At 70.0% G+C, this 55813-nt stretch carries 55 protein-coding genes and 1 pseudogene (1 of these 56 running past the window's edge); 16 read left to right on the top strand and 40 right to left on the bottom strand.

Going from position 1 to position 55813, the window contains the following annotated elements; genetic code table 11:
- Positions 1-49: 49 nt before the first annotated feature.
- From O3W51_RS16390 to O3W51_RS48845, 3 genes are all read left to right on the top strand, one after another.
- Positions 50-1054 carry an ATP-binding cassette domain-containing protein gene (locus O3W51_RS16390; protein ID WP_138356815.1) on the top strand — a complete coding sequence of 335 codons (1005 nt, stop codon included), beginning with the start codon at positions 50-52 and terminating at the stop codon, positions 1052-1054.
- Positions 1055-1079: 25 nt separating this feature from the next.
- Positions 1080-1889 carry an ABC transporter permease gene (locus O3W51_RS16395; RefSeq protein WP_138356816.1) on the top strand — a complete coding sequence of 270 codons (810 nt, stop codon included), beginning with the start codon at positions 1080-1082 and terminating at the stop codon, positions 1887-1889.
- Between the two features lie 176 nt (positions 1890-2065).
- On the top strand, positions 2066-2602 hold the full coding sequence (locus tag O3W51_RS48845; RefSeq protein ID WP_443048291.1) for a class I SAM-dependent methyltransferase: 537 nt from the start codon (positions 2066-2068) through the stop codon (positions 2600-2602).
- Between the two features lie 27 nt (positions 2603-2629).
- Here O3W51_RS48845 and O3W51_RS48850 read toward each other — a convergent pair.
- The 8 genes and pseudogenes from O3W51_RS48850 to O3W51_RS16435 form a co-directional block, all read right to left on the bottom strand.
- Positions 2630-3346: pseudogene (locus O3W51_RS48850) on the bottom strand (SDR family NAD(P)-dependent oxidoreductase); the annotation flags it as partial.
- A 30-nt stretch (positions 3347-3376) separates the two neighbouring features.
- Entirely contained in the window at positions 3377-4078 is a 702-nt protein-coding gene (locus O3W51_RS16405) for an SDR family NAD(P)-dependent oxidoreductase (RefSeq protein WP_198358529.1), read from the bottom strand.
- Between the two features lie 18 nt (positions 4079-4096).
- Positions 4097-5308: a cytochrome P450 gene (locus O3W51_RS16410; RefSeq protein ID WP_198358528.1), complete on the bottom strand. Its 1212-nt coding sequence runs from the start codon at positions 5306-5308 to the stop codon at positions 4097-4099.
- Between the two features lie 44 nt (positions 5309-5352).
- Positions 5353-6021 carry a TenA family protein gene (locus O3W51_RS16415; RefSeq protein WP_138356821.1) on the bottom strand — a complete coding sequence of 223 codons (669 nt, stop codon included), beginning with the start codon at positions 6019-6021 and terminating at the stop codon, positions 5353-5355.
- Between the two features lie 101 nt (positions 6022-6122).
- On the bottom strand, positions 6123-7475 hold the full coding sequence (locus O3W51_RS16420) for an FAD-dependent oxidoreductase (protein ID WP_138356822.1): 1353 nt from the start codon (positions 7473-7475) through the stop codon (positions 6123-6125).
- A gap of 142 nt (positions 7476-7617) precedes the next feature.
- Entirely contained in the window at positions 7618-8808 is a 1191-nt protein-coding gene (locus tag O3W51_RS16425; RefSeq protein WP_331284073.1) for a nucleotide disphospho-sugar-binding domain-containing protein, read from the bottom strand.
- Between the two features lie 74 nt (positions 8809-8882).
- Positions 8883-9143: a ferredoxin gene (locus O3W51_RS16430; protein ID WP_244809609.1), complete on the bottom strand. Its 261-nt coding sequence runs from the start codon at positions 9141-9143 to the stop codon at positions 8883-8885.
- 5 nt (positions 9144-9148) lie between these two features.
- Positions 9149-10342, bottom strand: coding sequence for a cytochrome P450 (locus O3W51_RS16435; RefSeq protein WP_138356824.1), 1194 nt, complete (start codon positions 10340-10342; stop codon positions 9149-9151).
- A gap of 250 nt (positions 10343-10592) precedes the next feature.
- Here O3W51_RS16435 and O3W51_RS16440 point away from each other — a divergent pair, with 250 nt between their 5' ends.
- Positions 10593-11603: a methyltransferase gene (locus O3W51_RS16440; RefSeq protein ID WP_138356825.1), complete on the top strand. Its 1011-nt coding sequence runs from the start codon at positions 10593-10595 to the stop codon at positions 11601-11603.
- 50 nt (positions 11604-11653) lie between these two features.
- A complete protein-coding gene (locus O3W51_RS16445; RefSeq protein WP_187145136.1) occupies positions 11654-12673 on the top strand; it encodes a methyltransferase in 1020 nt (339 codons plus the stop codon).
- Positions 12674-12844: 171 nt separating this feature from the next.
- On the opposite strand, the gene O3W51_RS16450 is transcribed toward O3W51_RS16445, so the two are convergent.
- Complete coding sequence (locus O3W51_RS16450; RefSeq protein WP_138356827.1) at positions 12845-14053, bottom strand: cytochrome P450; 1209 nt, start codon at positions 14051-14053, stop codon at positions 12845-12847.
- A gap of 459 nt (positions 14054-14512) precedes the next feature.
- Here O3W51_RS16450 and O3W51_RS16455 point away from each other — a divergent pair, with 459 nt between their 5' ends.
- On the top strand, positions 14513-15805 hold the full coding sequence (locus O3W51_RS16455) for a cation:proton antiporter (RefSeq protein WP_269286376.1): 1293 nt from the start codon (positions 14513-14515) through the stop codon (positions 15803-15805).
- 200 nt (positions 15806-16005) lie between these two features.
- On the opposite strand, the gene O3W51_RS16460 is transcribed toward O3W51_RS16455, so the two are convergent.
- The gene (locus tag O3W51_RS16460; protein ID WP_138356829.1) at positions 16006-17397 is read right to left on the bottom strand and encodes an NAD(P)/FAD-dependent oxidoreductase; all 1392 of its coding nucleotides are present in this window, start codon (positions 17395-17397) and stop codon (positions 16006-16008) included.
- A gap of 278 nt (positions 17398-17675) precedes the next feature.
- Between O3W51_RS16460 and O3W51_RS16465 the strand changes: the two genes are divergently transcribed.
- Positions 17676-19793 (top strand): MMPL family transporter, encoded by a 2118-nt coding sequence (locus O3W51_RS16465; RefSeq protein ID WP_138356830.1) that lies wholly within the window; start codon positions 17676-17678, stop codon positions 19791-19793.
- An 80-nt stretch (positions 19794-19873) separates the two neighbouring features.
- On the opposite strand, the gene O3W51_RS16470 is transcribed toward O3W51_RS16465, so the two are convergent.
- A complete protein-coding gene (locus O3W51_RS16470; RefSeq protein ID WP_138356831.1) occupies positions 19874-20893 on the bottom strand; it encodes a methyltransferase in 1020 nt (339 codons plus the stop codon).
- A gap of 211 nt (positions 20894-21104) precedes the next feature.
- On the opposite strand from O3W51_RS16470, the gene O3W51_RS16475 reads away from it, so the two are divergent.
- Positions 21105-22712, top strand: a complete 1608-nt coding sequence (locus tag O3W51_RS16475; RefSeq protein WP_138356832.1) for an FAD-dependent monooxygenase — start codon at positions 21105-21107, stop codon at positions 22710-22712.
- Positions 22713-22887: 175 nt separating this feature from the next.
- On the opposite strand, the gene O3W51_RS16480 is transcribed toward O3W51_RS16475, so the two are convergent.
- The 13 genes from O3W51_RS16480 to O3W51_RS16540 form a co-directional block, all read right to left on the bottom strand.
- Positions 22888-23745, bottom strand: coding sequence for an LLM class flavin-dependent oxidoreductase (locus O3W51_RS16480; RefSeq protein WP_138356833.1), 858 nt, complete (start codon positions 23743-23745; stop codon positions 22888-22890).
- 2 nt (positions 23746-23747) lie between these two features.
- Positions 23748-24485 carry an SDR family NAD(P)-dependent oxidoreductase gene (locus tag O3W51_RS16485; RefSeq protein WP_138356834.1) on the bottom strand — a complete coding sequence of 246 codons (738 nt, stop codon included), beginning with the start codon at positions 24483-24485 and terminating at the stop codon, positions 23748-23750.
- A gap of 11 nt (positions 24486-24496) precedes the next feature.
- Positions 24497-24817 carry an antibiotic biosynthesis monooxygenase family protein gene (locus O3W51_RS16490; RefSeq protein WP_138356835.1) on the bottom strand — a complete coding sequence of 107 codons (321 nt, stop codon included), beginning with the start codon at positions 24815-24817 and terminating at the stop codon, positions 24497-24499.
- Entirely contained in the window at positions 24807-25130 is a 324-nt protein-coding gene (locus O3W51_RS16495; RefSeq protein ID WP_138356836.1) for an antibiotic biosynthesis monooxygenase family protein, read from the bottom strand. The genes O3W51_RS16490 and O3W51_RS16495 overlap by 11 nt, the downstream gene beginning before the upstream one ends.
- Positions 25130-25882, bottom strand: a complete 753-nt coding sequence (locus O3W51_RS16500) for an SDR family NAD(P)-dependent oxidoreductase (RefSeq protein WP_138356837.1) — start codon at positions 25880-25882, stop codon at positions 25130-25132. The genes O3W51_RS16495 and O3W51_RS16500 overlap by 1 nt, the downstream gene beginning before the upstream one ends.
- 10 nt (positions 25883-25892) lie before the next feature.
- Positions 25893-26354, bottom strand: coding sequence for a DUF1772 domain-containing protein (locus O3W51_RS16505; RefSeq protein ID WP_138356838.1), 462 nt, complete (start codon positions 26352-26354; stop codon positions 25893-25895).
- A gap of 27 nt (positions 26355-26381) precedes the next feature.
- On the bottom strand, positions 26382-26837 hold the full coding sequence (locus O3W51_RS16510; RefSeq protein ID WP_269286383.1) for an SRPBCC family protein: 456 nt from the start codon (positions 26835-26837) through the stop codon (positions 26382-26384).
- Positions 26838-26878: 41 nt separating this feature from the next.
- A complete protein-coding gene (locus O3W51_RS16515; RefSeq protein ID WP_138356840.1) occupies positions 26879-28120 on the bottom strand; it encodes a ketosynthase chain-length factor in 1242 nt (413 codons plus the stop codon).
- Between the two features lie 2 nt (positions 28121-28122).
- Positions 28123-29400, bottom strand: a complete 1278-nt coding sequence (locus O3W51_RS16520; RefSeq protein ID WP_138356841.1) for a beta-ketoacyl-[acyl-carrier-protein] synthase family protein — start codon at positions 29398-29400, stop codon at positions 28123-28125.
- Positions 29397-29825, bottom strand: a complete 429-nt coding sequence (locus O3W51_RS16525) for a cupin domain-containing protein (protein ID WP_138356842.1) — start codon at positions 29823-29825, stop codon at positions 29397-29399. Before O3W51_RS16525 ends, O3W51_RS16520 begins: the two co-directional genes overlap by 4 nt.
- The gene (locus O3W51_RS16530) at positions 29822-30157 is read right to left on the bottom strand and encodes a TcmI family type II polyketide cyclase (protein WP_269286387.1); all 336 of its coding nucleotides are present in this window, start codon (positions 30155-30157) and stop codon (positions 29822-29824) included. The genes O3W51_RS16525 and O3W51_RS16530 overlap by 4 nt, the downstream gene beginning before the upstream one ends.
- 203 nt (positions 30158-30360) lie before the next feature.
- Positions 30361-30741 carry a SchA/CurD-like domain-containing protein gene (locus O3W51_RS16535; RefSeq protein ID WP_138356844.1) on the bottom strand — a complete coding sequence of 127 codons (381 nt, stop codon included), beginning with the start codon at positions 30739-30741 and terminating at the stop codon, positions 30361-30363.
- A gap of 69 nt (positions 30742-30810) precedes the next feature.
- The gene (locus O3W51_RS16540) at positions 30811-31068 is read right to left on the bottom strand and encodes an acyl carrier protein (RefSeq protein ID WP_138356845.1); all 258 of its coding nucleotides are present in this window, start codon (positions 31066-31068) and stop codon (positions 30811-30813) included.
- Positions 31069-31316: 248 nt separating this feature from the next.
- Between O3W51_RS16540 and O3W51_RS16545 the strand changes: the two genes are divergently transcribed.
- The 3 genes from O3W51_RS16545 to O3W51_RS16555 all read left to right on the top strand — a co-directional run bounded on the left by O3W51_RS16545 (position 31317) and on the right by O3W51_RS16555 (position 32850).
- Positions 31317-31778, top strand: coding sequence for an anthrone oxygenase family protein (locus O3W51_RS16545; protein WP_187145135.1), 462 nt, complete (start codon positions 31317-31319; stop codon positions 31776-31778).
- A complete protein-coding gene (locus O3W51_RS16550) occupies positions 31775-32308 on the top strand; it encodes a hypothetical protein (RefSeq protein WP_138356846.1) in 534 nt (177 codons plus the stop codon). The genes O3W51_RS16545 and O3W51_RS16550 overlap by 4 nt, the downstream gene beginning before the upstream one ends.
- A gap of 173 nt (positions 32309-32481) precedes the next feature.
- Entirely contained in the window at positions 32482-32850 is a 369-nt protein-coding gene (locus tag O3W51_RS16555) for a SchA/CurD-like domain-containing protein (protein WP_138356847.1), read from the top strand.
- A 33-nt stretch (positions 32851-32883) separates the two neighbouring features.
- Here the strand turns inward: O3W51_RS16555 and O3W51_RS16560 are convergent, their stop codons facing one another.
- From O3W51_RS16560 to O3W51_RS16570, 3 genes are all read right to left on the bottom strand, one after another.
- The gene (locus tag O3W51_RS16560) at positions 32884-33726 is read right to left on the bottom strand and encodes an AfsR/SARP family transcriptional regulator (protein ID WP_138356848.1); all 843 of its coding nucleotides are present in this window, start codon (positions 33724-33726) and stop codon (positions 32884-32886) included.
- A 21-nt stretch (positions 33727-33747) separates the two neighbouring features.
- Entirely contained in the window at positions 33748-34467 is a 720-nt protein-coding gene (locus O3W51_RS16565) for a thioesterase II family protein (RefSeq protein ID WP_138356849.1), read from the bottom strand.
- A gap of 138 nt (positions 34468-34605) precedes the next feature.
- Complete coding sequence (locus O3W51_RS16570; protein WP_138356850.1) at positions 34606-35415, bottom strand: AfsR/SARP family transcriptional regulator; 810 nt, start codon at positions 35413-35415, stop codon at positions 34606-34608.
- Positions 35416-35699: 284 nt separating this feature from the next.
- Between O3W51_RS16570 and O3W51_RS16575 the strand changes: the two genes are divergently transcribed.
- The 4 genes from O3W51_RS16575 (at position 35700) to O3W51_RS16590 (ending at position 41120) form a co-directional block, all read left to right on the top strand.
- Complete coding sequence (locus O3W51_RS16575) at positions 35700-35945, top strand: hypothetical protein (protein ID WP_269286393.1); 246 nt, start codon at positions 35700-35702, stop codon at positions 35943-35945.
- A 36-nt stretch (positions 35946-35981) separates the two neighbouring features.
- Positions 35982-38267, top strand: coding sequence for a TOMM precursor leader peptide-binding protein (locus tag O3W51_RS16580; RefSeq protein WP_164293520.1), 2286 nt, complete (start codon positions 35982-35984; stop codon positions 38265-38267).
- Positions 38268-38305: 38 nt separating this feature from the next.
- Entirely contained in the window at positions 38306-39937 is a 1632-nt protein-coding gene (locus tag O3W51_RS16585; RefSeq protein WP_138356853.1) for a SagB family peptide dehydrogenase, read from the top strand.
- 115 nt (positions 39938-40052) lie between these two features.
- Positions 40053-41120, top strand: coding sequence for a sensor histidine kinase (locus tag O3W51_RS16590; protein ID WP_232485772.1), 1068 nt, complete (start codon positions 40053-40055; stop codon positions 41118-41120).
- A 16-nt stretch (positions 41121-41136) separates the two neighbouring features.
- Here the strand turns inward: O3W51_RS16590 and O3W51_RS16595 are convergent, their stop codons facing one another.
- From O3W51_RS16595 to O3W51_RS16605, 3 genes are all read right to left on the bottom strand, one after another.
- Positions 41137-41742 (bottom strand): response regulator transcription factor, encoded by a 606-nt coding sequence (locus tag O3W51_RS16595; protein WP_138356855.1) that lies wholly within the window; start codon positions 41740-41742, stop codon positions 41137-41139.
- 147 nt (positions 41743-41889) lie between these two features.
- Positions 41890-43647 (bottom strand): fatty acyl-AMP ligase, encoded by a 1758-nt coding sequence (locus O3W51_RS16600; RefSeq protein WP_232485765.1) that lies wholly within the window; start codon positions 43645-43647, stop codon positions 41890-41892.
- Positions 43648-43723: 76 nt separating this feature from the next.
- Positions 43724-44020: a DUF6059 family protein gene (locus O3W51_RS16605; protein ID WP_138356856.1), complete on the bottom strand. Its 297-nt coding sequence runs from the start codon at positions 44018-44020 to the stop codon at positions 43724-43726.
- Positions 44021-44229: 209 nt separating this feature from the next.
- Here O3W51_RS16605 and O3W51_RS16610 point away from each other — a divergent pair, with 209 nt between their 5' ends.
- Positions 44230-45399 (top strand): cytochrome P450, encoded by a 1170-nt coding sequence (locus O3W51_RS16610; RefSeq protein WP_269286398.1) that lies wholly within the window; start codon positions 44230-44232, stop codon positions 45397-45399.
- Here O3W51_RS16610 and O3W51_RS16615 read toward each other — a convergent pair.
- The 10 genes in view from O3W51_RS16615 to O3W51_RS16660 are tightly spaced (at most 37 nt apart) and all read right to left on the bottom strand, a layout consistent with a single transcriptional unit that may run on beyond the window.
- Entirely contained in the window at positions 45389-45871 is a 483-nt protein-coding gene (locus O3W51_RS16615; protein ID WP_198358522.1) for a DUF4260 family protein, read from the bottom strand. The genes O3W51_RS16610 and O3W51_RS16615 overlap by 11 nt on opposite strands.
- Positions 45871-46947 (bottom strand): alpha/beta hydrolase, encoded by a 1077-nt coding sequence (locus O3W51_RS16620; RefSeq protein WP_138354158.1) that lies wholly within the window; start codon positions 46945-46947, stop codon positions 45871-45873. Before O3W51_RS16620 ends, O3W51_RS16615 begins: the two co-directional genes overlap by 1 nt.
- The gene (locus O3W51_RS16625) at positions 46944-48218 is read right to left on the bottom strand and encodes an FAD-dependent monooxygenase (protein ID WP_138354159.1); all 1275 of its coding nucleotides are present in this window, start codon (positions 48216-48218) and stop codon (positions 46944-46946) included. The genes O3W51_RS16620 and O3W51_RS16625 overlap by 4 nt, the downstream gene beginning before the upstream one ends.
- Positions 48215-49042 (bottom strand): 4'-phosphopantetheinyl transferase family protein, encoded by an 828-nt coding sequence (locus O3W51_RS16630; RefSeq protein ID WP_244809605.1) that lies wholly within the window; start codon positions 49040-49042, stop codon positions 48215-48217. Before O3W51_RS16630 ends, O3W51_RS16625 begins: the two co-directional genes overlap by 4 nt.
- Entirely contained in the window at positions 49035-49946 is a 912-nt protein-coding gene (locus O3W51_RS16635; protein WP_203673877.1) for a 2-oxo acid dehydrogenase subunit E2, read from the bottom strand. Before O3W51_RS16635 ends, O3W51_RS16630 begins: the two co-directional genes overlap by 8 nt.
- Positions 49943-50170: a phosphopantetheine-binding protein gene (locus O3W51_RS16640; RefSeq protein ID WP_138354161.1), complete on the bottom strand. Its 228-nt coding sequence runs from the start codon at positions 50168-50170 to the stop codon at positions 49943-49945. Before O3W51_RS16640 ends, O3W51_RS16635 begins: the two co-directional genes overlap by 4 nt.
- Positions 50171-50207: 37 nt before the next feature.
- Positions 50208-51236 carry a 3-oxoacyl-ACP synthase III family protein gene (locus O3W51_RS16645; RefSeq protein ID WP_138354162.1) on the bottom strand — a complete coding sequence of 343 codons (1029 nt, stop codon included), beginning with the start codon at positions 51234-51236 and terminating at the stop codon, positions 50208-50210.
- Positions 51237-51265: 29 nt separating this feature from the next.
- Complete coding sequence (locus tag O3W51_RS16650; protein WP_138354163.1) at positions 51266-54217, bottom strand: type I polyketide synthase; 2952 nt, start codon at positions 54215-54217, stop codon at positions 51266-51268.
- Positions 54214-54615, bottom strand: coding sequence for an acyl carrier protein (locus tag O3W51_RS48475; protein ID WP_138354164.1), 402 nt, complete (start codon positions 54613-54615; stop codon positions 54214-54216). The genes O3W51_RS16650 and O3W51_RS48475 overlap by 4 nt, the downstream gene beginning before the upstream one ends.
- A gap of 29 nt (positions 54616-54644) precedes the next feature.
- Positions 54645-55813: the 3' portion of an acyl-CoA dehydrogenase gene (locus O3W51_RS16660; RefSeq protein ID WP_138354165.1), read on the bottom strand. It continues 640 nt past the right edge of the window; 1169 of the gene's 1809 nt are visible here — the last part of the coding sequence; its start codon lies off the right edge, out of view — the gene reads right to left on this strand; it ends in the stop codon at positions 54645-54647.

The raw sequence follows: 55813 nt of genomic DNA on the forward strand, positions 1-55813 counted from the left end.
CCGGAGGCCATGCCCTCACACGGATGCGAAGCAAACGAGGTGAAATCTTGTGGCGCTGACGATTGAAGCTCGGGGACTGGTCAAGCGTTTCGGAAAGAAGACCGCCCTCAACGGACTCGACCTGGAGGTCGAGTCCGGGAGGGTGGTGGCGGTGCTGGGCCCCAACGGGGCCGGGAAGACGACCTTCGTGCGGGCGGTGGCGACCCTCCTCTACCCGGACGAGGGTGAGCTGCGCGTCGTCGGCCACGACACCCGGCGAGAGCCGGAAGCGGTCCGCCGGGCGATCGGCCTCGCCGGCCAGTTCGCCGCCGTGGACCAGGCCATGACCGGCCGGGAGAACCTGGAGTTGGTGGCCCGGCTGTTCGGCCAGCGGGCCAAGCAGGCCCGCGCCAATGCCACCGCCATCCTGGAGCTGTTCGACCTGACCGACGACGCCGACCGGCTGGTGCGCACCTACTCCGGCGGTATGCGGCGCAAACTGGACCTGGGCGCCAGCCTGGTGAGCGCCCCGCGCCTGCTGCTCTTGGACGAGCCGACGACCGGGCTGGACCCGCGCAGCCGGCTCGATCTGTGGGACGCGATCGACGCCCTCCTCGAACAGGGCACCGATGTCCTGCTGACCACGCAGTACCTGGACGAGGCCGATCGCCTTGCCAGCCACATCGTGATCATCGATGAGGGGCGCACGGTCGCCTCCGGGACCCCTGCCGAGCTCAAGAGCAGGATCGGTGGCAAGGTCTTCGAGGTCCATGTGCACGACCGCGCGGACCTGCCCAAGGTCGCCGCCGCGCTGGCCCGCGAGAACGGCGCCGAGCCGCAGGTGGACGAGGCGACGCGGTGCGTCAGCGTGGCCGCGGGACCCGGCAACGACGACACGGCCCAGTGGCTGATCGCGGGACTGCGGTCGATCGAGGGAACGGCCGTGGATCTCGCCGACATCAGCGTGCGCGAGCCCAGCCTCGACGAGGTGTTCCTCGCGCTGACCGATCAGCGGCCGGAGGAAGAGGTCGGAGCCAACAAGCAGCACGCCCTGTCCGCCGCCGAATCGGTGTGACCGGATCCGGAAGGATGGAATGCCCATGACGACCGCGGTCGCCACATCACAGAGCAGGGCCGGCCTGCTGACGAGTACGGGGCTCCTGGCGAAACGGACCACGCTGACGTTCTGGCGAAGGACCGAACTCATCGTGCTGAGCGTCCTGCAGATGACGTCGATCATGCTGACCTTCCGCTACATCTTCGGCGGCGCCATCGGCACGAGTCAGGGCCTGGACTACGTCGACTTCTCCGTCCCGGGCTTCATCACCGCCGGTGTGCTCTTCCAGACGCTGGGCACCGCCATCGGGATGGCCGAGGACGTCGAGGGCGGCTTCATCGACCGGCTGCGGTCGATGCCCTTTCCGTCCTCGGCCGTGCTGACCGGCCGGGTACTGGCGGACACCGGGATCCTGGCGTTCGTCCTGGCGATCACCACAGGGGTCGGTTTCGCCGTGGGCTTCCGGCTGCACGCATCCGTCCTGAGCGGGTTGGCGGCGTTCGCGCTGTGCCTGCTGTTCGGGGTCGCCTTCAGCTGGGTCTTCATCGCCGTCGGGCTGTTCACCGGCAACGTCAAGTCCGCACAGGGCGTGTCGATGGTCGTCTTCATCGTGACCTTCGCATCGAGCGCCTACGTGCCGGTCGGGACCATGCCGGGATGGCTCCAGGCATTCGCCGAGAACCAGCCGGTCACCGTGATGGCCGACGCGGTGCGGGCGCTCACCTTGGGCAGCCACGCCCATGCTCTGCTCGGTCATGACGCCGGGTACTTCGTCTCACGTTCGCTGATCTGGACCGCCGGGATCACGGTTGTCTTCGCTGCCCTGGGCAGCGCCCGTTTCCGGCGCCGCTGAGAACACTGGAGAGCCATATGACGAGCGACACTCCCGCCTCCGCTCCCGAGTCCGCGGAGCTGGACCCACGGATCGTTCATGCGCAACAGGTGTACAGCCGCAGCAGGCTGGGGATCTACGACAAATGGGTGCTGGGGGTGTTCTGCCGTGTGGTGTGGCGCTGCCCGGCCGGAGTCATGCGGCGGCTCTACAACTCCTCCGCCGGCAACCGTCACCTGGACATCGGCCCCGGCACCGGTTACTTCGTGGACAAGTGCCGGTTCCCGACCAAGACGCCGGAACTCACCCTGCTCGACCTCAACTCCGAATGCCTTGACATGTCCGCGGGCCGACTGGCCCGCTACCGGCCGGCGATCTGCCAGGCCAATCTGATGGAACCGCTGCCACTGCCGAGCCGGCACTTCGACTCGGCCGCCATGAACCTCGTGTTCCACACCATCCCCGGCGGCTGGGACACCAAGGGCATCATCCTCAAGCATGTCGCGGAGACCCTCCGGCCCGGTGGTGTGCTGTTCGGCACCACCGTGCTCGCCGAGGGCGTTCCGATGAACAGGCTGACCAGCAAAATGGTGCTGGAGCAGCACCGGCGCGGCAACTTCCAGAACCAGGGGGACGACCCGGCGGGCCTCGAACGGCAGCTGGCGAAGTACTTCCCCGAGTACCGTGTGACGATTCGCGGTGCGGTCGCCATCTTCACCGCGACCGCCGGCTGACGTAAACAACAAGGAGTCGGAGCCGGTGATGCTCGGCACCTTGCCGGAGGCCAGCAACAGCACCAGCGCCCCGATCTCATCGGGCTCGATCATCTTGCCGGTGGAGAGACCGGCCATCTTGGGGACGGTCTCCAGGAACTCCTCGGTCGTGATCCCGAGCCGGCGCGCGATCTCCGGATTGGTCCACAGCCGCGTCCGCACCGGTCCCGGGGAGATGGTGTTGACGGTGACGCCCTGCGAACTGAATTCCAGGGAGAGCGATTTGCTGATGTTGGCCAGTGCGGCCTTGGCAGCCGAATAGTGGCCGAGTGCCGGGTCCGCCATGCTCGCGTTCATCGAGCCGATATTGATGATCGCGCCCCTTCGCTCGACCAGACTGGGCAGCGCCGCTCTGGTCGTCCTGATCATGCTGAAGACATTCAGCTCGAAGGTGTGGCGCCAGGTCTCGTCCTCGATGTCGAGGAACCCGGTCGCCAGCTTCACCCCGCCACCGACGTTGTTGACGAGAATGTCGACGCCCCCGAATGTGCCGAGCGCGTGTTCCAGCAGCGCCGTCGGTCCCGCCTCGGTGAGCAGATCGACCTCGAACACGTGCGGCGTGGCGTCCAGCAGCTCCGGGCTGATGGTCCGGGAACCGCCGAGCACCTGGGCGCCCGCCGAGGCGAGTGCCTGGACGGACGCCAGCCCGATCCCGCTGCCGGCCCCGGTGACCACGGCCGTTTTGCCGGTCAAGTCGAATTGCATCGGATCTCCTGTTCCTGGGACGCCGCGGGCTCAGCCCGGTCCGCGTTTCTCGGTGAGGAAGTGCCCGGTCGGTCCGTCGTCCGGAAGGGTCGCCACATCGGCGATGAACCGGGCGGCAGCTTCAGGGAGTTGCTCCTGGGTCGGCATCATCCGGGTGCGCACCCGGCCCGGGTTCACGGCGTTCACCAGGACACCGGTCCCGGCGGTCTGGGCCGCCAGCATGGTCGTCAACCCGTTGAGCGCGCTCTTCGAAAGGGAGTAGCCGGGAGTACCGGCGAAGAGCCGGCCCCCGAAGTCGGCGGTGGTGCCGCTGGAGATGATCACCACCCGGCCCCATCCCCGCTGGACCATGGGCGGAACGAACTCCTGCAGAACGCGCCAGGTGCCGAGCAGGTTCACCCGCAAGGTCCGTTCGACGAGTTCCAACGGCACGGAGAGCGGATCGGTGCGGGCGTCCAGCAGTACGCCGGCGTTGCACACCAGCACATCGACGGGCCCGGCCTCCGATCCGGCCAGCTTCACGCTGTCCGGATCGGTGACATCCAGTACGCACGACCGCACTCCGGGACCGATCCCGGCAGCCGCGGCGCGGCCCTCGCCGGCCAGCCGCGCGGCCACCACCACCTGGAGCTCCCGGTGGTGGAGCTCGGCGGCGACCGCGCGGCCGATGCCGCGGTTGGCTCCGGTGATCAGGGCGGTACGCGGCGGGGTCGCCGCGTTCTCACTGGTCATTCGTCACATCCACCCGGGTCAGCGAAATCGCATGGGCAGGTACTTGATGCTGTTCATGAAGTTGGTCTCGGGGCGCACCGGCGTACCGGCGATCTCCAGCCGCGACAGCAGGTCGACGATGCCTTCGAGGAACTGGCGCAGCTCCATGGTGGCCAGCGCGTTGCCGATGCACACATGCGGACCGCCGCCGCCGAAGGCGAGGTGCGGGTTGGGAGTGCGGGCGATGTCGAACCGGTCCGGGTCCGTGAACACCTCTTCGTCCCGGTTGGCCGACGTGTACCACATCACCACCCGCTCGCCCGCGCCGATCGGCTGGCCGGCGATCTCGGTGTCGACGAGGGCCCTGCGGGCGAAGTGGGTCACCGGAGTTACCCAGCGCAGCACCTCGTTCGCGGCGCCGGGCATCAGGGTGCGGTCGCCCCGTAACGCGGTCAGCTGGTCGGGGTTCTCCATCAGGGCGAGGACGCCGCCCGTGACGGAGCAGTATGTGGTCTCGCTGCCGGCCGTGATCAGCGTGGAGGCGAACAGCCCGACCTCGTCCGGGGTGAGCCGGTCAGGGAGCCCCAGCCGCTCACCGTTGAAGCGGGCGGACAGCAGGACGGAGAAGCAGTCGTCGGTGAGGTTCTTGGCGCGGTAACGGGCGAAGTCCAGCAGGTACTCGTAGATCTTCTGGAAGGAGTCCAGGCCGCCCTCGGCGGCGGCCGCCTCGTACTCCGCGTCACCCAGGTTCACCGTCTGGCCGGCCCAGCCGAGCATCATGGCCCGGTCGCCGGCCGGGATGTCGAGCAGCTCGAGCAGGACCTCGAAGGGGAGACGCAGCGCGATGTCCTCCGCCAGGTCGAACTCGCCCTTCTCGGCCACCTCGGCGAGCAGCGAGTCGACGATGCGGCGGATCGGCCCCTCCAGAGCGGCGAGTCGTGCCGGGGCGAACGCCTTGAAGGTCAGTTTGCGCAGTCTGGTGTGCTCGGGGCTGTCCAGGAAGGTGATGATCGGCGGGCTGGGGTCCACCTTGCGGATGGAGGTCATGGTGGTCGGGCTGGACGAGAACCGCTTGGTGTCCCGGGAGACCTCGGACACGTCCCGATGGCGCGTCAGGTACCAGAACCGCTCGCCGTCGGTGTCCTTGCCCAGCGGCAGCCCTTCGGAATGGCGCAGTTGGCGGAAGTAGTCGTAGGGGATCCCGTTGTTGAACACCTTGGGATCCATCAGGTCGAGATCGTTGGTGGCCATTGCTCGCCTTTCTCGTCGGCCCACCGGTGCGGTGGCCGCTCGTCTCAGACCGGCCACGAGGGCTGTCCCGCGCAGCATTCGGCGAATGCCCACTCGTACCGGATGCTGAGGGAGAACTGGTCGATGATCACCCGGCGCTGGGCGGCCGAGGAGCTCTCGCCGACCCGGTCGGCCATGTCGCGGAAGGCCTGCACCGCGTACTGGTACGACTCACCGGGGTGGTAACTGCGAATCCAGGGCACGTAGCGCGTGCCGGGTACGGCGTTCCGCAGGAGGTTGTCGGACACCTCGGCGTTGAACCACACCATGGGCAGCAGCGCGCCGACGCCCGCATGGAAGGAAGAGGCGCTGGCAGCCGTGAAGAACGAGGTGTGCGCGTGGGTGGCCGCGTGGATCGCCGGCCGGGCGTCGAGTTCCGGCAGGCCGAGTTCGCCAGCCAGCGACAGGTACGACGAGCGCAACTCGTCCCTGGCGTCCAGCGTGCCGGTGACCGACTGCCCGAACAGAAAGGTGTCCGCCTCGTCGGGCGCGACGGCCGCGCAGCGGGCCAGCGCGCGGGCGTAGGCCGGCAGCAGGAATCCGGCGTCCTGCTCGACGAAGCGTGCCAGTGACCCGACCGGCAGCGAGCCGTCCCGCAGGCCGGCCCAGAAGGGATGGTCCAGCACTTTCCGCAGCACCGGGCCGCAGATCTCGGCGAGTTCCTCGTACAGCATCTGTTCCCTCCCGCGCGCCGTGTTCTCCCGATGAGGGACCGTATCGACCACTGCTCGAATGAGCCTGGTGGCGTCCTGGACGGTTGACCGGCCGAACCGTCCTAGTCCTCCCGGCCGTGCCCGCGGTAGGACCGGTCGGAGTCGGCCAGTCGGCGCTTGAGGGCAGGCAGGTGATTGACGACGCGCATCGTGGTACGCAGCGCGGCCAGCAGGATCCGGCCGACGAACGGCTGGTCGGGCCCGGTGCCGCCGCCCGATTTACGGGACTCCTTGACGGCGTCGAACCCGTACTCGATCATCTTCGTCTCGTAGTCGCGGATGGCCGCCAGCAGCGGTTCCCGCCCTTCGTGGGCGGCGACGAGCATCCGGCACAGCAGCCGGGCGTCGCGCAGTGCCGTGTTGGCGCCGACCCCCCGGCCGGGGGTCATGGTGTGGATCGCGTCGCCGATCAGCGTGACGTGGGTGGTCTCCCACTGCGGAATGGGGACCGCGGTACGGATCTTGATCGGGAAGCAGCTGTTGGGGTCGGCGAGCTCGAAGAGCTTGCGCAGGTCTGGGTGCCAGTCCGTGGTGCGCTCATTGACCAGCCGGTACAGGTCGGGGCCCTTCATCTTCAAGGTGTCGTCCGGCAGCCGCTTGGCACGGGTGACATAGCCCCAGTTGATGTAGTCACGGGTATTGTCGAAGGTCAGCCCGGGCCACTGCCCGAGGAGCTCGGCGTCGCTGGAACCGATGCCGTCCTTGGGGGCGCCATCGGCGTCCCAGGGGAACTCCATCGCGTGGTAGATGCAGAAGACGCCCTTGGGTGCGTAGATCATCGAGATGCCGCGCCGCATCTTCGGGGTGAGCAGCGCCACGGTCTCATCGGTGACCGGTACCTTGCCGGTGATGCCGATCGGCCCGCAGTCCTCCAGCCGGGCGTGCGGCAGGTACTGCCGCCGGACCCGCGAGTTGCTGCCGTCCGCCGCCACCAGCACGGTGCCGTCCACCGAGCTGCCGTCCTCGAAGAACGCCGTGACGGAACCGTCGTCATTGGTCCGGTAGCGCTTGAAGGTCTTCCCGAAGTGGACGATGTCCTGCAGGCCGGTCAGCAGTACCTGACGTAGCGTCATCCGGGACACGGACTTCTCGCTGTCGACCGCGTCGTCGGACTTGAAGCCGTCCAGCGACAGGACCTCCTTGCGCCCCTCGGTCAGGAAGTTCACGTACTCCGGCGGCCGCGCGCAGGTGGCCAGGAACGTGGCGTACAGATCGGGGGGCAGGCAGTCGCGCAGGGCGCGGGTGCCGTCCGGGTTGATCCCGACCCGGTATCCCTGCAGCCCGTCGGCCCGTGTGGCGTCCCTTTCGTAGACCGCGACACTGACTCCGGCGCGCTTGAGGCCGTGCGCCAGGCACAGCCCGCCCGTTCCCGCGCCGATGATGACGACATGCAGAGTGGAGGTGGGCGCCGACATGAGGAACTCCTCATCCAGGGGTGATCGACCGGACAGGGCCTGGGCCCTGGCCGGCCGGAAGTCCTGCGAGGCTCGCACCGGGGCACTGAGAGCCGGTCGAAGAATCCTGGACACGGAGTCGGGGGGCGGCCGGCCGCGACCGTCACGTCGCGGGTGCGCCCGCAGCGATGCTCTCCAGCTCTCCGACGACCTGCGCCGGTGCGGGCTGCCGGCGCATCTCCTCCTGCAGCCGTTGGGCGCTCTCCCGGTATCCGGGCCCGGCCAGCAACTCGGCGAGCCGCTCGCGGATCGGCTCCGGTCCGTCCACCGGCGCCGGGAGGACGACTCCGGCGCCCGCCTCGGCGAGCCGGCCCGAGTGCCGCACATGGTCGGGCAGCCGGGGAACGAGGAGTTGAGGCAGACCCTGGGACAGGGCGGTCAGCAGCGTCCCCGCGCCGCCGTGGGCGACCATCAGGTCGCACTGGGGCAGCAGCAGGTGCAATGGTGCGGACTCCACCACGTCGACGCCGTCCGGCAGCGTGCCGAGCAGCTCCCGCTGGCCGCGCGTGCTCGCGACCACCACATCCACGTCGAGGCCGTCGATCGCCCGGGCCACGTCGCCGGCGAGGAAGAGCCCGGGATCCAGCCGGCCCATGGTGGTACCCCAGCTGATGCAGACACGGGGCCGGCCCGACCGTTCGGGCAACCGAGGCGGCGCCAGCCCCGGGCCGTTGTACGGGATGTACCGCATCGGCAGGCGCCGCGAGGCGGTGGGGACCTGCAGTCCCCCGGGGCACGGGTCCACGGTCCCCACCCCGAACGGGTCCACGCCGTCCAGGCCGAGCTTCTCGCTCAGCGGACCGAGCGCACCGGTCACGAACCGCCCGACGACGCTCATCAGATCGGTGCCGTAGAGATGGCGCACGGCCGGGATGCCCAGCTTGGCGGCGGCCAGCGGCCCCGCGAAGGCCGTGGGATCGAAGACGACCAGGTCGGCGCGCCATTCCCTTCCGAGCTCGACGAGGTCGTCGACCATGGCCTGGGCCAGGTTGCTCAGCAGGTCGAGGACGCGCGGACCGCCGCCGGATCCCGGCTGCGCGGAAGGCGGCGTCAGCACGATGTTCCGGAAGACCGCCTCCGCGTCCACATTCTGCCCGACCGGTGCGGCGGGCAGGCCGGTACGCAGAACGGCGTATGTGAGGGCCGGCTGACTGGCCATCAGCACATCATGACCGGCGACCCGGCAGGCCCACGCGAGAGGCACCATCGCGTAGAGGTGTGACGGCCACGCCCAGGAAGTGAAGACGATACGCATACCGCCATGGCAGCACGCGGCGCTTGCCGCTGCCTCCATTGCCGCTTGAGGGCTCGCCGCACCCCGGCCCCGGGTACGGAGTGCGGCGGCCCGGCCGGAACTCTGCCCGGTGCTCAACCGGTCGCGGCCTGCCCTGAACCGCTGTCGGCGCCGTCGGCGCCGGCGCCGACCGCCGGTTCCTCGATCCGGATCGACCGGGTCGGACAGCTCCGCTGGGCGTGCAGCAAATCCTCACGCAGCTCCTGCGGCGGCTCCGCGTTCACGACGAGTACCAGGCCGTCCTCGTCCTGGTCGAACACCTGGGGCACCCGGTAGACGCACAGGCTGCTCGTCACACACGTGTCCTGGTTGGCGGAGACTCTCAGGCTGCCCACCGCCGTCACCAGGTCACAGGGACGTTGGTGTACCCGGCGAGGAAGCCGCCCTCGGGACGCACCAACTCGTCACCCGGGATGGCCAGTTTCAGTCCGGGGAAGCGCTGCAGCAGGCCCTCGGTCGCCTCCTGCAGCTCCATGCGGGCCAGTGCCGCGCCGGCGCAGAAGTGGATGCCGGCACCGAAGGTCAGGTGGTGGTTGTCCTCGCGCCGGATGTCCAGCGTCAGCGGGTCCTCGAAGACCTCCTCGTCGTGGTTGGACTCCTGGGAGAGCAGGACCGAGGAGCCCTTCGGGACGACGGCGCCGTCGGACAGTTCGATGTCCTCGACCGCGTACCGCAGCGTGCCCAGCGAGGTGCCCATGATTTGGTAGCGCAGCAGCTCCTCCACCGCCGACGGCACCAGCGACAGGTCGGCCTTCAGATCGTCGGCGACCTCCGGGCGGTGCAACAGGACGGCCATGCTGGTACCGAGCTGCGAGGCCGTGGTCACATAGCCCGCGATCAGCAGGGTCTTGACCCAGTTCTGCAGCTGGTAGTCGGTCAGCTTGCCCGGGTCCTCCCGGCTGATCTCGATCAGCTCGCTGATCAGGTCGTCACCGGGCTGGGCCCGCTTGGAGTCGATCAGTTCGGTGAGGTAGTCCCAGTACTGCTTGCGGCACTCCTCGACCTCGTCCTCCGGCAGCCGGGTCACCGACAGATAGCCGTCGATCAGTCGGCGGAACTTCGTGCGGTCCTCCGCGGGCACTCCCAGCATCTGGCAGATCACCAGGATGGGGAGCGGATATGCGAACGCCTCCATCAGCTCGGCGGGCTGCGGTCCCGCCTCCATCTCGTCCAGCAGGTCGATGACGACCTTCTTGACGAACACGCGCAGCGCCTCGATGCGGCGGGCGCTGAACGCCCGCATCACCACGGAGCGCTCCTCCAGATAGCGCGGTGGATCGTTGTCGACATTCGGGTCGCCGAACAGGTCGTTGCTGGCGGACACCCTCGACGCCCGGCCGAACGTGTTGCGGCTCAGCCGCTCGTCTGCGAACAACCGCCGTACGTCCTTGTACCTGGTGACCAGCACGGCGGGTTCGCCGCTGGGCAGAGTGATCTCCACGAGCGACCGCTCGCGCAGTGCCTTCCACTCCTCAGGGATGTCCGGGGTCGGGGCCCAGGGGATGGGGTAGCCGACGGGGCACGACTCACTCATACGGGAACCGCCCTCTCAATACACTCACCGCTTGTATCGCGCACAGCTTGGGCGCTCGGTCTGGTGACCGGCTCGAAGCCCGGTCGATACCCGCCCCACCGCACCCGCCCGAGGCGGGGACCACCTCCCAGCGGTAGCTATGAGGTGCCCTTCATGTCCGCCCCATGTCCGGCCGGACAGGCCCTAGCGCCAGTCGAGCAATCCTCGGTCCGCCGCTGCGAGATTGCCGCCGGTGAAAGGAGAACCGCCCATGACATCGACCGGAGCGGACCCTGGGACCGCAGCGGGGATCATCCGGCTCGGCACCGCGTTCTGCGACGCCAAGGCCCTGCTCACCGCCGTCCGTCTGGATCTGTTCACGGTCCTCGCCCAGAACCCGGCGACCGCCGGTGAACTGCGCACGCTCCTACGCCTGCACGGCCGCGGGCTGCCGGAGTTCCTTGCCCTGCTGGCCGCCCGCGGCCTGCTGCGCCGGGACGTGGACGGCCGCTACCACAACGCCGAGGGCGCCGATCGCCATCTGGTCGCCGGCCGTCCGGGCGCCGTCACCGGCTTCCTGATCGGCGCGGACATCAATCTGTACGACGTCTACGGGCGGCTGGGAGAGGCACTGCGCACCGGCAAGCCGCAGGCCGACGGCGACTTCGCCGGAATGCTGCAGGACCCGGTGGCGGTCGACCGCTTCGCGCGGATGATGGACGGCCTCACCGAGGGGTTCGGCGCCAAGCTTCTGGACGCCCTGGACGGCACCAGGTTCCGCACCGTCCTCGACGTCGGCGGCTGCCGGGGCCATCTGACCGGGCAGCTGCTCGCCGCCCGTGACGACCTGGTCGGGCATGTCTTCGACCTGCCCCAGATGGAGCCGGTCTTCGACGAGCACATGGCCGAACTCGGCCTCACGGAACGGGCGCACTTTCACGCGGGAGACTTCTTCAGAGATCCGCTGCCGCCGGCAGACGTGATCATCTTCGGCCACAACCTGAGTGACTGGGACCCGGACCAACGCCGGCTGCTGCTGACCAAGGCATACACGGCCCTGAGCCCCGGCGGCACAGTGCTGGTCTACGACCGGATGCTCGGCGAACGCCGGGACGACACCGAGAACCTGGTGGCCAGCCTGAACATGCTGCTGGTCACCGAAGGCGGCAGGGAGTACACCGTCGCCGAGCTGGGAGCACAGGCCCGAGCCACCGGCTTCAGCTCCATCACCCACCGGCCACTGGCCGACCACGACACGCTGGTGTCGTGCCGGAAGGACTGACCGCCGCCGCGCCGCGCGGCGGGCCGAACTAAGGAACCATGGGGAGTGCAATGAGCAGTCAGATCTCTGGACAGCCGGCGACCGCGGCGGAATACCTTCCGCTTTCCTTCGGCTTCGCCCTGCACCAGATAGGCGCCGCCGTGTCATCGCTCGGCGTCCTCGACGCCCTGGCCGACGGGCCGCGTACCGCCGCACAGTTGGTCGAGGTCACCGACGCACATGCCGGCAGCCTGCGTCGCCTGCTGTACGCCGCCACGAAGGCCAAGCTGCTCACCGTCGACAGCGAGGGCTACCACCTCGCTCCGCTGTCGGCCTTCTTCGGCCCGCTGTCCGACTACCACGCCGCGCCCGAGATCTGGGCGGCCTGGGGAGCTTTCGAGGAGTCGATCCGTACCGGTGTGGACGCGTTCCAGATCGCCAACGGCGCACCGCTGTTCGACTACATCAAGACCAATCCCAAGCTCGCGGCCACCTTCCACGCCGCGATGTCCGCAGGCAGCGACGCCCAGGTGCCGGCGATCGTCGAGCACTTCGACTTCAGCCGGTTCAAGACCATCGTGGACTGCGGTGGCGGCAAGGGCACCCACCTGACCGCCATTCTGGCCGCCAATCCACACCTTCAGGGCACCATCTTCGACACCGCCAACGGTGTGGTCGAGGCCGCTGCCGTGATCGAGGACGCCGGGGTCGGTGACCGCTGCGAGGTCGTCGTGGGCTCGTTCTTCGACTCGGTTCCCGAGGGCGCCGACCTGTACGTGCTGAAGAACATCCTCCACGACTGGAACGACGAGGAGAGCGTCCAGATCCTCTCCAACATCCGCAAGGCGATGGCACCGGGCGGGCGGGTGGTCGTGCTGTCCTCAGTGCTCTCCGAGGGCGAGGACGAGGACCCGGGCGACGCGCTGGGCGGTGCCATCTCCGACATCGAGATGCTGGTGATGACCACCGGTCTGGAGCGCAGCCAGAGCGAGTATGCCCAGCTGTTCACCGACGCGGGTCTGAAGCTCTCGACCGCGACCGCGCTTCCCTGCCCCTGGCTCTACTACGCGCTGGAGGCCACCGCCTCCTGAATCCGCAGCAGGGCAGTCGGTCGGGCGGGCCCGGAGCAAGCAGCTCCGGGCCCGCTCGGCGCTGCCCTGGCGAAGCCGATGCGACGGAGCGGCCCAGTGGCGCAGCGAGAAGCCGGCCCCGGCTTTCGACCGGGACCGGCTTCGTTTCGCGCTGTCACTTCCCGCGGTGGATCAGGTGTCCCAGGTCACCGGGAGCGAGTGGACTCCGTAGAAGACCTTGTCCACACCGGTGGGCACTTCCTCGGCCGGCACCGCGAGCCGCAGCCCGGGCAGTCTGCGCAGCAGGGCCTCGAAGGCAATCTTCATCTCCACCCGCGCGAGATGGGCGCCGAGGCACTGGTGCACACCGAAGCCGAACGCCATGTGCGGCGCCCCCTGGCGGCTCACGTCCAGCTGGTCCGGATCGGGGTACACACCGGGGTCACGGTTGCCCGCGGCCAGTGAGGTGACGACGGTCTCGCCGGCCCTGATCAGCTGCCCGGCGATCTCGGTGTCCTCACGCGCCGTGCGGGTGAGGCCGAACTGCACGATGGTCAGGTATCGCAGCAGCTCCTCGACAGCCGTGTCGAGCAGATCCTCGTTGGCCCGCAGTTTCGCGGCCTGGTCAGGGTTCTGCAGCAGGGCGAACGTGCCGAGGCCGAGCATGTTGGCGGTGGTCTCCAGCCCGGCGATCAGCAGCAGCGCGCTGATGCCGACGACTTCGTCGTCGTTGAGCGGACTGGTGCCGTGGTGCAGCAGGTCGCTGACGATGTCGTCCCCGGGCGCCGTGCGCTTGGCACGGACGAGTTCGCCCAGGCTTCCGTAGAGGCCGTCGCTGGCCTCGCGCAGTTGGTCGGCGTCGGTCTTCAGGGAGAGCATCGCCAGGATCCAGCGCTGGTACTCGGCCCGGTGCGGCTCGGGGATGCCGAGCATCTCGGTGATGACGCGGGTCGGGATGGGCTGGGAGAACCAGCTGACCAGATCGACGGGCGGGCCGTGGTCGATCATGGCGGTCAGCTGGTCGTTGATGATCTGTGTGAGTCGGGGAGTGATCTCACGGGTGCGCTTGCGGGTGAAGTACCGGCTGACCTGCCGGCGGTACCGGCTCTGCTCGGGAGGGTCCATCGCGGAGAACACCCCGGGCGGTACCTGGAGCTCCTCCTCGGGCAGCGGCAGGTCCGTCGCGGGGGTCACCTGGATGAGGGGCGGGCTGAAGCGCTGGTCCGCCAGCGTCGCGCGCACGTCCTCGTAGCGGGTGACGAGCCAGCCGATCCGCCCGCCCGGAAGCCGCAGACGGCTCAGCGGCCGTTCGGCACGCAACTGCGCGTATTCTTCCGGCGGATCGAGCGGGCAGCGTCGCTCGGCCGGCAGGTTCATCGGGTCGGGCAGCGGGATGGGCATCCACACACCTTCTTGCTGTGTCGTCGGGTCCGTACCGGGGCCGGGTAGGGCCTGTCCAGCCGGACAGACCCTGGCACCGGTCGGTACTCCAGCAGGGCGATGTCGCCCCGGACCGGTTCGTCGGCCGGCTCGGGGCCGGCCATCGGCGGTGGGACGGTTCCATTCCTCCAGGCTTCCGCGCACAGGTTCCCGGCTCCCGCTCGAACTCCGATGGGGCTGCGGTCGACCGGTGCCGCCCGGGCGGGCGCGGCGGCCCCGTGGCGGCGGGTCCTGACTCGTCTGCCAGGCGTCCTTGAGGCAGGCCCGGTACTCATCGGAGGCATGTCAGTCAGGTGACGCGACATCCAGTGGTGTGGGAGCCCGGTACCGACCGACGGGCGGGGCCCCGACGGGTCCCGGTCACCCGCTCCCCGCGGGGCATGACATGACACTGTCCGCCACATACGAGGAGTAGACGCCATGACAGGAAGTCAGGCTGCCACACTGTTCTTGGGAATCGCCGTAATCCTGCTATTAGCCCGACTGTTGGGCGCCGGCGCGAAGGCCATCGGCCAACCTCCCGTGCTGGGTGAGATCCTGGGCGGGATACTGCTCGGCCCCACGCTCTTCAACGGCGCTGTCGCCCGGCACCTCTTCCCTGCCTCGGTCGGTCCGTTCCTCTCGGCACTGGCCAACCTCGGGCTGATCCTCTTCATGTTCGTCATCGGCTTCGAGCTCGAACACTCCCTGGTGCGCGGCCGCGGCCGGATCGCCGCCGCGGTGTCACTCAGCTCGATCCTGCTGCCGTTCGGCCTCGGGGTGGTACTGGCACTGCACCTGAGCCACCGTCACCCGGCCCACAGCACCGCCGGTTTCGTCCTCTTCTTCGGAGCGGCGATGTCGGTGACCGCCTTTCCGGTGCTCGCACGGATCCTGACGGACCGCGGAATGCAGCGCACACCCGTCGGCAGCCTGGCGCTGGCCTGCGCGGCCGTCGACGACCTGCTGGCCTGGTCGCTGCTGGCGGTGGTGACCACCATCGCCAGCGGTACCGGGCAGTGGCACACCCTGCTCGCACCGGTCTATCTGGCCCTGATGATCGGCGTGGTCCGACCACTGTTCCGGCGGCTGTTCGCCACGCACTCGACGTCCGGCCGGCTCTCGCCGCAGGTGCTGACCCCGGTGCTGATCGGGCTGATGCTGTCCTGCTGGGCCACCGAGTGGATGGGCGTGCACTTCATCTTCGGCGCCTTCGTCTTCGGACTCGTCATGCCGCGCGGCGGCCCGCAGGTCGTCCGCGAAGGACTGTTGAACAGCTTCGAGAACGTCGGCATGGTCTTCCTGCTCCCGGTCTTCTTCGTCACCGCCGGGCTGAAGGTCGACCTGTCGCACCTGAGCACGCGCGATCTGGGCGAGCTCGGACTGATCCTGCTGGTGGCCATCTCCGGCAAGTTCATCGGAGCCTTCACCGGGGCGAAGCTGCAGGGCGTCTCCACCCGGCACTCCGGCGTACTGGCCACCTTGATGAACACCCGCGGGCTGACGGAGCTGGTCATCCTCACCGTGGGCGTGCAGCTCGGCGTCCTCGACAAGGGGCTGTACTCGCTGATGGTCGTGATGGCCATGGTCACTACCTTCATGGCAGGACCGATCCTGCGGCTGATCTACCCGACCGAGCAGATCGAACGCGACACCCTGCCGGCATCACTGGTGGTGGTGGAACCGAACCTGGAATCCGAGCGGGAAGCCGAGCGCGTCGCGCACTCGGCCTAGAAGTCGGGCCACACGGCAGCGGGCGGAGGGGGAACTCCCCTTCCGCCCGCTGCCGTGCTGTGCCGTGCCGTGCCGTGCCGTGCTGCCGAGTGTGCACGGCGAACGGCTGGGGGCGGGAGCCTCGGCTCCCGCCCCCGGCCGCTGGGCCGTTCCCGGGTCCTTCACGGACAACCAGTGTCAGGACGCCGCCCACACCGCGCTCACTCGCCGGCCCGCCGCAGACCGAGCTTGGGGAAGAAGGAGAGATACAGCCCCCTCACTGCGCTCTCCTCGGTCATCGGCGCCGCCTTCTGCTCGTGCACCCGGTTGAGGTTGTTCAACGGGATGGGGTCGCCGCTCTCCGCGCCGGTGAGGTGCTGCTGCACCTTGGCGTAGACGTCCTGGGCGTCCTCAAGGTCGGCGATGCCGGTGATGATCCGGTCGAAGGCATCCTGGATGTTGAGCCCGTCGCGCTGCTGCTCGGTGAGCCGCTGCGCGTTGTAGAAGTGGTAGTCCTTGCCGCGGTAGCTCTCGTAGAAGACGGACACCAGGACCAGCAGTCGCTCGTAGGCGTGGCGGTAGACCGTCCCGTAGAACTCCCAGGCCTGCTCCTCCGTCACCTCTCCGCGCAGCACGCTGGAGATGGAGGCGGCGGCCAGCATGGCGCTGTAGGTGGCGAGGTGGACGCCGGTGGACAGCAGCGGGTCCAGGAAGCAGGCGGCGTCGCCGCTGAGCAGGAAGCCGGGGCCGCCGAAGGACTCCGCGGCGTAGGAGTAGTCCTGCTCGACCTTGAAGTCGGCGACCCGCTCCGCGCCGGCGATCAGCTCCTGAATGATGGCCGACTGCTCGACCGACTGGTCGTAGACGGCCTGGATGCTGCCCAGTTCGGCGCGCTGCGCGTTGAACCTGTCCCTGCCGGTGACCAGCCCGATGCTGGTGGTGCCGTCGTGCAGCGGGATCACCCAGAACCAGCCCTCGGCCGTCGAGGCCACCCCGATGGCGCCCGCGGGGCCCTTGGGCAGCGGCTTGGCGCCCTTCCAGTACGTCCAGGCCGCGACGTTGCGGAAGACCTCGTGGAGCTTGCGGTTCTTCAGGTGCTTGGTGGCGATGACACCGTTGCGGCCGGAGGCGTCGACGATGTAGTCGAAGGCGATGCGGCCCTTACTGGCGGCGTCCTTGGTCTCGGCCCACAGCGCGGCCACCGGACGGTCCCCGTCGAATTCCAGCTCCTTGACGGAGATGCCCTCGACGACCTCGACGCCCAGCTCGCGGGCATGGTCCAGGAGGATCTCGTCGAACTCGGACCTGACGACCTGCCAGGCACTGGGGTTGTCATCGCCCATGGCGCTGAAGCGGACCTCCCACTCCTCGTCCCCCCAGAAGAAGTAGGCGCCTCCCTTGGGCTGGAAGCCGTGGCGTTCCACCTTGTCCCATACGCCGAGCAGCTCCAGGATCGGCCGGCAGGACGGCAGGATCGACTCGCCGATGTGATAGCGCGGGAAGCGCTCCCGCTCCAGCAGCGTGACTTCGAATCCCTCCTTCGCCAACAGGCCGGCCGCGGTGGCTCCCGCGGGTCCGCCTCCCACTACGAGGATCTGGGTCGACTCACGCATGGACATCTCCATCCTCCGACGAATGCAACTTCAGGTAGTGAGGGCACGCGATCGGCACACCGTGTCCCCACCGGGTGGAGGTCCGCTGGACGGGTGCTCGAAAGGGCCGGTCACCGGCCGGGCCAGCGGGCGGGACTCCCCCGATACAGGCCCGCTTCAGGCCAACAGGGGCCGAAATTGTACGCGCCGGTCGCTCGACCTGCGCTCAAGCCCCGAGCGGGACCATGAGCACCCCCGCATCACGCGATGTGTCACCGAATGTACGGAGGAACCCCACCATGACCCCTAGGCGCACGGAGGCGTCAGGTCGCCGGCTGCGGTGGCTGGTGCCGCTGTTGCTCATCCTCGGATGGCTCCTGGTGAGCGGTGCGACCGGCTCGTTCAGTCAGAAACTGGGCGATGTGGCCACGAACGACGGCGCGGCGTACCTGCCCGCCAAGGCCGAGTCAGTACACGCCGACCAGTTGCAGTCCACGTTCTCCGACAACAAGACCTACCCCGCCGTAGTGGTCTACGAACGGGCGTCCGGTGTCACCTCCGCCGACCAGGCCGCCGTACGGTCCGACGCCGCCGCCGCGGGAAAGCTGGCCGGCCTGCGCGGCCCCGTGAGCCCGGTGAGCGTGTCGAAGGACGGCCGCGCCCTGCAGTTCACCGTTCCGCTCGTCAACCAGGCCAAGCCGGTCAGCGACGCGGTCAAGGTGCTGCGGGCGAACGCGTCGCAGCACCCGGGGCTGGCCGGGCATGTCACCGGACTCGGCGGGATGTTCGCCGACTTCGCCGGGGCGTTCAGCAATATCGACGGGCAGCTGCTGCTGGTCGCCGTCGGACTGGTGATCCTGGTCCTGCTGCTGGTCTACCGCAGTCCCACGCTGCCGTTCCTGGTCCTGCTCGGAGTCATGTGCGCCAGCGGCGTGGCCGGGGCCGTGGTCTACGGGCTCGCCAAGCACGGCTCGATCACCTTCACCGGCCAGAGCCAGGGCGTGCTGTCAGTGCTGGTGGTCGGCGCGACCACCGACTACTCGCTGCTGCTCATCGCCCGCTACCAGGAGGAACTGCGCCGCACCCAGAACAAGTACGAGGCCCTGGGCACCGCCTGGCGAGCGATCCTCAAGCCGGTGCTCGCCTCGGGCGGTACCGTCATCCTGGGCACCCTGTGCCTGCTCTTCAGCAACCTCAACAGCAACCGCAGCATGGGACCGGTCGCCGCGATCGGCGTCGCGGCCTCCATGCTGGCCGCACTGACCTTCATCCCCGCCGTCCTGGCCCTCGCCGGCCGTGGCGTCTTCTGGCCGTTCCGGCCCGCCTTCGGTACCGCCGAGCGCACCGGTAGTGGTCTGTGGGGCCGGGTCGCGGGCCTGGTCGGCCGCAAGCCCAGGAGGGTCTGGCTCACCGCGGGCGTCGTGCTGCTGCTCGCTGCCTGCTTCGTCCCGCAGTTCAAGGCGTCCGGGATCGCCATCACCGACAGTTTCACCAAGACGACCGACTCCTCGACCGGCCAGAAGATCCTCGGCGCCCACTTCGCGGGCGGCTCGGGCACGCCGGTGTCCATCATCACCAAGGCCGCCACGGCGGACCAGGTCGTCGCGGCCACGAGCAAGGTGAGCGGTGTCACCTCCGTCACCCGGCTGAACAAGGTGGTCAACGGGCTGGCCGAGGTCGACGCGGTGCTCGCCGCCACACCCGACGGACCGGCGGCCGTGGACACCGTCAAGCAGATCCGGGTCGCGGTGCACGCGGTTCCGGACGCGGATGCCAAGGTCGGCGGCTTCACCGCCATCTCCATCGACACCCGGGCCGGTGGAATCCGGGACCTCAAGGTCGTGGTTCCGCTGGTGCTGGTGGCGATTCTGATCGTGCTGGCGCTGCTACTGCGGGCGCTGGTGGCGCCGCTGCTGCTCATCGGCACCGTGGTGCTGTCGTACGCGGCCACCATGGGAATCTCCGCACTGGTGTTCAATCACGTCTTCCACTTCGCCAACGCCGACCCGTCGGTCCCGTTGATGGGCTTCGTGTTCCTGGTGGCATTCGGCGTGGACTACAACATCTTCCTCATGCACCGGGTGAGGGAGGAGTCGCTGGCGCACGGCACCAGGGCCGGCACGCTCACCGCGCTGCAGCGCACCGGCGGGGTCATCACCTCGGCCGGCGTGGTGCTGGCCGCGACCTTCGCGGCGCTGGCGGTCCTGCCGATGGTGTCGATGGCCGAGCAGGCGTTCATCGTCGCGTTCGGCGTGCTGCTCGACACCATCGTGGTCCGGTCCCTGCTGGTTCCGGCGCTCGCGCTGCAGCTGGACGACCGCACCTGGTGGCCGTCCCGCCGCGTGTTCGGCACGCAGATCCCGCGGTCCCGCGCCGGGGTCGCGGACAAGCAGCCGGAGCCCGAGCCGGCGAGCTGACACAGCCCCGTACACAGCACTCCGCCCCCGGTCCTCTTCCAGGACCGGGGGCGGAGTGCTGTGTACGGCAGTGGCGGTGCTCAGGCGGCCTTACGGGCGACAACGAGCGTGTCGTAGTCGCCGAGCAGCTTGACCTCGGTGCCGGCGAAGCCGGCGTGCTCCGCGTATCCGACGATCTCCGCGGCCGGGTATTCGGAACCGCCGTCGGTGACCAGCAGCATGTCGAGGCTGATCACCAGGTTCTCGGCGTGCTCCGGCTCGTCGTCGAGCATCCGGTCGTAGACGAGCAGCGTTCCACCGGGCAGTACAGCGTCGTACGCCTTGTGGATGAGGTAGCTGCGCTGGCTGGGGTCCCAGTCGTGCAGGACATGGCCCATGACCACGATCTCAGCCTGCGGCAGCGGGTCGCTGAAGAAGCTGCCGCCGTGGAACTCCACCTTGCCGGGGATGCCGAGTTCCTCCGCGAGTTCCTTCGCGAAGGGCGCCATCTCCGGAAGATCGAAGACATGCCCGGCCAGATGCGGCTGGGCCTTGACGATCTGGGAGCACAGATTGCCCCGGGCGCCACCGACGTCCAGTACGGACGTGAATCCGGACCAGTCGAACGCCTCGATCAGCTGGGCACCGAGAACGTTGGTGAAGGCATCCATGCTGCCGATGAACTGGCGCAGGATCGCGGGGTTTTGCGTGACTTCGTCGTAGTGGCTGCCCGACTGCTGCTTGCCGGTGCGCAGCGCCTCCTCCAGCCGACCCCAGGCCGGGTAGAGGTTGCGGCTGGACCGCAGCAGGAAGCCACCCACATAGGCGTCCCCGGTGCGGACCAGGTGCTTGGCCGTACCCGGCGCGTTGCGGTAGACGCCGTCGGTGCGCTGCAGCACCTTCAGGGCCACCAGCAGATCGAGAAAGTCGCTGAGGCCCCGGCCGTGCAGTGACAGCAGCCCCTTGATCTCCTCGGCGGTCGCCCCGCCGGACGGGGCCTCCTGCAGTTGCGTGAACAGATCGAGTTCCACGGCGGTCAGCAGGGCCTTGGCATCGCAGAACGCGTTGCCGAGCCGGAGGATCCCGGCGGCCGTACTGACGTCCGGGGGGGTGGTCGTCATCGGGCGGACTCCTTCCTGGACGCCTGGCCACCAGGCGCCGGTGTCATCGTCGTGACGCTCGCAGCCGGCCGTGGAGCTGACCTCGAACACGCCTCGAACCGCAGGCGGGCCAACGGACCCGACCGGGAGGCCAGGCATCCTTGAGCACCGGTCAGTACCCCTTACCTGTGCCGCGGACAGTCCGCATGGCAGTGTTCCTGAGGGGATACGCATGTATGACGTGAACATCCCTGTACTGATCGTCGGTGCCGGACCGGTCGGGCTGTCCACCGCCCTGTTCAGCGGGCGCCACGGGATCAGTACTCTTCTGCTGGAAAAGCGCACGGCGACCTCCACGCTGCCGCGGGCCCCCGGCCTGCAGTCGCGCACCCTGGAGTTGTTCCGTGCCGCCGGAATCGGCAAGGACATCCGGGCCCTGGAGATGGGAGACTCGCACCCCTTCTTCGAGGGCGGGATCATCCAGGTCGACACCTTCGCCGACATCGACAACGCCGTCGTCCTCGAGTCGCCCTCACTGGACGGACCCACCGTCAGCCCCGAACGCGTGATGGGCTGCGGCCAGGACCGCTACGAGCGGGTCCTGGTCGACAAGGCCCGGGAGTTCGGTGCCGACATCAGGTTCGGAACCAAGCTGATCGAGTTCACCCAGGACGACGAGGGCGTGACGGCCGTCGCCGAGGAGCTGGAGACCGGTCGGCGCTACACCATCAGGGCCGGCTACCTGGTCGGCGCGGACGGCGCCAACAGCCATGTGCGGACCGAGCTGGGCGTGGAACGCAGCGGCCGCGGAACGGTGTTCGACGCTCTGAGCATCTACTTCAAGGCTCCGGAGCTGGAATCACTGATCAAGCACCGCCCGTTCATCCTGTGCTACGCCAATGTCAACGGGACTCTGATGGGCCTGTCCCGGCTGCACGGCTGCGACCCCTTCCTGGCCGCCCCGATCTACTTCCCGGACAAGGGCGAGAAGCCCGAGGACTTCACCGACGAGCGCTGCATCGACATCGTCAGGACCGGTTCCGGCCGTCCCGACATGGACGTGGAGATCGTCGCCAAGGTTCCCTGGCAGGGCGCCCAGCTGGTCGCCGAGCGGTTCAGGACCGGACGGATCTTCCTGGCCGGGGACGCCGCCCATCTGCACCCGCCTGCCGGCGGGTTCGGAGCCAACACCGGCATCCACGACGCGCACAACCTGTCGTGGAAACTGGCCGCCGTCATCAAGGGCTGGGCCGGGGACGTCCTGCTGGACAGCTACCACGAGGAGCGGCACGCGGTCGGCTCCGCCATGGCCGAGCAGGCCATGGTGCGCAACCGCATCCGGCACGGCTACGCCACCGACGAGGACCGGGCGACGATGGTGGACGACATCATCATCACCCTCGGGTACCGGTACAAGTCGGAGGCCATCACTCACGACCAGACCGGTCCGGTGCTCACTCCGCACCTGGAACTGAAGGGCGAGCCCGGCACCAGGGCGCCGCACCTATGGGTGGAGCGGAACGGTTCGAAGCTTTCCACCATCGACCTGTTCTGGGACTCCTACGTGCTCCTCACGGACGCCTCCGGCGCCGCGTGGGCCGAGTCCGCGGTGAAGGCCGCCGCAGAGCTCGGTGTGCCGCTCAGGGCCCACCTGGTGGGCCCTGGCGCCGAGCTGACACCGGGCGAGGAGCGCGACTGGGGTTCGGTGTACGGCGTGGGCCCGGGTGGCGCGGTACTGGTCCGCCCGGACGCGTTCGTCGCATGGCGCTCGCAGGGGCCGGTGGCGGACCCGCAGCAGGTGCTGACCGAGGTCCTCTCCCGGGCCGCCGGCCTCGGGTAACACAGCTCCGTCCCACAGCCGCCGGAGGCGCCCGTCACACCTGACGTGACGGGCGCCTCCGGCACTCCACCGCCCCGCGGCCCCACCCGCAGGCCAACACGCACACAAGATCCCGGCCCGGACTCATGGTACGAGTCCGGGCCGGAATCTTGTGTGCGAAGTCCCTGAAAAGGGGCTACAGGGCCGCCTTCGCGAGCAGACTCACCTGCTGGGAGTCCGCGGTGCACGGCAGCAGGATCAGCTCGTCACAACCGGCCTCCGCGTACGCCTGGGCCGCGTCACGGATCTGCGCCGCGTCCACGAGCACGCCGCTGGCGGCCCGTTCGGCCTTCACGCCGATGAACGAGTAGTAGTCGCGCAGATAGCGGCCCGCCGTCGATCCGGCGTCCGGGCCGAGGCACGCATACACCAGCGAGACCATCCTGGGCCGTTCGGTGCGCCCGGCCAGCGTCCATTCGTGCTGTGCCTGGCGGACCAGTTCCCCGTAGGCCGTGGCCGAGCTGCCGCCCGCGATCCAGCCGGTGCCGAATCTCGCCGAACGCCTCATCGCGGTCCGGGAATGGCCTCCGACCAGCAGCGGGATACCGCCCTGCCCGGCGGGGAGCGGACCGATGACGGGCCCCGGACCCTCCCCGCTCCAGATGTCGCGGAGTTCACCGAGGAGTTCGTCCAGCCGCGCCCCCCGACCGGCGTAGTCGGCGCCGGTGGCCTTGTAGTCGTCGTCACGGCCTCCGGCGGCGACACCGAGCGTGAACCGCCCCCCGGAGACCGCGTCGAGGGTCGCCGTCTGCTTGGCGAGCAGCGCCGCCCCACCGCGATAGCCGGCTATGAGAATGGTGCTGGCCAGCTTGATGCGGGTGGTGACCGCGGCCGCCACCGCCAGCGACATCAACGGTTCGAAGTTGTCATACACCAGCCGGTCCAGCACGCCCAGAGTGGTGAAACCTGAGTCCTCGGCCGCACGCGCCCAGGCGGCCAGTCCAGGCCCGGACTTGTCGGGAACGGTGGTGGGCAGCCCGAGTCCGATGTCCACGGTCAGACCCCGCCGTCGACATTGAGCGTGGCGCCCGAGATGTAGCGGGAGGTGTCGCCGGCCAGAAAGAGCACGGCGCCCGCCACGTCCTGCGGAGTGCAGATCCGGCCGAGCGCGGTCATCCCGACGATCCGCTCCACGGCCTCCGGCGGCAGACCGGCGCCCGGTTCGGTCTCGGTGAGACCCGGCGCGATGGTGTTCACGCGGATCGAACGAGGCCCGAGTTCCTTGCACAGCGCGCGGGTGAGCCCGATCAGCGCGGCTTTGGAGGCGGTGTAGTGCACTCCGCGGACCCGGCCGCGCAGCGCCACCGAGGATCCGATGTTCACCACCGAGGCACCGTCGACGAGCAGGTCGAGCGCGGCCTGGGTCATCAGGTAGGCCGAGGTGACGTTGTGGTCGAAAACCCGGTGCCATTCGGACTCGGGCAGCTCCGCGAACCAGACCTGGCCGTCCACTCCGACATTGTTCACGAGAACGTCGAGCCCCCCGACGGCCTCCCTCACCTGTGCGGCCACCGTACGGACGTCGGCGGCGTCGGTCACGTCCGCGCGCAGCAGCAGATGTCCGTCACCGGTCTCCTTCAACTCGCGGGCGAGTGACTCGCCGTCCTCCCCCGCGCTGCGCGACACCACCACGACGCGAGCGCCGGCGCGCGCGAAGGCCAGTGCCGCCGCCCTTCCGATGCCGCGCGTACCGCCGGTGATCAGTACGCGTTTGCCGGCCAGTCCCTGCTCCATCTGCTCCTCCTTCAGTACGCCGCGTCGACCCGGTAGATACCGAACGGAGCGGAGAGTCGTGTGTCGCGGTACGGCCGCAGCGGAGCGGTGTCCGCGCGGTGCCCGGCGCCCTCTTCCCATGACTGGAAGGCCGCGAGATCCGCCCACCGGCTCACCACGGTCAGGGCCGAGGGGTCGAGGGCGGACTGCAGCAACTCATTGGCGAGCATTCCCGGCACGTCGGCGAGCCGCCGGCTGACCACGTGGTACGCCTCGCGCACCGCGGCCAGCTCGGCCTCGTCCCGGGCCTGGTGATGGATCATCACCAGGACCTCGCCCGCCTCAGGCGGCATGGGCGGCTCCCTGGATGTGCTCGACCACCCGCATGGTGTCGAAGGTCGCCGAGGCGCGGTAGGCGTGCAGTCGCTCGCGATGGGCGACGTGCGCCTTGCCGTCCTCGAACGCCCGGAAGCCCGTCTCGTCGACCCAGTCGCTGACGATGTAGTAGGTGTCCTCGTCGGCGGTGCTGCGAGCCAGCCACTGGCCGATGTTCGCGGGGTGGCCGGTGACCGCGTCGGTACCACTGCGCCACTCCTGCTCGAACTCCGCCGACAGACCGGGCTTGATCGTCATTTCCAGCATCACCCGGAAGGCTCCGCCGGCCATCAGGAGATTCCCCCGTCGACCGAGATGGTGGCACCGGTGACGTAGCGGGACAGGTCACTGGCGAGCCACAGGATGGCGCCGGCGACCTCGTCGGTCCGGCCGAGCCGGCCGAGCGCGGTCTTGCTGCTGTAGCGCTGGACCATCAGGTCCTGCTGCTCCTGCGGCAGGTCGTAGAGCGCCTCGGTCTCGATGACGCCGAGGGCGACCACGTTGATCCGGATACCCTGGGAGCCCAGCTCCTTGGCGAGCGAGCGGGTGAGCCCGACCAGTGCCGACTTCGTCGCCGTGTAGTGCGCCCGCAGCGGGATCCCCGCCTCCGCGCCCTTGGATCCGATGCTCACGACGGAGGAGCCCTCGCCCAGTAGCGGCAGGGCGTTCTGCGTCACCAGGTGGGTGGCGGTGAGGTTGGTGGCGACGATGCGCTGCCATTCCTCGAACGGGAGCTTCGCGTAGGGGATGTGGCTGATGGTGCCCGCGTTGTTGACCACCAGGTCGAGGTGGCCGTACAGGCTGCCCGCCTGCTCCAGCAGGCTCGCGACCTGCGCGGGGTCACTCAGGTCGGCGCGCAGCACGTGGTGGTCGCCGCCGATCTCCTTGAGCTCGCGCTCCAGGGTGGCGACCCGCTCCCCTTCCTGTAGGTAGCAGGTGATGACATCGACGCCGGCGCGGGCCAGTGCGAGCACTATGCCGCGTCCGACACCACGGGTGCCGCCGGTGACCAGCGCCTTCTTTCCTTGCAGTTCGAGATCCATCTGTTCCTCCTCAAAGAAGCGTGGCCAGCGCCGCGCAGTTGGACAGCAGGGCGAGCATGGTGATCACGCTGCGCCGCTTGTTCCACAGGCCCCACTGGCTGCGGCGCTCCGTGGCGTCGAAGCCGGTAGGCAGGTTGTCCGGGTCCACGGTGCGGATCCACCGGTTGACGGGGACGTTCTTGGCGAAGGAGATGACCACGGTGCAGAGCGCGAGCAGTGCCGCGGCGGTGAAGCAGGCCCTGGCCCAGCCGTCACCCACACCGGCGGCGAGAACGCTGTCGCCCAGCAGGGTGCCCAGCGTGCAGATGGGCATGTACGGGTCGTAGCGGCCGGAGAAGAACGCGTGGGTCCGGACGTAGCCGTCGTCGGGCAGACCCGCGAGCAGTGGCCAGCCGCCGAGCAGCGTACCGAGCATGCATCCGGCCGCGAGCCCGTTCATCAGCAGCACGAGAGGGATGAGGAGAGCGGGCACCGGTGACCTCCGGGGGTACGTCCGCGGCTACTTCCGGAGGGAAGCGGCCTCGACCTTGTCCTTGATGAGCTTCATCTGGATGGCAGTGTTCCGATTCAGGTGTTCGGTCATGCCGGCATCGTCCGCGGGTGCCTGCGGCTTCATGTGGAAGTCCTGCACCCAGCGCATCCGCACGCCTTCGGGTGTCTCGGTGTACTCCCAGTAGATGTTCATGAACTCGAACGGCCCGGTCTCCACCCGGTGCGCGCGCACCGTGCGGGTCACCGGGTCGGGGGTGCGCTCCGACACCCAGCTCCACACCCGGCCTTCGTCGTCCGGGTGCATGGTCAGCCGGAACGTCACGGTCTGCCCGTCCTGTTCCAGGATCTCGGCCTTGGCGTACTCGCTGAACAGATCCGGCCAGTTGACCACGTCGTTGGTGCTCTCCCAGACCTCGTCGATCGGTGCGTTGATCACTATCTCGTTGTCGGTGTGCCCGGCCATCGCCACTCTCCCTTGTCTCTCGCCTTCGTCCCGCTCCGCTGTCAGGAAGCCGGACGTCCCAGTACCAAGGCCGCGTTGAAACCGCCGTGTCCCCGGGCCAGGACCAGTACGGTGCGCAGCGCGGCGGCCCGTGGTTCGCCGAGCACCAGATCCAGGCCGTACCCGGGAACCGGTGACTCGGGTCCGACGGTGTGCGGGATCACCTGGTCACGCAGGGCCAGCGCGGCGGTCGCCACGTCGAGGGCCGCACCACCGCCGTAGAGCCGTCCGGTCAGCGTCTTGGGAGCCGTGACCGGCACGCTGCCCGGCCCGAAAACGGCCCGGATCGCCGCGGCTTCCGCCGCGTCCTGTGCGGGAACACCCGACGCGTCCGCGAAGACCACGTCGACCCCGGCGGGTGTCACTCCGGCGTCCGCGAGGGCCGCCTCCAGAGTGCGGCGCAGCGCCGGCGGGCGCTCGGATCCGGGCGCCGGGTCGAACCCCGCCGCGTAACCGAGCACCCGGGCGTAGCCGCCGGCGCCGCGAGCCTCCGCGTCCGCGGCCCGTTCCAGGATCAGCATCGCGCCACCCTCACCGGGCACATAGCCGCTGGCCGCGGTGTCGAACGGCAGGTAGGCCCGTCCCGGGTCGCTGACGGTGGACAGGTTCCCGGTGCTCAACTGGGCGGTCAGACCGTACGGACACAGCGAGGCGTCCGTTCCGCCGGTCACGACCAGCCGGGAGCTGCCACGCAGCAGCCGACGGCTCTGCCCGATCGCGTCCAGCCCGCCGGCCTGCTCGCAGCAGAGCACACCGCAGGGTCCGCGCATGCCGTGCCGGATGGAGATCTGACCGGTGGACGCCGCGTAGAACCAGGCGATCGACTGGTAGGCACCGACCCAGGACGGGTCGTGCTGGTACAGGTTCTCCATCTCGTGCTGGCCGAACTCGGTGCCGCCGGAGGAAGCCGCGGTGACCACGGCCATCTCGAACTCGGGCAGTTCGGCCGGCACCACCTCGGCATCCTCCAGCGCCTCGGCGGCGGCGGACAGACCCAGGTGGGTCCAGCGGTCCGTCTGGTGGATCAGCCGGCTGGGCACCCTGGCCTTGGTGTCGAAGTCCGCTACCTCTCCGGCGAGTTGGACCGGATAGCTGGACGGGTCGAAACGGGTGATCCGGCCGATGGCCGGCTTCCCGGCCAGGACCGCCGCCCAGTGCTCGTCCGCCGTCAGACCCGTCGGCGCGGTGACTCCCAGACCGGTGATCACCGGGGCGGCCGACGATCCGTTCGTCGCGCTGCTCACCGTCAGCTCCTCTCATACGGGACAGCGCCGGGCCTGGCCAGCACCATCGCGCTCTGGAAGCCGCCGAATCCGCTGCCCACGCTGAGCACCACATCCATGGCGTGGTCCCGGGCGGTGACCGGCACGTAGTCCAGGTCGCACTCGGCGTCGGGGTTCTTCAGGTTGGCGGTGGGCGGGACCACCTGGCGGTCCAGGGCCAGCGCGCAGGCCGCGACCTCGATGGAACCGATCGCTCCCAGCGAGTGGCCGACCATGGACTTGATGGAGCTGACCGGCACGTGGTAGGCGTGGTCGCCCAGGCTCCGCTTGAACGCGGCGGTCTCGTGCCGGTCGTTCTGTTTGGTGCCCGAGCCGTGGGCGTTGATGTAGCCGACGGCGGTCGGGTCGAGTTTCGCCTGGTCGAGGGCGGCCCTGATGGCCTCCGCCATCTCCCGGCCCTCGGCCTTGAGACCGGTCATGTGGAAGGCGTTGCTGCGTCCGGCGAACCCGACGAACTCCCCGTAGATGCGGGCGCCGCGAGCTTCCGCGGCCGACTTCTCCTCCAGGATGAGGACCGCCGAGCCCTCGGCCAGGACGAAGCCGTCGCGGTCCCGGTCGAACGGCCGCGAGGCGTGTTCCGGGTCGGCGTTGTTCGGCGTGGTCGCCTTGATCGCGTCGAAGCAGGCGGCGGTGATCGGGGAGAGCGGGGCGTCGGTGGCGCCCGCCAGTACGATGTCGGCGGAACCCTCCTCGATCAGCTGCACTCCATGTCCGATGGAGTCCAGACCCGAGGTGCAGCCGGTGGAGACCAGGGACACGGGGCCCTCGGCTCCCACCGCGTGGGCGACCTCCACCGCCAGGGTGCTGGGCACCATGTAGCCGTAGAGGTGCGGTACCCCGTAACTGCTGTCGACGAGCCAGTTCTTGCCGCCGTCGCTGAGGGTGACGTACTCCTCCTCCAGGCCCATGGTGCAGCCGACCGCGCTGCCGATGGACACCGCGATCCGCTCCGGCGGGAGCGCGGCGAGTTCGGCTCCGCTGTCCGCGAGCGCCTCGCGTGCGCACACCACGGCGAACTGCGCGGCACGGTCCATCCGGCGGATCTGCTGGGGAGTCAGACCGGCGGCGGCCGGATCGAAGTCGACTTCCGCGGCCACCTGGGAGCGGAACGGCGCGGGATCGAAGAGGGTGATGCGCCGGGTGGCGGTGCGGCCGGCGGAGAGCTGATCCCAGAAGCCCTCTCGGCCCAGGCTTCCTGGTGCCAGGACACCGATCCCGGTGACCACCGCGCGACGGCTCACGGGGCCCCGCCCACGTTCGGGTTGGGCGCCTGGGGGTTGGTCGGCTTCTCGGTGTCCACATGGCCGAGGTCGGGCCGGGGTGCCAACGGGGAGAGGTGGAAGGCACAGTGCGCCTGGACCTCACCGATGTTGACCAGCCGGTGGCGTACACCGATCGGCACCAGCAGGGAGTCCCCCGGGCCGAGTTTGAGCGGTTCACCGTCGAGCGTCATCTCCAGTTCTCCGGCGATGACGTGGATGAACTCCTCGGAGTACGGGTGGTAGTGCTCGGTCACGAACTCCGACGGGTCCAGGTACATCACTCCGCCGAAGCCCGAGGTCGAGCCCGCAGTCACCGGACTGAGCGTTACCCGGATGTCGCCACCGCGCTTGCGGTTGGACGCGACCTCGTTCGCCGAGATGCGCACAGGCTGCTGCGTGGTCATTGGATCCTCCCCTGCTCCGGAGTCCACACGTAGAAGGGCACGGCCATGGCGTCCTTGGGCTCTTTCCAGTTCGGGTCGTACGGTGACACGCACTCCGCGAGCTTGCGGTTGATGTCGTCGTAGAGCGGGTGGCTGCGCGCCCGGTAGAGGCCGTCGGTGATGTCCGCGTCCGCCTCGACCAGGTGAAAGTACAGATCGTGGAAAGCGAAGAGGGTCCGTCGCGACACGCCGATCATGTGCGGCAGATCCGACGCATCCGACTCAGCGAAGATCTTCGCGATGTCGTCTGCCTTACCCGGCTGCATCTTCGCCACGATTAATGTCCGGTGCACCGTCGACCTCCTTCATACGAGTTCCTCGAACCATCAGCCGGAACCGTCACAGCTGGCTCTAAAGACCTGCTCGAATCGGACTGCATCGCGCATCGGAGCGCGTCGGAGCCGGTGGGCCGGGCGGCCGGCCGGGGACGCGCCGGAGCTCCGTGCGATCGGCCCGATCGCACGGAGCTCCGGGAGACGACCCCGTCAGGGTGCGGTCACGCCTTGGTCTCCAGCGTTTCCACGTCGAGTTGGAGGAGGCTGCGCATGGAGGCATTCCGGAAGTACTCGCCGAACGCCCGCGGGGACGATGTGTCCCGCTCCTCCTGCAGATAGGGAGCCAACCGGGCCTCGGCCGCATGCACGCCCGGTTGGGTGGCCATGTGCTTGCCCACGGCAGCCAGATCACCCTCGTAGTGGATGACCCGGACCATCACATCGTCCTTGATGAAGAGTCCGGTCCCGAGAATGCGACCGGTCTGCTGACCGTCGTCGGACCGCAGGTCCGCGGTGTCCACCCGGTTGAAATTCTCGAAGATCTTGGCGATCTCATCCTCGTGACCGGGCTTCACCCGGTACATGATCGCTCCGTACGGCATCCGATTCCTCCCACAGAATTCGATCTCGACAGCGACCGGTCGCCCGGCGGGACGGCCGTGCTGTGCTGGTCAGCTGGGTTGCGCCAGGCTGGTATTGATCATCTTCAGCAGGATGCGCGGTGTTTCCGCCTCGACCACGGCGTCGTCCGAAAGGTCGATCCTGCGCTCCCGCTTGATGACACCGGTCACCTGGAGCAGCGCGAGCGAGTCGTATCCGAGTTCCATGAAGGGGGTGTCCTGGACGTCTCCGTCGAGGTCGACACCGTCGGGCTCGCCCGCGCACTCGCGCAGCTTCGCGGTCAGCTCCTGCAGAGTGAAATCACTCATCCGGTTTCCTCTCCTCACTGTCGTGAGCCCGCTGAAGGACCCGGACGGCAGCGTGACCACCCTTCCTCCAGAAGGACTTGAGCCGGAGTGGGCCGGGGCGGTCGCGAGCGCTCCCCCGGCGCCGTGGTGCTGCGGAGCCCGGCCCGCGGCCGCGTCCCGGATTCGACCGGTCTTCCAGTACCCGCCGAGAGATCCCTGCGACGTTGCCGCGAACTGACCGTGGACCCACAGTCGAGAGAGGGATGAGCATGGTGTTGCTGCAAGTGCTGAGCGTCGCCGTGATCCTGGGCACCGGCATCGTCGCCGGAGTGCTGTTCGCCGTGGCGATCAGTGTCATGCCCGCGTTGATCGCGATGCCTGCGGACCGGTACATCACGACGCACAGGCTTCTCGGCCGCCGCTACGACCACATCATGCCGTACCTCGTCATGACCTCCGTGGTCGTCGACGTCTTCGCGGCCTTCCGGACCGAGTCCACCGCGAGCCGGCCGCTGTTCGCCGTGGCGGGCGCTTTCATGGTGGGTGTCGCCGTTGTCTCCCAGACCCGGAACGTGCCGATCAACAACCGGGTGAAGAGCCAGGACGAGAACAACCTCAGCCCCGACTGGCAGGACCCGCGCCAGCAGTGGCGCAACTGGCATGCGTTGCGTACCGCGTTCGCGATCGTGGCCCTGATCCTGACCGCCTCGGCCGTGGCAGTGCTCCGATGAGCCCCACCGCGCGGCCCCTGATCGAACTGGGACGGCCTGGCGACGAGGGCCTGCCTGACAACGCGGCCGTGATCGCCGCGCTGTCCGCGCCTGCTCCGGGACCCATGGCGCAGCGGTTGCTGCTGCTGCACTTCACCGGCCGGCGCACGGGGCGGGCGTTCACCATCCCGGTGGGCGCGCACACCCTCGACGAGGATCTGGTGCTGGCCACTTCGGGCAACTGGCGGCACAACTTCGCGGGGGGTGGGGATGCCGAGATCACCTGGCAGGGGGACCGCCGGCCCGCCCGCCTGGATCTGGTGACGGACCCGGTCCGGATCGCGAACGGCTATCTCCGGCTGATCCGCCTCTACGGTCCCGCCGCGCAGCGCCGGCTCGACCTCACGATCCACCCGGACCGCCCGCCGACCACCGCGGATCTGCGGGACGCGGTCGAACGGTACGGGCTCAGTCTCATCGACGTACGACTGTCCGCCCCCCGGCCTCCTGCCCCCTCGCATCCCGGGGCGCAGGACGCAGCCGGCACATAGCCACGATCACCCAAGTCGGCCCGGCCCTCGCGCGAACGTCTCGTGCGGGGGCCGAGCAGCGCTCCAGTGCCGCGAGAGCGCGAGGGTGACGATAGGTGCCGGGGCCGTTCCCGGCCCGCATCGGCGGGACCGAGCAGGTCCGCCGACCCCCTTGCCGCCTTCGGAGGCCGCCCATGCCGTTCGCCGCCATCACCTACGACATCAAGGCCGGTTATGAGAAGGAGATCGGGGAGATCTTCGGCGGATTCCGTCGGGTGGGCTCCCCCGTCGTCGAGGGCGCCGACGGCGCGGAGACGACCCGGATCCTCGCCACCGCTGTCTTCATCAGGGACGCCACGATGGTCCGGGTCATCGAGTACGAAGGCGACCTCCAGGACGTGGCCCGCTTCATGGCCTCCCAGCCCGGCGTCCAGGAGGTGGAGCGCAAGCTCGCCCCGTATCTCTCACGGCCCCGCGACACCGGTACGCCGGAGGGTTTCATCGCCACCTTCAACCGGAGCCTGCTCACCTGCCTGACCCAGATCTCGGCCCGCGAATCCTGATCCACGCGCCGGCCCGCCCTGTCACTGTGCCGGTCAGCCGGCGCGCACCACTCGCAGCGGTCCCCCGCCGGTCAGCGAACCGACCGGGTCGCATTCGAGTCCCGGGTCCGACGCGAGCATCGCCTGCTGCAGTTCCTGCAACGCCGCGGACGGGTCGAGTCCCAGCTCCCTGCCGAGCACCACGCGCATGCGGTGGTAGGCCTCAAGGGCGCCGCCCCGGCGGCCGGCCCGGTACAGGGCGAGCATCAGCTGGCCCTGCAACCTCTCGTGCGTGGGGTGCTGGGCAGCCAGCCCGGCCAGTTCGCCCAGAATCTCGTGGTGCCGGCCGAGCTGCAGATCGGCCTCGATGCGCTGGCTGAGGATGCTCATCCGCGATTCCTCCAGCCGAGTCACCTCCGCCTCCAGCAACGGGCCGACCTGCACGTCCACGAGCGCCGGGCCGCGCCACAGTGCGAGCGCCTGCTGGAACAGCAGCGCTGCCCCGGAGTGGTCGCCGGACTCCAGGGCCCGGTGGCCGGCACCCGCCAGCCGCTCGTACTCCACGGAGTCCACCACACCGCCCTGGGTGTCTAGCAGGTAGCCTCCCGCCTCGGTGACCAGGACGCTCTTGGCTCCCAGCGGCAGATCGCGCTGGTCCTCACCGGCCAGTGACCTGGTGATCAGGTTCCGGATCTGCAGGATGTACGTCTGCAGGGTGGTCTGCACGCTGCGCGGCGGATTGCCGCCCCACAACTCCTCGATCAGCGAACTCACCGAGACCACCCGGTCCGGCTGCAGGGCGAGCAGGGCGAGCACCTTGCGGGGCTTGATCGCAGTCGGGACGACTGATTGTCCCGCCTGCGTCACCCGGCAGGGGCCAAGCACACCAATGTCCATCTTCTCGGCTCCTCTCGAGGGTCAGATGGCCGGTTCCAGCGGACGCCGCTCTTCGAGCTCGGCGCGCAGCAGATCGGCCAGGTCGGCGTCCCTTACGAACAAGTGGTCCCCGGGCACCGAGCCCGTCCGGAAACCCTCGGGCGCGTAGCGGGACCAGGCATGTACCGCACCCGGCGGTACCAGCAGGTCGTCCTGGCCGGACACGGCCAGCACCGGGCACGGGAGCGGGTCTCCCGCCGCGGCCCGCAGGCCGGCGGCGAGCAGCAGATCGTCCCGCATGATCGCCATCGTGAGTTGCAGCCACTGCGGCCGGTCCAGCAGCTGGCTGGTGATGCCGCCGGACGCCCTCATCACCGAGAGCACCCGTTCGTCGGACCCTTCCGCACCCTCCAGGTCCGGCATCCCCAAGTGCGGTGCGGAGCAGGCTCCGACCGTCAGCACCTCGGGCGGACGTCCTCCCGACCTGTGGTGGTGGAGGGCGAAGGAGTAGGCGACCAGGGCGCCGAGACTGTGCCCGTAGAGGGCGTACGGTCGGTCGAGAAAGGGCCCCAGCTCGGCTTCCAGTTCGCGCGACAACTGTTCTCCATCGGTGACGCGCTCTTCACGCAATCGCGTCTCACGTCCGGGGAGCCGTACCGGGATAACGGAAATGTCAGAGCCGAAACGATTCTGCCATCGAGCGAACGACATTGCGCCGCCACCCGCGTGGTGAAAGCAGAAAAGCCGAAGCCTGGCGGCCATTTTTGGTCTCACCGCCAGATATCCACCCACAGCCGACCGCCTCCTGGACTTGTTCCGCCCGCATCCGGACGGATGCCGCGATCGTCCACAGGCCGCCTGGAAGGTCACTGGACGCAGGCTGGAGCAGCCGGCCGGGCCTCAGCCGATACTCGCCACTCCGACCACCGCGCCGGGGTGAACCCCGTCGAGTACCGGGTCCGCGGAGAGAATCGCCCGTTGCAGGCGCTGCACCCGGGCGGAAGGCTCGAGCCCCAGCTCGTCCACGAGACCGGACCGCAGCCGGCGAAATGCCTCGAGCGCCTGCGAAGGGCGGCCGCACCGGTAGAGCGCCAGCATGAATTGTGCGTGCAGGTTCTCGTGCAGCGGGAATTCCGCGGTCAGACCGGCCAGTTCGCCGAGCAACTCATGATGCCGGCGCATGGCCAGGTCGGCGTCGAGCCGGCGCTCCAGCGCCGCGAGGCGGCTTTCCCTCAGCCGCATGACCTCGACCTCGAGCAGCGTTCCGTGCTGCAGGTCGACCAGCGCCGGCCCCCGCCACAGGTTCAGCGCATCGCTCAGCCGGCGGGAGGCCCGGGCGACGTCCCCGGCCTCGTAGGCCGCGTATCCCGCCACCGTCAGCTGGTCGAACTGCCAGGCGTCGATGGCCGCGGAGTCCATGCTCAGCTGATAGCCGCTGTGCCGGGTGGCCAGCACGTCCTTCGCTCCGGTGACCGACCCCAGCGCCGCGCTCAGTTTCCGGCGGAGCTGCAGAATGTACGTCTGCAGCGTCGTCGGAGCACTGCGCGGCAGATCGGAACCCCACAGCTCCTCCATCAACCTGGCGACAGTCACGACATGGTTGGCGTTCAGAGCGAGAACGGCCAGGATCTGCCGCGGCTTGGCGGCGCTCGGCACAATCGAAGTGCCGGCTTCGCTCGCCGTCAATGGTCCCAAGACGTTGATCTCCATCGGTGCCGTCCTCTCCCCGTTCCACGCCGCCGTTGTGTCGTCTCGACCCGGCGATCGCTGCGCACATAGGAGCACGAGCAAAGGTTCCCATCGAGGGCATTGACCTGAACAGTGAGATCTTCACGGGTTTCAGGGGAGGGCGGGATTCCGAGATCATGAAATCTTCACATGAGTTCCATGACCGACCCACTGTTCGCTGCCCGATTTTCAGCCGCACACTCCTCGGTGTACCGCCAGGAACGCATCAACCGGCCATGAACAGGTCACAGAACTGGAGAACGAGAATGGACGCAATAGAGCAGGACTGGCGCTTCGCGGAGCTGGTGGCGCTCAGTTGGATCGAGCCGGCCTTAAGCCTCCGGTACGCACAGAACCCCTCCCAGGTACTCGCCGAGTTCGGCTTGCACGTCACCGGCGACGTCAGCACCCCCGCCCTCCCGCCGGCACCGCAACTGGCGCTGGTGATCGAGGACTTCACGGGAGAGATGAAGGCACGCGGCTCCGTCAGTTGTTTCTGCGCCAAGGGATGATCCACTAAAACCGTGCCGGCACAGGGGGATGCTGCTATGACGGAGTTCAAGGCTCATCTGCGCGCTGAGGTAATACCGGGCGAGGGGACATATCTCTTCTCCGAGCGGGACGTGAAGATGATCGACTGTCCGCAGTTGGAGCTCATGGCTCCGCTCATGGACGGCCGCCGGGGAATCAACGAGATAATCCGGGACGCCGGACGGGAACTCGCCCCGGAGCAAATCGGATACGTACTGGCCCAACTCGCCAATGCCGCACTGGTCGACTTCCGGCGTACCGCACGCACGTTGGAGAACCCGGCCAGGACGGGGCTCGCGTTCTGGGAACTGGCCGGGCTCGACGGCGCGCAGACCGCGGCCCGGCTGGCGGACGGATCGGTTCGCATTCTCACGGTCGGCGCGGTCGACGGCAGCGCGGTAAGGGCCGCGCTGCAGGCCACCGGGGTGTCGGTCCACGCCACCTCCGCGGTGACGGGGTCCAGCTGCGGAATCCCGGGCGCCGACCTGTCCGTCGTGGTCTGCGACGACTACCTGGCCAGCGAACTGGCCGCGGTCGACGCATCGCATCGCGCGGCCGGACGGCCGTGGCTGCTGGCGAAGCCGCACGGGGCCGACATCTGGCTCGGCCCCGTGTTCCAGCCGGGTGAGGGCCCGTGCTGGAACTGCCTCGCCCACCGACTGCGCGGTCACCGGGAAGTGGAGAATCACGTCCAGCGCACGTTGGGGCGTTCCGGTCCACTGCTGATTCCGCAGGCCTCCATACCCCCGAGCCAGGGGGTGGGACTGCACATGGTGGCTCTCGAAGCGGCGAAATGGATGGCCGGGCACCGCTACCACGGGCAGCAGTCCGTACTGACCCTGGACAACTTCACGATGACGGCCCGTCATCACGCGGTACAGCGCCGCCCGCAGTGCGCCTTCTGCGGGGATCCCTCTCTCAGTACCGAACGGATCGGACGTCCGCTGCCGTTGCGTTCGCGTTCCAAGGCGTACGCGAACGGCAGCGGCGACCGGTCCGCCTCTCCCGAGAACGTCCTGGCCCGCTACCGGACGCAGGTCAGCCCGCTGACCGGGGTGGTGAGCCGGCTCGACCCCGACCCGGCCGCGCCACCCGGACTCCAGGTGTACCGGGCGGGCCACAACATGGCGCTGGGGACGCCGGGGCTGCGCTCCTTGCGGCACGGCTTCCGCGGTATGAGCGCCGGCAAAGGTGTGACCTCGGTGGAGGCCGAGGTCGGGGCGCTGTGCGAGGCGCTCGAGAGGTTCTCCGGTGTGTTCACCGGCGAGGAACTGCGCGTACGCGATTCGCTGCGGAACCTCGGCGAGCCGGCCATCCACCCGAACCGCTGCCAGCTCTTCGACGAGCGCCAGTACGCGGACCGGGACCGCTGGAACGCTGCGCACGGGGACTTCCAACAGGTGAACGAGGAGTTCGACGTCACCGCCGACGTGGACTGGACACCGGTCTGGTCGCTCACCGAGCAGCGGCAGCGGCTGCTGCCGACCAGCATGCTGTACTACAACACCCCCGAATCCTCCGGCGGCGGCTTCTGCTCGGCCGACTCCAACGGGTGTGCGGCCGGAAGCAGCCTGGAGGACGCCATCGTGCAGGGCTTCCTCGAACTCGTGGAGCGCGATTCGACGGCCCTGTGGTGGTACAACCGCACCCGCCATCCGGGGCTCAGTCTCAGCGCGTTCGAGGAGCCCTGGATCGCCGAGCGGCGCTCCCTGTACGCGGGCCGGAACCGCGAGCTGTGGGCCCTGGACCTGACCGCCGACTTCGGCATCCCCGCGGTTGCGGCCCTGTCCCGGCGTACGGACAAGGAGGACGAGGACATCGTGATCGGGCTCGGCGCCCACTTCGACATGCGTGTCGCGCTGCGCCGGGCACTCACCGAGCTCGACCAGATGCTGCCCTTTGTCATGAACGCCCGACCGGACGGCGGGGGTTACGAGTGTTCGGGCAACGACATCCTGGATTGGTGCCGTACCGCCACCGTCGCCAACCAACCGTATCTGCTGCCTGATCCGCTGGCTCCGATGTCCACCCCGGACGACTACCCGTACACCGCCCATCCGGACCTGCTCGACGACGTCATGGGAATCCAGCGTCTGGTGGAGGCCAAGGGAATGGAACTGCTCGTCCTCGATCAGACGCGGCCCGACATCGGCCTGCCGGTCGTCAAGGTCATCGTGCCGGGGCTGCGCCACTTCTGGGCCCGCTTCGCACCGGGCCGCCTGTTCGACGTTCCGGTCCTGCTCGGCCGTCGCACGACGCCGCTGGGGTACGAGAACCTCAATCCGGTTCCTCTCTTCCTCTGACATCGCGTCCGCAACACCGCATCCGAAGGAGACCTCCTGTGCATTCAGAACCACGCCCGGACGTAGGCACCGACCTGCGCAGGGTCTCCTTGTGGTCGCTACGGGAGGACGTCCATCTGGAACGGGCATCCTCCGCCGGCGGGGCGGTGCTGCACAGCCGGTGGGGGGACGTGCTCCTGACCGGTCCCGATGAGCTGGTCTACGAATCGCTGCGCAGGATGAGCTTCGGGCCGGTGGACCTGGAGAACATCCTGCGCGCCACCCCCCGGCCGCACGGCGAGATCACCGCGAGCGACCGGGCCCGCCTGCTCACACTCCTCGACAGCGTCTCCTACCTCGTCGTCCGCTCGCTGGGCCTGGACGACACCGAACCGCAACTCCTGGACATGGTCCCGATCGCCCGCGGCGCCCGGCTGGACATCCGGGCGGTGCCGCCCGACCAGCCGATCAGACTCTCCCGGTTCGCCGTACTGCAGACCAAGGACGAGCTGCTGGTCCTGGACTCGGCGCTGTCCCTGCACCGGGCGCAGTTCCGCCGGCCCGAGGCGGCCTGGGTGATCGGGGTGCTCGGCAAGGCGACCACTCTGAAAGCGGCAACGGCCGCGCTGCCGGTGGCGGAGGGCGTGGTGGCGGACATCATCGCCTACCTCGCCGCCGCCGGCATGGTCACGCTCGGCGAACAGGACGGGAACGGGGTGGTGGTCTTCGCCGAGGACCACGATCCCTCGCTCATCACCTGGACCCCGAACGAACTGCTCTTCCACACCCGCACCCGGCTCGGCCGCCATGACGGCGACTTCGGGGCCACTTTCCCCTATCTCGGACAGCTGTCCCCGGAACCGGCGGTCAAGAGCGCGCCCGACGGCGTACGCATCCCGCTGTACCGGCCCGATCTCGACACGGTGCTGGCGGCGGACCCGCCGCTGACCGCGGTACTGGAGACCCGCCGGTCCACCCGCACCTATGCGGAGGAGCCGCTCAGTGATCGGCAACTGGGTGAGTTCCTCTACCGGATAGCGCGCATCCGTTCCCTCTACAGCAGCATCGGTCTGGAGCCCGCCTCCTATCCCGCCAGTAGCCGTCCTTATCCGAGTGGCGGATCGGCCTATGAGCTGGAGTGCTACATCACTCTCAGCCGCTGCGTGGGACTGGCGGCCGGCAACTACTACTACGACCCCTACGGCCACTGTCTGGTACGGCTGGACGACCCGTCGAACTCCGCTGCCGAACTGCTCGCACAGGCGAGCGCCGCCGCGGGTATGACCACGACGCCACAGGTCCTGATCACCATCACCGCCCGCTTCCGCAGGTTGTCATGGAAGTACAGCGGTATGTGGTACGCCCTCGCGCTCAAGCATGTGGGCGTGGTCCAGCAGACGATGTGCTTGGTCGCCACGGCGATGCGGCTCGCTCCCCTGCCGCTGGGCAGCGGAGACATCGAAACGTCGGCGCAGGCCTTCGGACTGGACTGGCGCGAGGAATCCAGTATCGGCGAGCTCCTTCTCGGCCCGCTGGCACCGGACGACACCTCCGCGGAGGCAGAAAGTGCCATGGGATACCCCGTCAATGACAGTGATTGGGGCGAACGATGCGCGGCAACAGCAGGTCATGTTCAGCCTGTAGCGAGTAGTCTTCCGGCACGGCCTGGTGCTCAGCACGATGACCGCTGATCCATTGCTGCAGGGGAGACAGGTAATGGTCGGTGTACGGGGGCAGGTAGAACACGATTTTCCAGGGGGCGACATTCCTGTGCCCCGGCTCGGCCGGGCGATCGTGGCCTTGACCATGCTGGGGTATCTGCTGCTGGGAATCGTCAGCATGCTGGCCCGCCAGGTGCCGACTTCGGAGATGGCATGGGGCGCCGGCATACTCGTTGCGCTATTCCTGCTGCAGAACCTCCATTCCCTCCCCAATCGGGGCGGTGACAGACCTCGTTACTGGATCTGGACGCTGTCGATGCAGGGGCTGCTCACCTATATCCCCTTCTTGATCCTGAAGGACAGCTGGGTGGGGATGCCGGGCTACTTCGCCGGATCACTCCTGTTGTTCCTTCGTGGCAAAGTCTCCTGGCTCAGCGCGTCGGCCGTGGCGATCAGCATGTTCTTCATCGAACAGCACCTCGGGTCCGACGGGTTCAGCGCCTTCTACTACGCGTGTGGTGTCGGCACCATCGGCCTCTCCGTCTTCGGCCTCACCCGGCTGGGAGACCTGCTGGTGGAGGTACAGGCCGCCCGCGCCGAACTCGCCCGGCTGGCGGTGGCCCGGGAGCGGGACCGGGTCGCCAGGGATCTGCACGATCTGCTCGGCTACAGCCTCTCCGCGATCACCCTCAAGGGGGAGCTCGTCTACCGGCTGGTCAACAGCCACCCGGAACGCGCCTGTGAGGAGATCTCGACGATGCTGGCCATCTCCCGCCAGGCACTGTCCGACGTCCGCATGGTGGCGAGCAGTTACCGCGACATGTCGCTGGCCGCCGAGATAGCCGCCACCCGGGCCGTGCTGGTCTCGGCCGACATAGCCACCGTCGTGACCGTCGACTGCGGCCCGCTCGAGGACCGGGTCAACACCGTGCTCTCCACCGTGCTGCGTGAGGGGGTGTCGAATCTGCTGCGGCACAGCAAGGCGCAGAACTGCGTCATAGAAGCGATCCTGGACAAGGGCGTGGTGCGCCTGCGGGTGGAGAACGACGGGCTCAACACCTCCCCGTCCGTCACCGCCCGGCGCGACGGCAGGGGCCTCGACAACCTCTGTACGAGACTCGGCGAGCTGGGCGGCACGCTCAACGCCGCGGCCGCCGAGGACGGCTGGTTCCGGCTGACCGCCCTGGTACCGCTGAGTGGCGCGGCGGCGTAGAGCTCACGCCGGGCCGTTACAGCCAACCGGCGTCGCGGGCGATCCTGATGGCGTCGACCTTGTTACGCGCGTTGAGCTTGGCGAGAATCGTCGTCAGATAGTTGCGGACCGTGCCGACCGACAGGAACAGCCGGGCGGCTATTTCCACCGCCTCCGCACCGTTGGCGGTGAGCCGGAGGACTTCGACCTCCCGCCGGGTGAGCGGGTTCTCGCCGGTGTCCCAGGCGGCCAGGGCCAGTTGGGAGTCGATCACCCGCTCTCCGGCGCGCACGCTGCGGATCGCCTGGGCCAGTTTGGCCGGCGGCGCGTCCTTGAGGATGAAACCGGAGACATGCGCGTCCAGGGCCCGGCGGAGGTTGCCGGGTCTGCCGAGGCTCGTGAGGATCAACGTCCGGCACGACGGCATCTGCTCATGCAGGTCCGCGGCGGCGGTCAGACCGTCGATGCCCGGCAGGTCGATGTCGATCACTGCCACATCGGGGCGTGTCCGAACGGAGGTGGGCACGATCTCGTCCCCGGACTCGACCTCCGCGATGACCTTGATGTCGACCTCGAGGTTCAGCAGGGCGACCAGCGCACCGCGGACCATGTGCATGTCCTCCGCGAGGAGAACGTGAATCATGCGTCGCGCCTCCCGGCTCCCAACTGCCAACTTCCGGGTCACAGGATCGCAGATTCAGCCACGTTAGGCATACGGATGAGCAGATTACGTGAACGGCCGATACCAATGGTCGCAGGAAACGACCTCCGGCCCGGTCCTGAGCCGGTCCTACCCGTGCCGCACCAGACGTTTGAGGTCCGGGTCGACGACCTCGTGCAGGGGGCGGAGCCGGTCGGTGAGGAACAGCTGGCGCATGGCGGCGCGTTGCAGCTTTCCGCTGGTGGTCCGGCGGACCGTCCCGGGCCGGACCAGCACCACGTTCCGCACCGGCATCGCGAACTCCCGCGACACGCTCTGCTGGACCGCCGACACCAGGCCGGGCAGATCCGCGTCGAAGGTGCGCCCTGACCTCACCTCCTGGACGACCACCACATGCTCGCGGTCGGAGTCGACGGCGAAGACCACCGTCGAGCTGAACAGGGCGCTCACCCGCTGCACGGTGCGCTCCACGTCCTGCGGGTACAGATTGCGCCCGGCGACGATCATGACGTCCTTCAGCCGGCCGGTGACGAACAGCTCGCCGTCCCGCACCACTCCGAGGTCTCCGGTGCGCAGGAAGCCGCTCTCACCGGTCGAGGTGACCGCCTGGAATGAGTACGCGGTCTCCGCCGGCCGGTTCCAGTACCCCTGGGCGACGCTGTCGCCACGGATCCAGATCTCGCCTATCGCCCCGGGCATCTTCACCCGGCCGCTCTCCGGGTCGACGATCCGCAGGTCGAAGTCCCGGACCAGACCGGAGCCGACGAGGGTGCGGACGGACCGGCCGGGCATGGGGTCCTCCAGCCGGTGCCGCTCCAGCGCGCCGGCGTCCACCGGCAGTTGGGGCGCCCGGCTGCCGGGGATGCCGCCGGACACCAGCAGCGTCGCCTCCGCCATGCCGTAGCAGGGGTAGAGCGCGGAAGGGTCGAGACCGGCGGGCTTGAACTTCTCGGCGAAGGCGCACAGCGTCTCCGCCCGCACCGGCTCGGCCCCGTTGACGGCGTTCTCCCAGCGGGAGAGGTCCAGTTCGGCGACCTGCTCGTCGGTGACGCGCTGTACGCACAGCTCATAGGCGAAGTTGGGGCCCCCGCCGGTGGTGATCCCGTACTCCGAGACCATCTGCAGCCAGCGCACCGGACGCCGTACGAAGCTCATCGCCGGCATGATCACGCCCTGCGCGCCCAGCCACAGCGGGTGCAGCAGATGGCCGACCAGGCCCATGTCGTGGTGGAAGGGCAGCCAGCCGCCGATCCTGGACCGGGCCCCGGTGCCCATCGCCCGCTGGATCGCCCGCTGGTTGGCGAGCAGATTGCGGTGCGAGATCATCACGCCCTTGGGCTCGCTGGTGGAGCCCGAGGTGTACTGCAGGAAGGCGAGGTCGTCCAGCGAGAGGTCCGGGCGCCGCCAGTCGTCCGGGTCGGCCGGCGCGATGGCGTCGGCGGGCAGCGCGTCGGTCGCCAGGCACACCACGTCGCCGTGGCCGGCCTCGGCCAGCAGCTGGGAGATGACCGGCGCGTGCCGGGAGTCGGTGAGGGCGAACGACGCGGCGGAGTCCTTCACGATGCCGGCCACGCGTTCGATGTGCCGGCGGGTGCCGCCGGGTGGCGGGGCGGGCACCGCGACCGCTCCGGCGTACAGACAGCCGAGGAAGCAGGCGATGAACAGCGGACCCTGGTCCTGGAGTATCAACACCCGCTTACCGGCCGCGTTGTGGTCCTGCAGCCAGGCGCCCAGCCGCCGGGCCTCCCGGTCGAGGCGGCCGTAGGTGATCCGGTCGACGGTCGCGGCCCCGTCGCGTCCCTCCCCGGTGAAGGCGAAGGCCTCTTGGCCGGTCCGCGCCTGCGCTTGCTGCCGCACTAATTCTGCGAAGTCCGCTTGTCCAGACAAGGCTGCTCCCCCGTTGGCGTCGCCGTACGGGGTCAGAATGAGCTCGTCGCCTCAAACCCGCCTTGAACCTGAGTGGTCAGGGGCGTTCGAACTCGTGGACAAGGCCCAGCTGGCGGGCGGCTTCCCGTTCGAAGGCACTCAGCGGGACGTCCGGACGGACCGTCTCCGGGTGCCCGTCGGCAGGGCCCGCGTAGCCGGCGATCGGGTCTGCGTAGTCGTGGCCCGGCTTACGCTGCTGCCGTCCCAGCCCCGCGGTCCGGCCCGACGGGTAGAGGTACGGGGTGATGGGCACGTAGAACGTCCCGTAGGTCACCAACGCCCGGTAGACCGGGCCCAGGAAGTAGGTGACAGACCACTTGGCGAGCTGGCTCATCTAAGGCCTCCGTGGGATTCCGCGCCTCCGTCCGGCGCTGCGTCCATGGTGTCCGCAGCCGCTCAAGGACGACTCCAGCACGAGTCATGGAAGTTCTGATCCGGTTCCACCGGATCTCCTTGACGGGACGTCGACCGGATCACGAGCCCGGCGGCGGACGCTCGGCCGGGGCGCGCTCCGGCGCTCCACCGCCCCCGAGGAGTGTCACTGTGACCACCTACCCGCCGCCCCGGCCGTCCGCGACGCAGGTGCCACCGGCCTACGAGGAACTCCGCGCGGGCTGCCCGGTCGCCCGGGTCACCCTGCCCAGTGGCGACCCGGGATATCTGGTGAGCCGCTACGAGGATGTCCGTGAAGTGCTCGGCGGCGCCGACTTCAGCCGAGCGGCCACCGTCCTCCCGGAGGCGCCGAAACTGACCGCGATGCCGTTCGACGCCGGCGGTCTGTTCACCCTGGACCCGCCCGAGCACACCCGTCTGCGGGCCCTGGTCACCGCCGAGTTCACCGCGGGCCGGGTGCGCGCGCTGCGGCCGCGGATCGAGCAGGCCGCCGAGCGGCTCGTCGACGAGATGATCACCGCGGGCGAGGGCGTCGACCTCATCGGCGCCTACGCGTTCCCGCTGCCCGCCTTCGTCATCTGCGAACTGCTGGGGGTGCCCTACGAGGACCGGGACCGCTTCCGCGGCTGGTCCGACGCGCTGCTGTCGCTCACCGCGCACTCCCCCGAGGTGATGCGGGCCAACCGCGACGAACTGGTGGGGTATCTCGCGGACCTGGTCGGCGCCAAGCGCCTCGAGCCCGGCGACGATCTGCTCAGCGCGCTGGTGCAGGCGCACGACGAGCACGGCAGCCTCAGTCATCTGGAACTCCTCACGATGGCGATGACGCTGCTGGTCGCGGGGCACGAGACGACCGCCGGAATGATCGGCACCTGCGCGTTCACCCTGCTGCGCGAGCCGGACGGCTTCGCGGCGCTGCTGCACCGGCCCGCCTCCGTGGTGGAGGAACTGCTCCGCTACAACCCGATGGGCGACGGCGGCCCGCTGCGCGTGACGCTGCGGGACACCGAGGTCGCGGGCGTGCCGATCCCCGCCAACAGCGCCGTCATCGCGTCGATCTGCTCCGCCAACCGCGACGAGCGGGTCTTCCCGGACGCGGACAGCCTCCACCCCGGCCGGCCCGGCCCGTCGCATCTGGCGTTCGGTCACGGTGTGCACCACTGCCTGGGCGCGCCGCTGGCCCGCGCCGAACTGGAGATCGCGCTGACGACGCTGGCCCGCGCGCTGCCGAAGCTGCGGCTGGCCGTTCCCGAGCAGGACATCACGATGCACACCGGACTGCTGGTGAACCGGCTGACGGCGCTGCCGGTCACCTGGTGACGTAGCCGGCCGCGTCCCGCGGTCCGTAACCGCAGGCGCGGTCCCAGCCGATGTGCCCGAGCCAGGCGAGGCCCGCGACGGCGAGGCGGCGGCGCCCGGTGAGCGCCGCCGCCGTCAGCAGGACGGCCGGGACCGCGGGCGAGTGCAGCACGTTGTACGGGCGCACCGCGTAGGACGGCATCCGGTGCCAGGTGGGCGCTCCGGCGATGCCGAGCAGCAGGGCGGTGTCCGGCGCCACCGCGCAGAACCACAGCACCTTGTCGTGTCTCCCGCCCAGCGCCACCGCGCCGCCCAGCGCGCCCAGGCCCACTGCCAGGCTCACCGCGCGCCCGACGGGGTGGCGGTGCGCCCAGGTGGCCGGAGCGCCGCTCCAGCGGGCCGTGGCGGGGGCCGACGGCGGGGCCGGGGGCCGGCCCCGCGAGGCGGTGTGCGTGACCGGCGGGGCGGTTGCGCCGCGGGGGTTCAGGGTCATCAGGCGGCTTCCGGTACCGCGCCGGGCGTCGCCGGCGCGGCGGCGGCGAGCGCGGCCCCCAGCAGCAGCCCGCGGGTGTGGTCGAGGTGGGCGGGCGCGCCGTGCACGTCGTCGAGGACCGTCACCTCGCCCGGGACGGCCGCTCTGCGGAGCACGGCGGCCTCGCCCAGCGGCACGATCTCGTCGCGCAGCGCGGCGATGTAGTGGACGGGGATCCGCAGCGCGCCGAGCTCCTCGTCGGTGAGGCCCCAGCCGCGGGTGTACCCGAAGACGAGGGACGGCGGGACGCCGGTGGTGTGGGCCAGCGCGGCGAGGGTGGTGCGGGGCACCTGGCGCTGCCAGGCCTCGTCCTCGAAGAAGAGCCGCAGCGGGGCGCCGACGGTGGCCACACAGGCCAGCCGGGAGTCCACCAGGGCGCAGCGCAGCGCGAGATGGCCGCCGAAGCTAAGGGCGATGGCGGCGGTGCGGCTGACATCGGCCCGGCCCGAGAGCGCGTCAAGGATCGCGGAGAGCATCCGGGGCGAACGCGGCCCGTACGGCACGGTGTTCTCGCCCACGCCGGGCAGTTCGGTGACGGCGAGCGCGACACCGAACGCCTCGGCGTGCACCAGCAGCGGCGCCCACTGCTCCTTGACGCTGACGATGCCACCCATGACGACGATCAGCGGTTTCGGGTCGGTGGCCGACAGCCCGGCGGTCCAGCAGACGGCGGTGCCGTCCTCCAGCGGGACCTCCAACCGCTCGATGCCCGCGCCCTGTTCCGCCCGCCAGGTGTCGAACGCGGCGACGCAGCGGCGCTGGGCTTCCTGGCGGGGCGCGTCCCCGGGGTACGGGAAGCGGGCCATGGCGTAGTGGCGGGAGGCCTCCAGGTGCAGTCCCTGGCCGGTGAGCCGGTCGCCCTCCGCGCTCCAGACGCGTCCCCAGGAGCGCGGACGGTCGCCCCACGGCTCGGTGATCCGGGCCAGCAGCTCCTGGGCGGCGCCGGGTTCGATGCCCTGGGCCTGTGCGTGCAGCAGGGACAGCCCGCGCAGTTCCTCCAGGCCGATGGCGTCGTCGGCACCGAGCCGTGTGGTCATGTCCGCGCCTCCTGCTCGTGCTCGTCGTGGTCCTCACGCCGTGCGCCGCGGGCCCGCTCGGCCCGCTGGTCGGCGAAGTACGCCGGCTCCAGCATCCGGGCACGCAGCCGGGCGGAGCGGTCGAGCGCCCGGTAGACGCCGCGGCGCACCGCCACGGCGGCCGGGGCCGACCAGGTGAAGATCCGCTCCTGGCGCAGTTGCAGCCGCCGGGAGCGGGCCACCTCGCGGGACCGCTGTCGCTGGAACTGTCCCGTGGCGCGGTCGAGTCCGGCTGGTTCCCCGCTGTGGAGCGCCGCGGCGGCGAGCGGCGCGAGGGCCGTCGCGTCGGCGAGGGCGTGGTTGACGCCCTGCCCGAGGACCGGCGACAGGGTGTGCGCGGCGTCTCCGATCAGCACGATGCCCGGCGCCGACCAATGCGGCACGGTGGTGCTGAAGATGTCCAGCAGCGCGGTGTCGGACCAGTCCCGCAGCGTCTGCCGGGCGGGCTCCGCCAGTTCGGGGGCCAGCTCGCCGAGCCGTTCGTGCAACGCGTCCAGCCCTGATCTGCGCAGTTCGCGCAGGCCGCCCTTGGGGATGTTGAGGCCCACCCGGACAGTGCCGCCGGAGTCGGGGAGCAGCAGGGCGTGCCGGTCGCCGCGGATCCGGATCCGGTAGGCCGCGTCCGTCCACTCGACGGGGCGCGGCAGCCGCATCCAGATCACGTCCCGGTCCAGCGGCCGTACCCGGGCGTCGAGTTCGGCGAGTTTGCGGATCCTGCCGTAGCGGCCGTCCGCGCCGACGGTGAGCCGGGCGCGGATCTCGCACTCCACCCCGCCGGGCCCGGCGGCCCGCACACCGGTGATCCGTCCGTCCGCGGACAGCAGGCCCTTGGCGGTCCAGCCGCGCAGCATCCGGAAGCCGTCCTGGCACCGCGCCGCGGCCTCGATCTCCGCGAGCAGCAGGGACTGCGGGATCTCCAGCGGGAAACGGTACGGATAGGGGAAGGACTCGAAGCCGACGTCGAGTACGGTCCTGCCGCCGTCGGCGACCTCCAGCCGGCGCACCGGCAGGGCGATGGCGCGCAATTGTTCCAGGACGCCGCAGCGGTCCAGCAGCCGGACGCCGTCCGGGGACAGCGACTCGCCGCGGAAGTCGCGGCGGCCGCCGGCGGAGCGTTCCAGCACGGTCGTGCGCACCCCGAGCCGTACCAGTGCGAGGGCCAGCGCGAGTCCGGCCGGCCCGCCGCCGACCACGACCACGTCGGTCCCGGCGGGCGGCGGGGCGGCGGTCATGCCGCCACTCCGGCTCCGGTCAGCGGCACGTCGGTCGCGGCGGTGGCCTCGGCGGCCGGCTGCGGCGCCTCGGCCGGCTGGTGCAGCAGCGCGGTGACCAGGCCCTCGTCGAGCATGGTGCCGGCCCGGGTGTCGTCGGTGTCGCCGAAGCCCGCGTCGTACAGCGCCCAGCTGGCGGTGTAGCGGCCTTCGACGCGGCAGGTGCCGAACGCCCACTCCTCACCGGTGCCGGGCGAGCCGTCCGGTCTGAGCACTTGGACGGGATGCCCGCTGGGGCCGAAGCCGAACTCGTTGAACCGGAACCGCATGCCCTGGCCGATGGCCTTGCTGTACGCCTCCTTCAGCGTCCACAGCCGCACCATCTCCTGGTTGCGGTCGCTCTCCCTGACCTGGGACAGCATGGTGCGCTCGTACGGGGTGCACACCTGCCGTTCGATGCCGGAGACCAGCATGGAGCGGTCCTCCAGCTCGGCGTCCACGCCGATCCAGCCGCGCCGGGTGATGCCGACCAGCAGCAGTTCCTCGGTGTGGCTGAGGCTGATGTCGATCTGGTCGCAGCCGCGCAGGTACGGGCGGCCACCGGGCTTGTAGGCCAGCTCCACGGTGGCCGGCGGGGCCTGGATCGCCTGCGCCGCCACGTGTTTGAGCAGCAGCCGGGAGGCGGCGAAGCGCTCCCGCACATGGTGGTGGCGCATCGCCTGGTAGCGGTGCCAGTCCCGTCCGAGGACCGGGCGCAGCTCCGGGTCGTCGAGGTTCTCGGGCACCCAGTCCGACAGCAGGGCGTGGACCATGACGCTGCCACGCTCGTCCAGCGCCTCAACCACGCGGTGCCACGGGCCTTCCGGACTGGTCACCCTGATGGGCCGGCCGATCACCGGAACGGCGTTGGGGGGCGTCCCACCCCCCGGGAAGAGCGGCATCGCATGCCTCCAGGAGTAGTGCCAGGTCGTCCAGTACGTCGGCGGCCGCCGCGCCGTCGAGCACGCGGTGGTCGAAGGTCAGACCCAGGCGCAGCACCGGCGCCACGGCGACTCGCGTCGCACGGGCCACCGGAACCTCGGCGATCCGGCCCGCGGTCAGGGTGACCGCGGTACCACCGTAGGAGTGGAAGGTGTCCACCCTGCGGTGGCCGAGAGAGCTGACCGCCACGGTCCCGAGCAGTTCGGCCCGGCGGGCCCCGCTGCTCACGGCCGTCCGGAAGGCGAGGTGCCCGAGCGGCGGGGGCAGCCGGCCGAGCCGGCGCACCCCCTCCGCTCCCGGCAGGTCCTCGGCGGCTCCGTTCCGGTAGCGGTCGACGAGTTGCTGGATTCCGGCCAGGTCCAGCCGGTCCACGTCGGGCAGCACCGCCACGCGCACCGCGCGCCGGCCCTCGTCGGCGGTTCCGCTGTCGATGGCCAGCTTCGCGTGCACCCGTTCGTAGCGCAGGGTGCGCGGCACGATACCGCCGGCCGTCGTCGCGTTGGCCTCCGGGTGGTCGGCCAGTACCCGGCCGGCGGCGTACAGCAGATAGCTCACCACGGAGTACCTGCGGCCCTCGGCACGGGCCGCGGCCCGGTGTGCCTGGACGCCGGTCATGTCGATGTCGGCGCCCAGGTGCACGGGGGCCGCGGCACGGGCCCACCGCAGGAAGTACCGGGTGTGGCGGCGGGCCCGGTCGGACCGCGCGGTGTCCTGACGTGCCGTGGTCCGGCCTGTCCCGGCCTGACCCGACGCGGCCTGGGGCGTCACAGCCCCACCGCCAGCGCGTGGATCTCGGCGAGGGTGCCCGCCGTGACGACCTCGGCGACCGGCAGCGGCCGCCCGGCCTCCTCCTCCAGTACCGCGACGAGCCGGAACAGCAGTAGCGAGTCCCAGCCCGGGAGCGCGTCCAGGGGCGACCCGGCGTCCTCCGGGCGCAGGAACAGGCCCAGTTCCTGGTTGAGCAGGGTGATCATGTCCTCGACTCCTGTCACTGTGCCTCCTCCTTCATTCCGTTGTCCTGCACGGTCCTCATGACGCCTCCAGGGCGAAACCGGCCGAGATCCACCGACTGGACTCGACGCAGGCGCACAGCGCCCGCGCTCCTGGGGTCAGCAGGGGCAGCAGCTGTTCCAGCTGGCTCAGCACGAGGGCGTTACCGGTGTTTCCGGTGTCGGCCACGCAGGAGATCTCGACCGCCTTCTCCACCCCGAGCCCGGCGCGCAGCGCGGCGGTGATGCGCCGGGTCATCAGACCGCCGAGCTGCGGTGGCAGCAGGTAGCCCAGGTCGGGCGCCGACCAGCCGAGGGTGTCCAGCAGGTCGGCGCAGACCTGTTGGGCCAGTTCCGGGACCAGGAACTCGACGGCCTTGTAGTCCTCGGAGACCGGCGGCAGCGCGCTGTCGCGGTCGGCGGCGCCGTACCACTCGACGTGCTGGCCCGGTGGCTGGCCCGGCAGGGCCAGCCGGTTCCCGAGCCCGTGGAAGGCGGCGCTGCCGGGGGCCGGGGCGGCGCTCACCACGGCGGCGCCCGCGCCGTCGCCGAAGATCACGTAGTTGACGAGCTGGGCGGGCGGCATCCGGCGGAAGTCCTGCTCCAGGTCCAGGTGTTTGGCGCAGACGTCCCCGCCGAGGACCAGTCCGTACGGCCCGCCGGGCCCGGCGGGCTGCTGGGCGAGCAGCGCCTCGGCGAGGGTGAACGCCTGGACGGCGCCGGAGCAGCCCGACTGCAGCTGGTAGGCCGGGATGCCGGCGGCGCCCAGCCGGTCGGCGACGACGGCGGCCGTGGTGGGCATCAGGGAGTCCGGGGTCGCCGTGGCCAGCACCACGAAGGAGAGGTCGCGCACGGTCAGCCCGGCCCGCTCCAGGCTGCGGACGGCGGCCTGTTCGCACAGGTCGGCCAGCAGGCAGCCGACGCCGCCCGCGAGGTCCACGGCGAAGTGCCGGGTCCGGGTGCCGATGAACATCTCCACCCACTCGGCGGAGAGCCCGAGCCGCCCGGCCAGCACCTCGTTGCCGATCGCCGGGCCGGGCAGCGCGGTGGCAGCCGCGAGCAGGTGCATGCCGGGCTCCGAGGGCGGGCGCCGGGTCATCAGGCGGGGACCCTGGCGAGCTGCTCACGCAGGTAGCCGATGAGGGTCGTCACCGAGACCAGGCTCGACATCATCTCCGGGATCGACAGCTCGCCCAGCGCCGGTACCGCCTCCTCCAGCCGGTACTTGAGCTCCATGAACATCACCGAGTCGAAGCCCAGGTCGTCGTAGAACCGGTCGTCGTCGCGCAGGGTGCCCTCCTCGGCGCCGGTGATCCCGGCGACCGTCTCGCGCACCGCCTCGGCGAGCCCGCCGCCGTCGTGCTCGGGTGCCCGCGGGCCGGAGTCCGCGCGCACCAGCGACAGGACCGGGCTCCCCGGTTCGCCGGCCGGCGCCGCCGCGGGTCGGGGTGGCTCGTACCAGAACCGGGCCGAGGTATCGAAGCTCTGCGGCGCCAGCTGGGCGTGCACCTTGTCCTCGGGGCGGTAGAGAAGCTCCCAGCGGATGTCGACCCCGGCCGTGTAGAGCGCGGCCGCCGCCTCGGCCGCGGTCAGCGCGCCGCTGTGGGCGTCACGGACGACCGAGATCCCGGGCAGCCCGCTGCCTCCGGGCAGCCGCCGGGCAAGGGGCAGCAGGACGGGTTTGGGGCCGAGTTCGACGAGATGCGTGACGTCGGAGCCGAGCAGCGCGGCGGCGGCGTCGGCGAACCGGACGCTGCCGGTGATGTGTTCGCACCAGTAGTCGGCGTCGAGCGGGCGTCCGGCGAGCAGGCCGCCGCGGACGGTGGAGAAGAACGGAATGCGCGGCTCGCCCGCGGTGATCCCATCAGCCGTCGTGCGGAAGCCGGGCAGCACCGGCTCCATCAGGACCGAGTGGAAGGCGTGCGAGACCTTGAGCGGGGTGCAGCCGACGCCGCGCGCGGCGAGCTGTTCGCGGATCCTGGCGAGGCCCGCCAGATCGCCGGACAGCACGGACGCGGCAGCGCCGTTGGCGGCGCCCAGACCCACCAGCGGTTCGCCCGCGAGGACTTCGCGCAGGTCGTCGGGGTGCGCCCGCACGGCGAGCATCCCGCCGCCCTCGGGCAGCGCCTCCATGGCGGTGCCGCGGGCCGCGACGAGCGCCGCGGCGTCCTCCAGACCGAGCGCGCCCGCGGTGACGGCCGCCGCGAACTCGCCGATGCTGTGCCCGAGTACGGCGCCGGGCCGCACGCCCAGCTCCTCCAGGTAGCCGGCCAGCGCGTACTGCACGGCGAAGACGGCGGGCTGGGTCCAGCCGGTGCGGTGCACCCGCTCGTCACGGCCGAGCAGCAGCTCGGTGATCGAACCGCCGAGGTGCGGTTCCAGGGCCCGGGACGCCTCGTCGAGGTAGTGCCGGTAGAGCGGCGACTCGCGGTACAGCCGGCTCGTCATCCCGGGGTACTGGGCGCCCTGGCCGGTGAAGAGGAACGCCACCACCGGGGGTTCCGGCGGCTCCGGCACGCCCTCGCCCGCCTCCGCGGCGGCGTCCAGGGCGGCGGCGAGCCCGGCGGTGTCCTCGGCGGGGATCGCGATCCGGTACGCCATGCCGGTGCGGGTCAGGTTGCTGGTCCAGCACAGCGGAGTGACCGGCTCCTGGGCGCGGGCCGCGAGCGAGCGGGCCTGGACGACGAGATTGCGGCGCAGCGCCTCGGCCGTGGGCGCGGTCAGCGTGAACACCCCCGGGCTCTCACCGCTCTCACCGTTGTTGGTCTGCGGGGCGGCGATGGGGGCGGTCTGCCGGGGCGCGGAGGAGAGCACCACATGGGCGTTGCTGCCGCCCATGCCGAAGCTGGAGACGGCGGCGAGCATCTCGCCCTCGGGCAGCGGCAGCGGTTCGGTCAGCAGCCGCAGGCCGTGCGCCGCCAGGTCGAGTCCCGGGTGCTCGCCGCCCACGGTCCTGACCGGCGGGACCAGCCGGTGCTCCAGCGCCAGCACGGCCTTGATCAGGCCCGCGATACCCGCCGCGCCCTCGGCGTGGCCGATGTTGCCCTTCACCGAGCTGATCGCGCACGGCTCCGGCCGCAGCCCGCCGTACACGTCGCCGAGCGCGCGGGCCTCGATGAGGTCGCCGACCGGGGTGCCGGTGCCGTGCGCCTCGACCCAGCCGATCCGCTGCGGCTCGACCCCGGCCCGCTTGCAGGCGGCCTGGATGACCTCGCGCTGGGCGCGCCGGGACGGGGCCATGATGCCGTTGCTGCGGCCGTCCTGGTTGACGGCGCTGCCCAGCAGCAGCGCGCGGACCGGACGGCCCTCGTCGCGGGCGCCCTCCAGTCGCTGCAGGACGACGGCGCCGACGCCCTCGGCCCGGCCGATGCCGTTGGCCTGCGCGCCGAAGGGTTTGCAGCGGCCGTCCGGGGCGGCGAGCCCGGACTGGCCGTAGATCTCGTCCAGGACGTCGGACATCACCAGGTTGACCCCGCAGGCCAGGGCGATGTCGCATTCGCCGGACAGCAGCGCGCCCATCGCGAGGTGCACGGCGATCAGCGCGGACGAGCAGGCGGAGTCGACGGTGAGGCTCGGACCGCGCAGATCCAGCTGGTACGAGAGCCGGTTGGCGAGGATCGCCCGGCCGGCGCCCGTGCCGGTGCGCGGGGTGATCGCCGCGTCGTCGGCCAGCCGCAGCCGGGACCAGTCGTCGGCCATGGCGCCCACGTAGATCCCGGTGCCGCTGCCGGCCAGGTCCCTGGGGTTGATGCCGGCGTCCTCCAGGGCGCGCCAGGCGGTCTGCAGCAGCAGTCGCTGCTGCGGGTCCATGGCGGCGGCCTCGGCGCGGCCGATGCCGAAGAAGGCGTGGTCGAACGCGTCGGCGTCGTCGATGAATCCGCCGTCGGGCCGGGCCGCGGGCACACTCGCCCGCCGGGTGTCCCCGACCCGGCGGGAGGCGGGTCTCGGCCCGACCCCGTCGGCTCCGGCGGCGAGCAGGTCCCAGTACGCCCCCGGGTCGGGGGCCCCTGGGAAGCGGCAGTCCAGGCCGAGAACGGCGATCGGGTTCACCGCGGTCCACCTCCCGGGGTGTTCCGCGTCCAGCCCGCCGTCCCGGGGGTGTCGCGGGGGTCGCTCGGGTCGCCGCCCGCCTGGTTCCCGCCGATCGGTTCGCCGTAAGGGGCCTGCGTCAGCGGGCCGGTGGCGCTGCGGGCGGACTCGGAGGCCAGATAGCGGGCGAGGGACTGCACCGTGGGGTGGTCCCAGGCCACCGTCGGCTCCAGGTAGAGCCCGAATCCGTCCTCGATGTCACCGAAGATGCTCAGCGCGGCCACCGAGTCGATGCCGTACTCCGCGAAGGGCACGCTGATGTCGATGTCCGCCGGGGGGCGCCGCAGGTACTGGCCGAGCTTCTCCAGGAGCCACCCGCGAAACTCCCGCTCCTGGACAGCGCTGCCGGGAACCACCATGTCCGACTCCTCTTGTGTCTCGGTGCCGCTCAACCGGCCAGGGGGCTGTCGTAGAGGTCGTAGCTGCGTTCGCCGTGGTAGCGGTCGAGGACCTCGCCGAGCAGCCAGTCCACCTCGTCCCGGGTGCGTTCCGGGACGGGCAGCCCCAGCCGCCGGGCGATCCGGGCGAGCGCGGCCGTCGGCCAGGCCGGGTCGGCCAGGAACGGCGAGCCGCCCCCCAGTTGTTCGCGCCATACGTTGAGGACGGCGGATCCCGCGAGCACCAGGGCGTACCGGTCGGCGAGCGCGTAGGCGTGCGGGCTGGCCAGTACGGTGCGGTCCTCGGGCGGCATCTCCGTGCACTCGCCCTGCAGTTCGCGCAGTTCCTCGACGAGCGAGCGGACGAGTTCGATCAGTGCGGCCGCGTCGGTCCCCCCGCTGCCGGTGGCCCGCAGCCAGTCGTACCCGGTCACCAGGGAGGCGGCGAGCGCGTCACCGTCCGCCGCGAGCGACAGCCGGCTCGTGTCGAGCGGCGGCAGACCCTCCCAGCTGCGGAAGAGCGAGGCGGGGGCGGGTTCGCCGGCGAACCACGACTTGCGGGCCAGCCGCGGCAGTTGGGGAATGATCGTGGCCTGGCAGGCGGCGGTCCCGGCGTGTCCGAGGCTGGTCATCGGCAGGTCGCGTACGTGCTTCTGGAAGATGCCGTACTCGCCGTTGCGTACATAGAAGTTGGCGCCCAGCACGATCGAGAGGTCGTAGGTGGCGTCCTGCAGGAACTTGGGCACCAGGTACTTCACCACCGCCGCGTACACGCTGGTCTGGCCGGGCAGCAGATGGACCGCCCGGGTGGCGGCCAGCGCGAGGGAGTCGCAGATCAGCAGGTCGGTGAAGGCGCCCGCCACGGTGGACCGGGCGTGCGGGATCTCCAGTACCGAACGGCCGTACAGCTGCCGGTCGACGGCGAAGCCGACCACGGTGCGCAGCGCCGTGTCGGCGCCCGCCAGCACCATCGCGGGAATGGCGCTGCGGGTGATCTGGAAGGACCGCAGGGCGATCTCCACGCCTTCGCCGAGCCCGCCGACGAGCGCGTCGCCGGGCAGCGGGCAGTCACGGAAGTGGAAGCCGCCGATCTCGCAGCCCTTCACCCCGACCGTGCGGTAGCGCGGCAGATGCTCGAACCGGTCGGCGGGGAGCACGCTCTTGTCGACGAGCAGCACGG

This window comes from Streptomyces sp. H39-C1, from assembly GCF_027158125.1.
GTDB classification, from domain to species: Bacteria; Actinomycetota; Actinomycetes; order Streptomycetales; family Streptomycetaceae; genus Actinacidiphila; species Actinacidiphila fildesensis.

Bases quoted from the DNA above. Each gene is read 5' to 3' on its own strand.
- O3W51_RS16395 (WP_138356816.1), top strand. From the start codon at position 1,080: ATGACGACCGCGGTCGCCACATCACAGAGCAGGGCCGGCCTGCTGACG.
- O3W51_RS48845 (WP_443048291.1), top strand. From the start codon at position 2,066: ATGCGGCGGCTCTACAACTCCTCCGCCGGCAACCGTCACCTGGACATC.
- O3W51_RS16405 (WP_198358529.1), bottom strand. From the start codon at position 4,078: ATGACCAGTGAGAACGCGGCGACCCCGCCGCGTACCGCCCTGATCACC.
- O3W51_RS16410 (WP_198358528.1), bottom strand. From the start codon at position 5,308: ATGGCCACCAACGATCTCGACCTGATGGATCCCAAGGTGTTCAACAAC.
- O3W51_RS16415 (WP_138356821.1), bottom strand. From the start codon at position 6,021: ATGCTGTACGAGGAACTCGCCGAGATCTGCGGCCCGGTGCTGCGGAAA.
- O3W51_RS16420 (WP_138356822.1), bottom strand. From the start codon at position 7,475: ATGTCGGCGCCCACCTCCACTCTGCATGTCGTCATCATCGGCGCGGGA.
- O3W51_RS16425 (WP_331284073.1), bottom strand. From the start codon at position 8,808: ATGGAGGCAGCGGCAAGCGCCGCGTGCTGCCATGGCGGTATGCGTATC.
- O3W51_RS16435 (WP_138356824.1), bottom strand. From the start codon at position 10,342: ATGAGTGAGTCGTGCCCCGTCGGCTACCCCATCCCCTGGGCCCCGACC.
- O3W51_RS16440 (WP_138356825.1), top strand. From the start codon at position 10,593: ATGACATCGACCGGAGCGGACCCTGGGACCGCAGCGGGGATCATCCGG.
- O3W51_RS16445 (WP_187145136.1), top strand. From the start codon at position 11,654: ATGAGCAGTCAGATCTCTGGACAGCCGGCGACCGCGGCGGAATACCTT.
- O3W51_RS16450 (WP_138356827.1), bottom strand. From the start codon at position 14,053: ATGCCCATCCCGCTGCCCGACCCGATGAACCTGCCGGCCGAGCGACGC.
- O3W51_RS16455 (WP_269286376.1), top strand. From the start codon at position 14,513: ATGACAGGAAGTCAGGCTGCCACACTGTTCTTGGGAATCGCCGTAATC.
- O3W51_RS16460 (WP_138356829.1), bottom strand. From the start codon at position 17,397: ATGCGTGAGTCGACCCAGATCCTCGTAGTGGGAGGCGGACCCGCGGGA.
- O3W51_RS16465 (WP_138356830.1), top strand. From the start codon at position 17,676: ATGACCCCTAGGCGCACGGAGGCGTCAGGTCGCCGGCTGCGGTGGCTG.
- O3W51_RS16470 (WP_138356831.1), bottom strand. From the start codon at position 20,893: ATGACGACCACCCCCCCGGACGTCAGTACGGCCGCCGGGATCCTCCGG.
- O3W51_RS16475 (WP_138356832.1), top strand. From the start codon at position 21,105: ATGTATGACGTGAACATCCCTGTACTGATCGTCGGTGCCGGACCGGTC.
- O3W51_RS16485 (WP_138356834.1), bottom strand. From the start codon at position 24,485: ATGGAGCAGGGACTGGCCGGCAAACGCGTACTGATCACCGGCGGTACG.
- O3W51_RS16490 (WP_138356835.1), bottom strand. From the start codon at position 24,817: ATGCCGCCTGAGGCGGGCGAGGTCCTGGTGATGATCCATCACCAGGCC.
- O3W51_RS16495 (WP_138356836.1), bottom strand. From the start codon at position 25,130: ATGGCCGGCGGAGCCTTCCGGGTGATGCTGGAAATGACGATCAAGCCC.
- O3W51_RS16500 (WP_138356837.1), bottom strand. From the start codon at position 25,882: ATGGATCTCGAACTGCAAGGAAAGAAGGCGCTGGTCACCGGCGGCACC.
- O3W51_RS16510 (WP_269286383.1), bottom strand. From the start codon at position 26,837: ATGGCCGGGCACACCGACAACGAGATAGTGATCAACGCACCGATCGAC.
- O3W51_RS16525 (WP_138356842.1), bottom strand. From the start codon at position 29,825: ATGACCACGCAGCAGCCTGTGCGCATCTCGGCGAACGAGGTCGCGTCC.
- O3W51_RS16535 (WP_138356844.1), bottom strand. From the start codon at position 30,741: ATGCCGTACGGAGCGATCATGTACCGGGTGAAGCCCGGTCACGAGGAT.
- O3W51_RS16540 (WP_138356845.1), bottom strand. From the start codon at position 31,068: ATGAGTGATTTCACTCTGCAGGAGCTGACCGCGAAGCTGCGCGAGTGC.
- O3W51_RS16545 (WP_187145135.1), top strand. From the start codon at position 31,317: ATGGTGTTGCTGCAAGTGCTGAGCGTCGCCGTGATCCTGGGCACCGGC.
- O3W51_RS16550 (WP_138356846.1), top strand. From the start codon at position 31,775: ATGAGCCCCACCGCGCGGCCCCTGATCGAACTGGGACGGCCTGGCGAC.
- O3W51_RS16555 (WP_138356847.1), top strand. From the start codon at position 32,482: ATGCCGTTCGCCGCCATCACCTACGACATCAAGGCCGGTTATGAGAAG.
- O3W51_RS16560 (WP_138356848.1), bottom strand. From the start codon at position 33,726: ATGGACATTGGTGTGCTTGGCCCCTGCCGGGTGACGCAGGCGGGACAA.
- O3W51_RS16565 (WP_138356849.1), bottom strand. From the start codon at position 34,467: ATGGCCGCCAGGCTTCGGCTTTTCTGCTTTCACCACGCGGGTGGCGGC.
- O3W51_RS16570 (WP_138356850.1), bottom strand. From the start codon at position 35,415: ATGGAGATCAACGTCTTGGGACCATTGACGGCGAGCGAAGCCGGCACT.
- O3W51_RS16575 (WP_269286393.1), top strand. From the start codon at position 35,700: ATGGACGCAATAGAGCAGGACTGGCGCTTCGCGGAGCTGGTGGCGCTC.
- O3W51_RS16580 (WP_164293520.1), top strand. From the start codon at position 35,982: ATGACGGAGTTCAAGGCTCATCTGCGCGCTGAGGTAATACCGGGCGAG.
- O3W51_RS16590 (WP_232485772.1), top strand. From the start codon at position 40,053: ATGCTGGGGTATCTGCTGCTGGGAATCGTCAGCATGCTGGCCCGCCAG.
- O3W51_RS16595 (WP_138356855.1), bottom strand. From the start codon at position 41,742: ATGATTCACGTTCTCCTCGCGGAGGACATGCACATGGTCCGCGGTGCG.
- O3W51_RS16605 (WP_138356856.1), bottom strand. From the start codon at position 44,020: ATGAGCCAGCTCGCCAAGTGGTCTGTCACCTACTTCCTGGGCCCGGTC.
- O3W51_RS16615 (WP_198358522.1), bottom strand. From the start codon at position 45,871: ATGACCCTGAACCCCCGCGGCGCAACCGCCCCGCCGGTCACGCACACC.
- O3W51_RS16620 (WP_138354158.1), bottom strand. From the start codon at position 46,947: ATGACCACACGGCTCGGTGCCGACGACGCCATCGGCCTGGAGGAACTG.
- O3W51_RS16625 (WP_138354159.1), bottom strand. From the start codon at position 48,218: ATGACCGCCGCCCCGCCGCCCGCCGGGACCGACGTGGTCGTGGTCGGC.
- O3W51_RS16645 (WP_138354162.1), bottom strand. From the start codon at position 51,236: ATGCACCTGCTCGCGGCTGCCACCGCGCTGCCCGGCCCGGCGATCGGC.
- O3W51_RS48475 (WP_138354164.1), bottom strand. From the start codon at position 54,615: ATGGTGGTTCCCGGCAGCGCTGTCCAGGAGCGGGAGTTTCGCGGGTGG.